We start from the raw sequence: 57,671 nt of genomic DNA on the forward strand, positions 1-57,671 counted from the left end.
AGCTGGGACAACGACCTGTACTCGCGCAACAAGGAGCTGCTGCGGGCGGGCGACAACCTCAATCTGATCGACGTCCTGTGCCAGGAGCTGGACTGCGACCCGCACCGCGCGCTCGTCCGGGCGGTGGCGATGCGGGACCGCGTGATGGTGCTCTTCGACCGACTGGCGGCGCAGGTGCTCGGGGACGCGGACGAGGCGGCGCGCCAATACGTGCGCGGTCTGGCCCAGTTCATCCGGGGCCATCTCGACTGGGCCTCGGTGTGCCCCCGTTACACCGAGGACACCGGGGCGAAGGCGGCGCCCGGCGGATGGTGGAAGCAGCACCCCGCCGACGACGCCGCTGAGCCGCTTCCCCTCCCCTCGATCGCCTGGTGGTGGGACCAGGTGGACAGCGGGCGCTGATCAGTACCCGCGCGACCAGCGCACGGCGGAGCGCCACAGCCGGCGCGGCGCCGCGCCGCGGCCGCGCTCCGCAGCGGGCGCGGTGGACGGGAACGGCCCCTCCGACGCGGCGGGTTCGGCCGCCGGCATCCGCTCCGGCTCGGGCTCCGGCTGTCGCGGTGCGCCGCCCGGCCGCGGCGAGTCGACCCGCCAGGGCACCCGCGGGGCGGGCACCACCGGGCTCGGCGGCCCCGACACGTCCTGCGGCGGCCGGGGCGCGAACGTCACCGGCAGCGCGTCGAGCTGACGGGACATCAGGGCCGCCGTCCAGCTCAGCTCCGACTCCTCCACGGCGAGCTGGAGGTCGGGCAGCCGCAGCAGCAGCGCGTCGATCCCGGTGTCGGCGATGGCGCGGCCGATGTCCTGGCCCGGACACTCGTGCGGTCCGCCGCTGAAGGCGAGATGTGCGCGGTTGCCCTGCATGGAGGCGCTCCGGTCCGGACGTACCACCGGGTCGACGTTGGCCGCCGCGATGCCCACGACGAGCGCGTCACCCGCCTTGATGTGCTGGCCGCCCAACTCGGTGTCCCCGACGGCCCAGCGGCCGAAGATCGTGGTGAACGGCGGTTCGTCCCAGAGGGTTTGCTCCACGGCCTCGGGCAGTGTCATATGGCCGCCGCTCAACTGGGCCCGGAAGCGCGGGTCGGTGAGCACCATCCGGAGCACGTTGGCGATCAGGTTGGCGGTCGTCTCGTACGCGGCGATCAGCACGAGCCGCAGATGCTGACCGCACTCGGCGTCGGTGAGCCCGGCCGGGTGCTCGGTGAGCCAGGTCGCGAAGTCCTCCTCGGGGGCGCTCCTACGCCGGGCCACCAGCCGGTCAAGCGCCGCCATCACATAGGCGTTGCTCTCGTTGGCGGTCGCCGTGCCCTTGATCATGTCGCGGGCGGCCGCCACCAGACGCTGGTTGTACTCCTCCGGCATGCCGATGATCTGCGCCATCACCATCATCGGCAGATGTTCGGCGAACCGGCTCACCAGGTCGGCCTTGCCGTCCTCGCAGAACTCGTTGACCAGCCGGTTGCTGTAGCGGTTGATGTAGCGCCGCACGCCGCGGTGGTCGATGCGGGCGATCGAGTCGGTGACGGCGCCGCGCAGCCGCTCGTGGTCGGCGCCGTCGGCGAAGACGCAGATCGGCTGCCAGGTGAAGACCGGCGCCAAAGGGTGGTCGGGCGGCACGCTGCCGTCGTTCAGGGCCCGCCAGCGGCGCGAGTCGCGGGAGAACTGCGAGGGCGTCCGGGTCATGTGCAGGTTCTCGCTGTGGCCGAGTACGAGCCAGGCGGGCGCGTCGCCCTGGAGCAGCACGGGGGCGACGGAGCCGTGTTCGGCGCGCAGCTTCTCGTACAGGCCCATGGGGTCGCGCTCGGCCTCGGGGCCGTAGAGCCGGCGCAGTCCGTTGGGGGTCAGGCCGCCGGTCGCCATGCCGTGGGCGGGGCAGCCGGGGGGCGGTACCGCGCGGCCGTCCGTCCCCGGCAGCGGGGAATTCCCTGGCAGATGCGAAGAGGGGGTTGTCACGGTCACTCCTGGGATAAGGCAGGGAGGGTGGATTCGGTTCTGTCCGGGGTGAGTTGGACAGCGGCGCCGGTCAGCCGCGCGGCAGCGCGAGCGCGTGCAAGTAGCGCACCAGCGTCAGCAGCACATCGCGGCTGGACGCCCGCAGCCGGGCGTCGCAGTCGACCATCGGGACCTCGTCGGGCAGGTCGAGGGCGGAGCGCAGCGCCTCGACGGGATGGCGCGGCGCGTCGGGGAAGGTGTTGATCGCGACGACGAACGGCACACCGCGCTCTTCCAGCCGTCCGATCACGTCGAAGCTGACTTCGAGCCTGCGGGTGTCGACCAGTACGACGGCGCCGAGCGCGCCTTCGAAGAGGCCGTTCCACAGGAACCAGAAGCGCTCCTGCCCCGGGGTGCCGAAGAGGTAGAGCACCAGTTGTTCCGTGATGCTGATCCGGCCGAAGTCCATGGCGACGGTGGTGGCCGTCTTGCTCTCGACGCCGGAGTTGTCGTCCACGCCGACGCCGGCCTGGGTCATGGTCTCTTCGGTGGTGAGCGGTCTGATCTCGCTGACCGAGCCCACCATCGTGGTCTTGCCGACCCCGAACCCGCCCACGATCACGATCTTCACCGCCGAGGTGGCGGTGGTGGGGAGCACGTCCTCGCTCCGGGGTCCGGTGACCGTGTCAGAGTTTCTGAAGTCCATGCATCACCGCTTCGAGGAGGGACCGGTCGGGCAGCGCGGCACGTGCGACGGGCGCGCGCGACTCGACGAGTTCGGTGCCGAGGAGTTCGGTCAGCAGCGCGGTCACCACGCTGAAGGGCAGGCTGAGATAGGCCGACAGCTCGGCCACGGACAGCGGCGCCCGGCACAGCCGCAGGATGGCGGCCTGTTCGGGCGGCACCGTGGGCGACGGCGGGACCCGGGCGACGATCATGGTGACCAGGTCGAGAGCGGCGCGCTCGGCGCCGTCGGGTCCGCCGGTGATCACATAGAGCCGTTCCGGATCCCCCACGTCCGCCCGGGGGCTGCGGCGCTCGCGTTGGGGAGGGGTCATCCGCCCTGCCCGTCGTGGCGCGGCGGGCTCGTCAGATGGGCGCCGATCCGTACGACCATGTCCCGCATCCGGGCCCCCACCAGACCCGCGTCCACCGTGTCGTCGGCGAGGACGGCGAGATACGCGCCGGCGCCCGCCTCCATCAGGTAGAAGAAGCCGCCGCCGACCTCGATGACGACGAGCCGCATCCGGCCGTCGCTCAGCGGGATCTCGGCGGCGACGGCGGCCGCCAGGCTCTGCAGTCCGGCGCAGGCCGCGGCGAGCCGGTCGGCGACATCGGGGTCGCCGCCGTGCCTGGCGATCCTGAGCCCGTCGGCCGAGAGCACCACGATCTGCTGGATCTGCGGCACCCCGGTGGCCAGCTCCTTGAGCATCCAGTCCATGTTCGCCCGCTGCTGGATCACTTCAGGTCCCCTTTGCCCCACGTGTCATCGGAATCGTCGTGCCCGCCGGGATGGCCCGGCTGCTGTCCCTCGCCGTCCGACGGCTCCCGCGGGGTGCCGTTGACCGCCTTGGTGAACGCTTCGAGCCAGATGCCGGGGCCCGGCTGACCGCCCTGCCCGGCGCCGCCGTCGGTGCCGTTCGCGGCGCCGTTGGTCCCGTTGGTCCCGGCGGCGGGTGGCGCCGAGGCAGCAGCGGCGCCCCGGGCGGCGAGCCCCAGATTGTGCGAGCCCAAGGGGGCCCGGGTACGGCTGCGCCGCTGCGGCAGGCCGTTCTCGGTCCACTCGGTCACCACCGGAACGTCGTCCTCCAAGGCCGCCATCACTTTCGGTGCGGAACGCGGCGCCGGGGCCGGTGCCGGTGCCGGTGCGGACGGCTGCGGGCCGGTGAGCGGCCGGGGCGGCGGTGGCCCGTCGACGGAGCGCAGGGCCTCCTTCAGGGGCAGGGCGAGACCGGTGCCGCGCGGCAGCGCGGAGGCGCCGATGCCGTGGGCGATGCCGGGCGCGGGCCCCGTGGTGACGACGTCGCGCGGCACGACGAGCACGGCGCGTACGCCGCCGTAGGCCGACTGCCGCAGCGAGACCTGGAGGTTGTACATCTGGCAGAGCCGGCCGACGACGGCCATGCCGAGCCTGGGTGTCTCGCCGAGGTCGTTGAGGTCGATTCCGGCCTGGGCCTGGGCGAGCATGCGCTCGGCCCGGGTGCGGGCCTCTTCGCTGAGGCTGACTCCGCCGTCCTCGATCTCGATGGCGATGCCCGTCTGCACCTCGACGGCTGTCACGTGTACGCGGGTCTGCGGGGGCGAGTAGCGGGTGGCGTTGTCGAGGAGTTCGGCGCAGGCGTGGATGAGCGGTTCGACCGCTGTGCCGATGATGGCGACCTTGGCGATCGAGTGCAGATCGACGCGCTGGTACTCCAGGATCCGCGACATCGCGCCGCGCAGCACGCTGAACAGCGGTACGGGCCTGGGCCATTGGCGGCCGGGGCGGGCCTTGCCGAGCACCGCGATGCTGTCGGCGAGCCGGCCGATCAGCGCGGTGCCGTGGTCGATCCGCAGCAGGTCGTCGAAGACCTCGGGGTTGCGGCCGTGGTCCTCCTCCATCTCGCGCAGTTCGCTGGCCTGCTGGTGCACGATGGCCTGGACGCGGCGGGCGATGTTGACGAAGGAGCGCTGCGCGGACTCCCGCATGGCTTCTTCGTTGTCGACGATCTCCAGGATGGCGCGGAGCAAGGCGCGCTGTGCGTCGGGGAGTTGCCGGTAGCGGTCGTCGCCGTCCACGACGGCGCGGATCACTTCGAGCGGCGATTCGCCCTGCCGCAGCCGGTAGATGGCGGCGGGCATCAGCTCCTTGCCGAGCCGGACCAGGTCGTCGTCGTGCTCGGCCACGCTGCGTTCGAGGAAGCCGAGGCGGTGCGCGTACTGCTCGCGCAGGGCGCTCGCCACCCGGCCGCGGTGGATGATCTCGGCGGCGCACCAGGTCACGGTGACCGTGGCGAGCGCGCCGTAGACCACGACGGGTATCCGGGCGGAGCCGTCGACGAAGGCCACCAGGGCGGCCGTGGCCGCCACCATCAGGACGGCGGGGACCACGAGCGCGCGGACAACGGGGGACGGTTGATCGTTCGGGGGTGCTTCGAGACGAACCATGTAAGCCCTCTGGCGGTTGTTTCAGGTCGGATTATTCAAACCATCGAGACACAAGCGAACAAGTGCCTGATTTCGTATCAACTCGGCGCGCTCCGCGAGAGCTTAGCCCCGGCCGATCAGCACATCGGCATATTCACGCAACCCTCTGCACGACCCCTGCCGAGAGGCATACACTCGCCCGTTCGCACACTGCGCAGCGGTCACCGCACGAAGAGTGAGCACATCCGTACGGTCCACCCCTCCCGATACGAACATATGAGCGATTCACCAGGACCGGCGCGCCGTGACCGTGTGTAGCCCGCCGATGCCAAGCAGTCTCCGGCCGACCTGCTGATACTGGAGAAATGACCCGACACGGAGAGCTGGGCACGGCCCTGCACCGATGGCGTGACCGGATCGCACCGGCCGAGGCCGGGCTGCCCGCCGAGGAGTCCCGGCGCGCGCCCGGCCTGCGGCACGAGGAGCTGGCTGAGCTGGCAGGTCTGTCAGTGGACTACGTCGTCCGGCTGGAAGAGGGGCGGGCCACCTCCCCCTCGGTCCAGGTACTGAGCGCGCTGGCGCGCGCCCTGCGGCTGTCCGAGGAGGAACGCAGACATCTCTATCTGCTGGCGGGCCAGTCCCCGCCGGCCACCGGCCGTATCCCGTCCCACATCCCGCCCAGCGTCCAGCGGCTGATCGACCAGCTCGGCAGCACACCGATCGGTGTCTACGACGCGGCCTGGGACATGATCGCCTGGAACCCCCTGTGGGCGGCGCTCGTCGGCGACCCGGCGGCGGCGACGGGCCGCGACCGCAACGCGGCGTGGCGGCACTTCACCGGCCGGCCGAGCCGGGTCAGCCACACGCCCGAGCAGGAGGCCCGCTTCGAGGCCGCCCTGGTCGCCGACCTCAGGTCGGCCGCCGACCGCTACCCCACCGACGCGAACCTGCGCTTCCTGGTCGGCGAGCTGCGCCGGCTCAGCAGCCGGTTCAGCCATCTGTGGAAGTCGCACATCACCGGCTTCCACGAGAGCGACATGAAGACCGTCCATCACCCGGATGTCGGCCCTGTCACCTTCGACTGCGACACCCTCACGGCGCCCGGCAGCGATCTGCGGCTGGTCGTCTACTCGGCGCCGCCCGGCAGCGAGGCCGCGGAGACCCTGCCGCTGCTCGACGTGATCGGCACCCAGCCGATGCCCGCGGCCCCCTCCGGACACTGATCTCCGGTACGTCCGGAGGCCCCCGTCACCCGTTCGTCCCAACGAGGGCCGGCCGGCCCGGCGCCGCCGGGCCGGGACGGGTGGCTACGGAGAGTGATACGTCCGGTCGGCTCAGGCGGCGGTGCGCGATACCCGGACCGTTCCTACGGTGGCTGAATGATCATCAGATCCGTGACGCGCTCCGCGCTCGCCGGGACGGTGGCACTCGCCGCCGGCCTGCTGGTCCTCGTACCGGCGCCGTCCCCGGCCGCCGCCGACTCCCCATCCGATCCGTCAGCGCGGCCCGTGCAGGGCGCGCGGTCCGACCGGGCAGCGCTGCCCGCCGACCCCGCCCTGCTCTACGGGTCCGGCACCCAGGTGCGCACGGCGCCCGGCGCGCCCGCGCTGCCCTCCGAGGTGTCCGCCCTGTCCTGGCTGGTCTCCGACGCGGACACCGGCGCCGTGATCGCCGCCCACGACGCGCACCGCAGACTGCCGCCCGCCAGCACCCTCAAGACCCTCTTCGCCCTGACCGCCCTGCCGCATCTGCCGGCGCAGACCATGCACACGGTCACCAGCTCCGACCTCGCGGGCATCGGCGAGGGCAGCAGCCTGGTGGGGATCGTCCCGGGACACACCTACCGGGTCGCCGATCTGTGGCGGGGCGTCTTCCTCAGCTCGGGCAACGACGCCGTGCACGTACTGGCCGCGATGAACGGCGGTGTGCGGTCGACGGTCAGTCAGATGCAGCGCAAGGCACAGTTGTTGGGCGCCCTCGACACCCATGTCGTCTCCCCCGACGGGTACGACATGCCGGGGCAGGTCTCGTCCGCTTACGACCTCGCCGTCTTCGGCCGGGCGGGCCTCGCCGACCCGCAGTTCGTCGGGTACTCCTCGACAGCCGACGCGCAGTTCCCCGGCGACAAGACGGCCAGCTTCGGCATCCGGAACACCAACCGGCTGCTGAGCGGGGCCGACGGGGTCGCCCGCTACCCGGGGCTGATCGGGGTCAAGAACGGCTATACGACGAACGCGGGCAACACCCTGGTCGCCGCGGCCAGACACGGCAGCCGCACGGTGCTCGTGACGGTGATGAACCCGCAGTCGGGCGAGTCGAACGCCGTGTACGCGGAAGCCAGAAGGCTGCTGGACTGGGGCTTCGCCGCCGCAGGGCACGTACGTCCGGTGGGCTCGCTGCAACCGGCACCGGTGGTGCCGCCGAAGCTGCCCACCACTCCTGACACGGTGCGGACCGGCACCGGCGCGCTGCAGAAGGCGCTGGGCACCGCGCACGGTGCGCACGGGGCACATCCGGCGGCCCTCGCGGGGGCCGACGGGGCCGAGGGGGAACCGGCGTCGGCGTACATCCTGCCGCTCGCGCTCACGGGTTCGGCCGCCGTGGGGTCGATCGCGCTCTTCGTCTTCCGCCGTACGGGCCGCCGCCGGGGCGGCTCGACCGACCGGTGAGCGCGGCAGGGCCCGTACGCACCACCGAAGCGGCGGCTACCAGTGCGCGGGCCGGACGAGCGAGCCGGGCAGCCGGGTCGCCGCGTCGCCCTTCGCCGCCTGGAGTTGCGGCTGGGTGAGGAAGATCGCCCCGGTCAGATCGGCGCCGCGCAGATCGGCGTCCCGGAGGTCGGCGCCGATGAGATCGGCGATCCGCAGATCGGCCCCGCGCAGGTCGGCGGCGATCAGATACGCGCCGCGCAGATCGGCCCCGCGCAGATCGGCCCCCTTGAGCCGGGCGCCGAACAGGTCCGCTCCCCTGCGGTTCTTGCGCTTGCCCGGTACCTGGGCCCGTACGAGTTCGCTCGTGCGGGCCAGCAGGGCGCCGACACCCTGCCGGTGCGCCGCGACGTCCAGGGCCAGCAGGCTGTCGGCGTCGCCCAGGGTGAGCCGCTCCGTCGCAGCCAGCGCACGGGCCAGGTCGGCGCGGAGCGGACGGGCCTGCGGCAGCGTCGTCGCCTCCGTGAGATGGCGGAGCATCTCCTGGAGCTGGCGCATCACCGGCAGCAGGGCGAACATCTGCCCGGCGCTCTCCGGTGCCTGGCGCCAGTCCCGGCCGCCGAAGGTGTGCTGGGAGATCTTCTGCCCCGCGCCGAAGCAGTCGTAGACCGTGCAGCCCGCGTAGCCGCGCGGGCGCAGCTCGTCGTGGATGCCGCAGCCGAAGCCGGTGTCCAGATGACGGCAGGGCTCCCCCGCCTTCTTGGCCACGGGGAAGTCGGCGGAGACCGCGAAGGTCAGGGCGGCACAGCACAGCCCGAAGCAGGCACCGCAGTCGGCCCGCAGGGCGGGATCGGTCGGCTGGGGCATGGCGCTGCTCTCCTGCGTGGAACGGTGGCGGGGCGCCAGAATACGGGGTCCGCGCGGCCGGCTCAGCGGCGCAGGCTGTCCGACTCCAGCGCCCGGCGGGCACGGGCCGCCACCCCGTCGGCGCCGCAGGCCTCGGCCAGTTCGAGCCCCGCGGAGAGTTCGGCGACGAACCCGGCGGCGATGCCGTACTCGACCCTGGCGTGGGCGAGTTCGTAGGCGCAGGGCGACGCTTCCAGATGGGAGACGGCCTGGGCGAGCAGTGCGACGGCCTCCGGGCCCTCCTTCAGGGAGGCCGAGCAGCACAGCGCGACCCCGATGGCGGTGTGCGTACCGAAGCGCTCCGCCCGGTCCCGCGCGTACGCCGCGAGCTGCGCCGCCCTGGCCGGGTCGTGTTCGGCGAGCGCGGACGCCAGGTCCAGGGCCCACGGCGCCATGATGATGTTGTGCCGTCCCCGGGACGTCAACGCGTCGCCCGCCGCTTCCAGTTCGGCGATCGCCTCGGACGTGCGGCCGAGAGCCAGCAGCAGCCGGCCGCGTACGGACGGTGCGTCAGGAATGACGATGGTGGAGGAGTACGGCGGCGCGAACGCGTACTGTTCGGCGGCTTCCCTGGCCCGGTCGACATGTCCTCTGGCGAGGAGTGTGTCGATGAGCATGCAGGCGGCGTCCCAGTGCATAGGCAGTCCGTCGCCCACCCGGTCGGCGAGCCGCAGGCTCTCGCGCAGATAGTCCTCGGCCTCGGCCAGCCGGCCGCGCCGGCGGTTGAGATACCCGACGAGCGTGTAGGCGAAGGCCAGATGGCCACCGCTCCAGCCGGAGATCTCGAAGGCGCGCAGCCCTTCGGTGAACAGGCTCTCCGCGCGGTCCAGCCGGTCGGCGAAGGCGTACGCGAGCCCCAGCAGCGCCGGGGGTTCGAAGCCCCACGCGGTGTCGGTCCAGCCGGTGCCCGGCGCCAGCATCCCGTCCAGCAGGGCCCGTTCGGCGATCTCGACGATCTCTTCGGCGTTCTCGCCGCGCGCCGTCGCGTCGGAGGCGCGCAGCATCAGCATGACCCGCTCGGTGTTGTCACGCCCGCTGAGTTCGCCGGCCAGCTCGGCGAGCCGGGCCGAGCGGGCATGGCCGTCCTGCTCGACGGCCTGTACGCCCTCCCAGAGGAAGTGCGCGGTCTGCAGCCGCATCCTGGCGGGGCCTTGCGGCAGGCGGGCCGACTCGGTGGCGAGCAGGTGCGAGGCCTCGCCGGTCTGGTTGTTGTGGGTGAGGGCCTGGGCGAGGCGGAACACCACGTCGACCCGCAGGTCCTCGTCCAGATTCCTCGTCTCCAGCGCGGCGCGCAGATGCCCGGCCGTGGTGGCAGGTGAGGTCAGCAGGGTGGCGCAGCCCAGCTCGTACAGCACACGGGCCCGCACCCGGGGCAACGGCGGCTCCGCCAGGGCCCGTTCGAGGCATCTGCGGGCGGCGTCCGGGGCGCCGACGGCAAGGTTCTCGGCGGCGGCGTCGCGCAGTTGCTGGACGAGTTCCGGGTCCTCGTCGGGCTGCACCTGCAACAGGTGCGGCGCCGCTTCGACCACACCGCGGCCGCTGTGCACGATCACCCAGGCGGCGACGCCGTGCATCGCGGTACGGGTCGCCGAGGGGATCGACCGGTAGATGGCGTTCGCGATGAGCGGATGGACGAACTCCAGCGGGTCGGTGCCCACCAGGATCCGGGCCGCGCGCAGCCGTTCGGCGCACTCGTCGGCGAGTTCGCGGTTCATGGCGGCCAGTTGCACCACGAGGTCCATCGAGATGCCGGTGCCGAAGATCGCCGCCGCGCGGGCGAACGTCATGGTCGGGACGCCGAGTTCTTCGAGCCGGGTGATGAGTCCCTCACCGTGCGACCCCGCGCCGAGGGCGCGCAGCAGGCCCGCCGTACTCTCGACCGGTGGCAGGGCGCTCTCCCGTACCCGGGCGAGCAGTTCGACCGTCTCGTACGCGTTGCCCGCTGTGACCGCCCACACTTCGCGGCAGAACGGGTCGTCGGCCGCTTCGCCGAGCGCGGCGCGCACCAGGCCGGCCGTCGCGTCGGGGGTCAGTTCGCGCAGGGTGACCTGCAACTTGGCCGCTGCGCCGAGGATCTGGAGGTATTCCTCCGCGGGTCCGCCGGCCCCTTCGGTGCGGTAGGCGACCACGACGAGGACGGCGCGTCCGGCGGCGGGGCGCCGGGCGTACGAGGTGAGCCAGGCAAGGGTCTCGGGGTCGGCCCACTGCGCGTCGTCGATGACGAGTACGAGCGGTCCGTACTCCTCGGTGAGCCGGTCGACCAGGGCGTCCAGCGCGTCCCTGACGCCTTGCGGGTCGGCGGGCTGTTCACCGGGCGGCGCTATGCCGAGCGCGGGTCCCGCGATCTCGTACCGGTCGCCGAGTAACTCGCGGGCGTCCGGGATCTGATGGCCCGTCAGAGCGGTTTGCAGCAACTGCCGTACGACGTGGAAGGGGACGGAGTTGACGGTCTCGCCGCCCCGCGCCGTCCATACCGTGCAGCGTCCGTCGGCGAGCTTCGCGACTTCGGAGAGCAGGGCCGTCTTGCCGAGTCCCGCCGCTCCCCGGTAGACCAGCAGCGCCGCGGCGGGCACTTCGGCGCAGAGCGCGTCCAGGGCATGGGAGGCTGCGGCGAGTTCGGATTCACGCTCCATCAGCGGAAGGGTGACCGATCGTTCCGGCCGGGGCGCCATCGGCCCCTCCCCTCTCCTCAGTCCGGTGCGCGGTCCTCGGTGCGGTGCGCAGGTCAGATGACGAGGGTAGCCCCAGCCGCCCGGCGTGGCGCTCGATCCGCGCGAATTCGGCCGAACGGCTGCGGAAGTCCCGTCGCGTCAGGGCGGTTTCCGCCTCAGGGCCGGCTCGCACCGCCGCGCGGTACGAGTGCGTCGGCTGTCGCGCGCATGCCGTCGGCGTCCCCCGGGGCGATCCCGGCGGCCGCCAGCGCGGCGGGGAAGCGTTCGGGGCGTGCCAGCAGCGGGCGGCGGTCCGGGCGGCCGGCCGCCCATGCCAGCAGCCAGCCGGCCAGTGCGTGCGGGTCGTCGGGGTGCGCGCGCAGTGCGGCGGCGTAGCGCGGCAGTGCGGCGGCCGGGTCCCCCGAGGTGAGGAGTTCGTCGCCGCTCGCCGCCGGGCCGGGCGCGGCGGGCGGCAGGGCGTAGAGGCGGAGCCGGTCGTCGTACCAGTACGCGTCCGCCGACCCGTCCCGCACGGTGCCGGCCGCCCCGTCGGCGGCGATGTTGCGCAGCCGCCACTCGACCCGGTGGCTGACGGCAGCGGCGCTGGCCCGCGCGACCGCTTCGGGCGCGACGGGCTCCCGCAGCCAGTGGTCGAGGGTCGCGGCGAGCCCGGCGACCAGCCGTCGTCCTTGCGGGGTGAGGACGGCCCGGGTGGCGAGTGTCCGTACGACGAGCCGGGTCTGCAGGCGGCGCAGCGCGAACTGGAAGGGGGCGCGTCCGGTGGGGTCGGCCTCCTTGTCGCCGAGCCGCTCGCGCCAGAATCCGGCGACGCCGGTGAAGGCGTACGCGCCGTGCAGCAGCCCCGGCAGATGTCTCGGGTCGGGGCGCCAGGGGGCGTAGTGGCAGGCGTCGCGGTCGTCGCCGACGAGCGGGAAGAGATGGAGGAGCGCGCCGAGTTTGCTGTGCTGGAACTCGTGGACCAGGGTCTCGGCCAGATCGAGGGCGCCGGGCGGCCGGGCGATCATCATGGAGCCGAACGCGTCGCCGGTGGAGGCGCTGAGCCGGACGCCCGGGGTGGCGCCGTCGCCGGTGGCCCCGTCGCCGGTGGCGCCCGGCCCGGCCGGGTCTGGTGTGCCGTCCGGTGGTGTGTCCAGCAGCCGGGGTGCCGGGCGCCAGGGGACGATCCTGCTGATCTCGGCGGGGCGCAGCCGCCCCGGTTCGGGGCCTGGCGGCTGGAGGATTCCGACCGCTTCGTCCAGCAGCCGCTGCCAGGCCAGCACCTCGGCCGCTTCGAGCGGCGCGGGGCCGACCGGTTCGTCCAGGTCGCGGTACGGGTCGAGGTCGTCGAGGCAGATCGGCGGGCCGCCGGGACCCGCGCGCACGGTCCGCAGCGGGAGCCAGCGCGCGCCGCGCTCGTCGTCCAGCGGCCGGACGGTGACGGTGCGTTCGGCGGATCCGACGGGGCCCACCGTCACCCGCCGGTCCCGGACGAGGGCGCGTACCCACCGCGCTCCTTCGTCGCCCGGTCGAGCGGGCCCCGGCAGCACCAGCAGGCCGAGTGTCGGCAGGTTGACCCGGCCGGCGAGCACGGGCACCCGCAGCTCGGCGTCCGTTCCACCGCGCACACAGGCGGCGACGGCCAGCGCGGCGAGCTGGCCGGCGTCCGCCCACAGCGGCGGACCCGAGGCGGTGCCGTGCAGCCGGCGCAGCATATGGGCCAGCCAGCTCCCGGCCTGCGGGCTGAGCAGCAGCGCCTCGACGGCGTCCGGCGCGCGCAGGGCGGCCTCTTCGACGTACCGCCAGACCGAGGCGGCGGGGGCGCCGAGGAGGTCCGGCCGTTCGTCGAGCCGGGCGAGCAGTTCCCGCACCAGCAGCAGCCTGCGGGTGCGTTCACCGCGCAGCAGGAAGGCGACCGCTTCGGCGGAGCCGCCGCCGGCGGCGAGTTCGTCGAAGAGAGGGCCCGGCATACGGAAGCGTTCGTACCGCTCGTCCGAGGTCATGGACCATCTCCGTCAGCCGTCAAACGGCCCTGCCGGACGGGGGGTTCGAGCCGGCCAGTGCGTTGGCGCGGGGTCGCCCCAGCTCTTCGAGCAACCGCCGGTTCGGCGCTGGGACGGCGAGCCCGCGGAGCGCGGCGATACTCACCGAGGTCAGATCCGCCACATCGGATTCGACATGCTCCGGCGTGATGTCGGCGTGCACCGGCTGGTCCAAGACGTGCTCCCCCTTCGCGCGCGGCGGCACAAGATGCCACCGCCTTCTCCCATCATGACCACAGAGCACCGGTACTGAAACCCTGCTTTTGCGCCGGTCGATCAGCGGGGGCCGCCGGCAGCGCCGTTCAACTCGCTGATCGCCCGCCGCAGTTCGTCGCTCCGGTGCGGGTCGTCGTCGAGCAGCGTGACGGCGTCGAACAACTGCCAGAGGTCGTCGGGACGGCGGCCCAGGGTGCGTACGAGACCGACGAGATCGGTACGCGGCACCGCGTGCCGGGGCAGCCGGGCGACGATGCCCGGGTCCAGGGCGCTGACCAGGGTCTGCCGTTCGTCGCGGTCGCTCATCATCGGGTAGGCGAGCAGCGCCTCGACCAGCCGCAGCATGGGGCTGCCCGCACCGGGGCGGCCCTGCGCGGGCGGCGCGGGCGGCGCGGGCAGGGAGCTGTCGAACCCGGGGCCGCGCAGGAAGACGGCCGGGGTCTGCTCGGTCGCGCCGCCGGCCCGCAGCGCTGCCATCCGGGCGCCGACCCGGGCGAAGAGCGGCTGCGCCTCCGGCACGGCGTCGGGGCCCAGTTCGCCGAGAACAACGTCCGAAAAGAGACCCGTACGTCTGACCGGATCGTTGACCGCGCGCTGGCCCCGGGTGACGGCGAGCAGCAGCGCCTGCTGGTGGGTGTGCACCCGCTCGCCGGCCGGCAGGGTCTCGGCGGGCAGCGAGAGGGGGAAGCCGTGCCGCTCGTCGAAGGTCTGGCAGGCGTCGACGACCCAGGTCTGCCGGGCGAAGCCGGGCAGTGCGTCGCTGGACAGCGCCCGGCGGGCGGACTCCAGGTCGAGGTTGCGCCGGTCGGTCTCGGTCGCGTCGGCGCAGTACAGCCGGATCCGCTCGTCCTGGTCGAGTACGCCGTGGCCGCCCCACCAGATCCACAGCGCGTCCCCGCGCAGCGCGGGCAGTTCGCCGACGAGGGCGTGCCGCAGGGCGGCGTGGTCGGCGGGGCGGTACGCGACGCCCGGGTCGTAGCCGTCGGCCGGGGCGAGGTGCAGCAGGATGTGGTGTTCCGGCACACCCGCCGCGCGCAGCCAGGCGCTGAAGCGCACCGCGTCCCTGGCGGGTCCCGGCAGGGTCCAGGTGTCGCCTGCCGCGTACCGCTCGATCCCGACGACCAGGGCGAAGACCCGCCCGGGGGCGACGGCCGGTTCGGGGCCGACGGCCTTGTCCGTCACGGCAGTTGCTCCGCGATGGTGCGGTAGACGGCCGGGTCGGACCAGTAGGCGCTGTGTGCGGCGGGGAAGGGCTGGCGGTTGTCGGTCTCGACGTCGGTGACCCGGCCGGGGAAGACGGGCGCGCCGATGTAGCCGAGCAGGTCCCTGCGGTCGTGGAGGTTGAGCCAGTCGGGCACGTGTGCGGGGAGCGGGTCGGGGTGTTCGAGTCCTGGCAGGGCGCCGGTCTCGTACAGGAACGGCGCCTGCGAGCCGACGGTGACCAGCAGTTCGACGCCCGGAAGCGGTCCGGCCAGCAGGGTGTCGAGGGCGATGATCCCGCCGAGGCTGTGCCCGAGCAGCACGACGGGCGGCTCCAGGGTGGCCACGAGCAGCCGCAGCCCGTGCCGCACCGGCTCGCCGCGGGCGAGATAGCGCAGGATGTCACCGGCCGCCGGATGCGCGGCTTCGGTGAGGGCTCGTCTGCGGCGTACGACGTAGTGTGATCCGGCGCGTACCACGGGACGCCCGAGCAGCTTCAGCACGGGACCGCGCTCGGTGCCGTGCGGGGGCGCACCGAGCGCGCGGGCGAGTCGGCCGACCGCCGTGTCACGGGTGTCGCCGTCGCAGACGACCGGCAGATCGGCTTCGAGTGCCTCGCCGATGACGGTGGCGGCCAGCGCTCTGGCGAGGGTCGCCGCCAGGGTGCCGGTGTCGAGTGCGCGGGCGGCGGCGGGCAGCAGCGGATCGCGGGCGAGGGCGCGTGCGGCCTCGTCGAGCCCCGGCCCGATCTCCGCGAACTCCCCTGCGCGGGAGGCGAGTTGACCGAGCAGCGCGCGGGGCCGCTCGTCCGGGAACGCGGCTCCTGGCGGGGTCACCGCACTGCCGGACCGGGCTGCGGCGAGGGCCAGTTCCGACGTCGGCTCGCGGTACAGCCGCGCCCACGCCTCGGCCTCCTCGTCGGCCTGGTCGGCGGGGGCGCGCGGATCGCGGCTGTCAGCGCCCCTGCCCCGGCCGGGGATGCTCGCACCGCCGGAACCGAGCCGCGCACCGTGCGGTGTGCCCCAGTCGTACGGCACGACACGCGCGGCAGGCGCCAACGGGCCGAGCCCCTGGGCGATTCTGGTACAGAGATCCGTGAAGTACGGTTCCCTTACGCCGGTACCGTGAACGAAGACCACAGATGTCATGAACCGCCCCGCCGTCAGCGGTCGCCAGCGCGCCGCCCGAACCACTGTTCACCTGCATGAATTACCGTCAAATTATCAGTACTCTCGCGGAGATGCCGCTGCTTCCCGTATCTGCGCGAACACGCGGGGCTTTCGTACGGCTGGGGGCGGGGCACGCTTCCGGCAAGGGATCGAACCAGGGGGTACCCCATGAACCCGGATGCGATGATCACTCATCTCATCGGTGCGTCGGCGCTGATCGTGCTGGTGGCCCATCTGGCGGGCTGGGCGGCGCGGCGCGTCGGACAGCCCTACATCGTCGGCCAGTTGGTCGCGGGCATCGCGCTCGGCCCCTCCCTGCTCGGTGAGATCTCCCCTTCGGTGCGCGCCGCGGTGTTTCCCCCCGCCATCGCCCCGGTGCTCAGCGGGCTTTCGCAGATCTCGCTGGTGCTCTTCCTGTTCGCCGTCGGGTACGAACTCGATCTGCGCGTCCTGCGCGGGCGCACCCGGGCTGCCTTCAGTGTCTCGATCGCCTCGTTCGTCGTCCCGATGGCGGCCGGCTGCGGCGGGGCGCTGATCTTCCAGAAGCAGCTCCACGCGCTCGGCATGCCCAGGCATCTCCCGGTGACGTCCGTGCTGTTCCTCGGTGTCGCCCTGTCGGTCACGGCGGTTCCCGTACTGACGGCGATCGTGCGGGAGAACGGTCTGTCGCGGACGGTGCCCGGGGTGATCGCCGTGTCGGCCGCGGGGATGCTGGATGTGCTGGGCTGGACGGTCCTGGCGGGCACGATGCTGCCGACGGCCCCGGACGGCGCGCTGTCCTGGCAGGTCAGGCTGGTCCTCGCGGTCGCTTTCGGCACGGCCATGCTGCTGGGGGGCCGGCGGCTGCTGCTGGCGACCCTCTGGCGGATCCAGCTCGATCCGTCGCTGCGGCTCGCCCTGCTGGTGGGTTTCGCCCTCGCCTCCGCCTGGGTGACCAACGCGCTGGGGCTGCATGTCATCTTCGGGGCGCTGCTCGCCGGGGTGGTGGTGCCGCGTGAGCGGGGCGGCACACTCGACGCGGATCTGGTGCGCCCGCTGAACGAGATCAGCTCGCTGCTGCTGCCGTTCTTCTTCGTGGTGTCGGGCCAGGCGGTGGCCGTGGGCGGCCTCGACGGCGCGGGACTCGTGGTGCTGGTCGCCGTGACCGCCCTGGGCATGGCGGTGAAGATCGGCAGCGGCACGGCCGCCGCACGGCTCAGCGGCCTCGGCAAGCACGACGCGCGGACCGTCGGGGTGCTGCTGAGCACCCGGGGGCTCACCGAGCTGATCGCGCTCAGCGCCGGACTCCAGGCCGGCCTGCTGAGCCGGCGGCTCTACACGATCCTGGTGTTCATGGCGCTCGCCACGACGCTGCTGACCCAGCCGCTGCTGAAGCTGGTACGGCGGCTGCGGCTGCGTGAGCGGGGCGGCGAGGTGGACGGTTCCGAGGAGCCGCTGCCGGTTCCTGAGGCGCCCGCCGCCGGCTCGGGCGAGCCGGCGGCGGGATCGGCCTGATCGGGCGCCCGCCGCCGTCAACGAACCTTCACAAGCCCGGACTTCGGAAGCCGGGACTTCTGCGGGTTGGACTTCGGCGGGCGGGACGTCGGCAGCGGAGAGCTGGCTGACCTGAGCTTCGGTGTCACATCGGCATCGGCGCGATGTCGCACTCGATCCGCTGGTACAGCCGGGCCGCCGTCGTGGTGGGGTGGTCGTCGCCGAGGAGTCGGGTGAGCCCCTCGACGGCCTTGGCGTTCAGCTCGTCCGCCTCCGCCACCCGGCCGAGTCCGCGCAGATCCAGCGCGAGGTTGGCCGTGCAGGACAGGGTCAGCGGGTGGTCGGGTCCCGCGCTGCGCGTCAGCGGCCCCAGCGTCGCCTCGTCGGCCTCCAGCGCGCGGGCGAAGTCCAGCCGGGCGTAGTGGTCGTTGGCGAGCCCCATGGCAGCGGTGAGCGTCGACACATGCTTGTCGCCGAGAGTGGCCCGGAACTTCTCGGCCGCTTCCCTGTCCAGCGCCTCGGCGTCGTCGGTCTCGCCCAGGGCGCGCAGGGTGGCGGCGAGGTTCACCATCGCGCTGAGTGTGTACGCGTGGGTGTCGCCGAGCGTCGACCGGTAGCGCGCCAGGGTCTTGTCGCCGATCTCACGCGACCTGTCCAGCTCACCGCCGAGCCTGCGGTCGACGATGGCGTTCATGGCGGTGGCGAGGGTGTCGGGGTAGTCGGTGCCGTAGCGGGTGGTGAACCGCAGCAGCGTCTCCTCGGTCAGCTCCCCGGCCTGGCTGACCACTCCGGCCCTGCGCCGGCACACGGCCAGGTTCCGCGCGGCGCGGATGGTGGCCGCGTTGTCCTCGCCGAAGTGGGTCACATACGTCCGGTAGGTGGACTCCTGAAGGAGGTGCGCCGCCCGGTAGTCGCCCGTCTCCCGCACATCGATGGCGAGCGCGTTCAGGGTGTTGAGGGTGAGGCCGTTGGTGGGACCCAGCAGCAGCTCCCACTGGTGCGCCGTCTCCTCGTCCAGGTGCCTGGCCTCCCTGAACTCACCGCACATCCGCATCGAGATGCCGTAGTCGTGGGCGGCCCGCAGGGTCTCCGGGTCCTCGGGGCCGAACAGGTCGCGCGCCCGCTCGTCCGCTTCCTCGTCCAGGGCGCGCGCCTCGTAGAACTTGCCCTCGTACCGCAGCGCGCTCGCCATCTGGCACATGGAGTCGACGAGTTCCTCGTCGGGAACCTGCGCGGTACGGGAGATGGCCAGCGCCGACTCGCTGAGCGCGAGGGACTCGGAACCCCGGCCGAGCACCCGCAGGAAGAAGCCGAGGAGCTTGGTGATCCGCACGACCTGGAGCTCCTCGGCACCCGACTGGGCGCTCCAGGCCAGCCATGCCTGCCTCGCCAGACTCTCGCCCGCGTCGTGCGCCCCCCAGTAGTAGAGGAAGAGCACGACGTCGAAGACCAGGCCGCGGACCCAGGGGTCGGAGCTCTCCACCGCTTCGGAGGCGATCACATGGGGCAGCAACGCCTGGTAGGCGGGCCAGTGCTCGGGGGACTCGGGCGCTCCGGGCTTGGCTGTGGACAGCAGCAGGTGCGCGGCGCGGCGCATCCGTTCCTGTTCCTCGGACGCGAGGCCCGAGGCGAGCACGTTCTGCATCAGTCGGTGCATCTGGAGCGTGCCCGACTTGTGGTCGAGTTTGATGAGCGACAGTTTGCTGAGGTCGCGGGTGGCCCGCGCGAGGAGCAGCGGGTCGCGCAGCACCGGGTCGAGTTCCGGGGTGATCTCGACCTTGTGGCCGCCCCTGAGCATGCTCAGCGGGATGGGCTCCGGCGCCATGCCCGCGCAGATCTCCAGCAGTTGCCGGGCGGCCGGGTTGTTCTGCGCCAGCCGCTCCAGCGAGATGTTCCAGGCCGCTGCGACCGTCACGGGGTAGTCGGGTGACGGGTCGAGTTCCAGGATCTCCGGGCGGCGCGCCGCGAGCAGTTCGAGGTATTCGGCCACCGGCATGCCGGTGGCGGCGTGCCAGGCGCCCGCCTGCTCGATCGCGAGCGGGAGGTCGCCGAGGGCCTCGGCCAGCCGGTCGGCGTCCTCGGCGCCCAGCCCGCGGGCGCGGCGCTGGAGCAGTGCGACGCTCTCGTCCCGTTCGAACACATTGACGCTGAGCGGGGTCGCGACCCGCTCCCATTCGCGGTTGCGCGAGGTCACGATGATCTTTCCCGAGCCGCCGCTGGGGAAGTAGGCCCGTACGGCGTCGATGTTCTCCGCGTTGTCGAAGACGAGCAGCCAGTTCTCGTACGGCTTGCCGGTGCGCAGCGCCTCCCGTACGGCGGGGACCGCCGTGTTGGCCTGCGGGCCCACGTCGAGCCCGAGGCTGCGGGCCAGTTCGGCGAGCGCGGCGAGGATCAGGCTGTCGTGCTCGGCCGGGATCCACCAGATGACGCTGTACTCGTGGCTGTGCCGGTAGATGTACTCGATGGCGATCTGCGACTTGCCGACGCCGCCCATCCCGTGCAGGGCGTGCGGCAGGACCGCGGCCGTCTTGTCCTCGCGCAACTGCTGCTCCACCGCCGCCAGCAGACTCTCCCGCCCGGTGAAGTTGGGGTTCTTGGGAGGGACGTTGCCCATGACCTTCGGCTGGCCCGTACGGACGAAGCTGTGTTCTTGCGCTCTGAGGTCCATCGTGTGGTCAGCCTTCCCGGCATTCTCGTCAACAACTGTCTCGGGCGGTGTGGGCGGCACTGTGCCTCCTGGCGGGTCGGTGGTCTGTTCCGCCCCCAGCCCTTCCCGCAAAGATCCACTTTTATCGGGGGATGCGCCCGCACCACCCCTGATCACGCCGGATGCGCCCTGCGCGCCCGCCATCCCCGCCGCCACCCGCGACGCCCGGCGCGCGTAGGGGCCCGAGAGCGCCTTGAGCACGGCGAGTTCGATCCGCAGCCAGGGCCGGTTGGCCGGCGCCGGGTCGGGCAGCGGGGCGTGCTCGGGGTCGCGCAGCACGGCACGCAGCAGCGCGCCGGCGCGCCGGCCCGACCTCAGCTCGGAGAGCAGGGTGACCAACTGGGCGAGCTGGGAACGGGTTCCGGTGGCGAGCAGCGCCTCCCGCACCCCGTCGGCGAAGTCGATGCCGCGCTCGCCGTCACCGTCCCCGGCGTTCCAGTTGATGAGGCCGCCCATCAGCACCTCGGCGAGATGGTCGGGGCCCGCCTCGGGCACGGCCCGGTCGCGCAGTTCCTCTATCAGGTCGAAGTCCAGCGGGACGACGGCCAGCAGCAGCGCCAGTTGCCGGGCGAGCGGGCTCGCGAGGCCCAGGAAGCGGCGTACGGCGGCCGAGGCGGCGCGCGGCCCGTCGATGCGCGGGGCGCGCAGTCCGGGGGCGGAGGCGCCCTTCGCCAGTGCGCCGGCCAGGACCACGGGCAGGGTGGCGGAGACCCCGCGCTCGCCGGTGACGAGGTCGGCCCAGGCCCGGAAGGACTCGGGGCGCAGGCTCAGCACGGGCACCGGGACCGTGCCGTCGTCGGGCTCGGGCAGCGGCCGCACCGGGTCGGGCAGGCTGTGCGGCGGCCGGCAGCCCAGATACCGGTTGAGCGCGCCGAATCCGGCGGCTTCGAGACTGGCGCGGAAGGGGTAGAGCGACGAGCGGTGCCGGAGGTACGGCGGCAGGAGGTGCACCAGCGCGGTCGGCCCGCCGGCGGCGAGCCGTGCGAGTAACGCGTCGGCCGCTGCGCCGGCCCAGCCCGCCCCGAGTCCGTCGGTCACCACGAGGAAGAGCCGGGAGCCGCGGCCGTCGAGCAGTTCTGCCGGGTCGGCCTGCCGGCCGCCCGCCCTGCGCAGGACCGGCGGTCCCTCGGTCGTGACGGACACGGAGACGGACCGTACGTCGCGGAAGGCGCCGCTGCGGGCGGCCTCCACGGCGAGCTGCCGCGCCGTGCGCTCCCAGCCGCGCATGGTGGGCGAGTCGTCGACGAGCAGGACGAGGTCGAAGGCGTTCTCCCTGGCGGGGAGCAGATACGGGACCCATAACCCGTCGTTGATGCCGTGCTCGGCGGTGCGCGTCTCGTCCAGCTCCGTCAGGGTGCGCGAGGCCACCCGGCGGCCGAGTCCGCGCATGGCCTTGGCCAGCGGCAGCGGTCGCTGCGGGCGCGGCGTCCTGCCGCCGGGTGCGGCGGTGTACGGGTCGGGCGCCTCGCCGCTCGACTCGACCGTCGTGACGAGGCGGGTTCGGATGCCGGCCGCCGCGCCGTCGGACTCCGGTGCGGAGCCGGGGCCGGGGCCGCTGCCTCCGGAGCGGAGGTCCGTGGCGCCGGGGCGCGCGGAGGGCGGCGGGTCCGTGTCCGCTCCGTCCGGCGGCAGCGGCCCGGGGCCGGGGGCCGCCGCCGGTGCGGACGGCGGGGCGGGCTGAGCCGACGGCTTGCCTGGGAGGGCGGGTGCGGTGGTCCGGCCGGCGGCCAGCCAGCGGGACGCCAGCCAGGCGGAGTCGGCGATGTCCTGCCAGCTCGGCCCGTCGTCTGCGGCACCGGGGGCCGCGGCACTCCCGGTGTCGTCGGGGCCCGGTGCGCGCTCCCTGGGCAAGCCGTTCATCAGCGGCCTTTCGAGAGGTCGCGGAGGAGCATCTCGATAAGCTTACGCCCGTCGCTGTCGCTCTGGAAACCGTATGTGGCCGTCAACTGGACGGCGTTGAGGAGCTGGTCGACGGATTGCGTACCGCCGTCCTGCAGCCGCCTTTCGAAGTCGTCGACCAGGGCCGACACGCCCTCCGGCTGGCGCCGCAGATGGCCTGCCACGATGGAGAGCAGTTGCTCGCGGCTGGGCGGGCGCATTTCGAGCGGCAGGCAGCGCCGCCGGAACGCGGCCGGGAACTCCCGCTCGCCGTTGCTGGTGATCACCACGATCGGGAACTCGGCGCACTCCACCCGGCCGCCCTCGACCGTGGCGCGGCTGTGCGGGTCGTCCGAGAAGACCTTGACGGAGTCCAGGTCGCTGCGGACCAGCTCCGGGATCTCGAAGCTGCCGTTCTCCAGGACGTGCAGCAGGTCGTTGGGCAGGTCGATGTCGCTCTTGTCCAGCTCGTCCACGAGCAGCACGCGCGGTCGGCGGTACGGCAGCAGCGCGGTGCCGAGCGGACCGAGCGTCATGAAGTCGCCGAGGTACGGCGGTTCGGCGGCGACGGCGGCCTGCTCCGGCTCTCCGTCGCGCGCGAGGCCCGGCTCGCCGCCGGCCCGCCAGGCCGCGATGGCCTGGGCGCGGCCGATCGAGTCGTACTCGTACAGTCCGCCGCGCAGGGTGGTGCGGCTGACGATGCTCCACTGGAGCACCCGGCCGAGGCCCAGTTCGCGTGCGACCAGATAGGCCAGCGTCGACTTGCCGACCCCGGGCGGGCCCGTCACGAGGACGGGACGGCGCAGCAGCACCGCCGCGTTGACGGTGTCGATCTCCTCGTCGCGCAACTGGGGCTCGGCCCGGGTCACGCCGAGTCTGCGCAGCGCCGCCCGGTCGTCGTCGGGCGGATCGTCCTGCAACGGGCTGCCGTTGAACTCACGCCAGGGCGGGGCGGCGGGCAGCTCGGGCGGCGCGGACTGCGGGCTCTGTCCGGTCGCGTGGAACACCCGCCAGGAGGGCGGGACGGCGGTCTCCGCCGCAGAACTCTGCTCCGTCACGCAGACAACTCCTCACAGTCGACCAGCCGGTTCGGATCATCCCAGAAGAACGCGATATGTCTGCCCATCATCCGGGGTCCCTCATCCTCCGCCTCCGCATCCAGACGGAGCTGGCTCACCTTCGCCGGGATTTGCCCGGGTGAGTGGCCGAAAAGCACCCGGATCAGCTCGCGCGACTGCGGCGAGTCCTCGTCCCTGCGGTCCCAGCCGGCCACGCCGATGCCCTCACTGATGGCGGCTGCCAGCGGCTCAAGGCCGCGCCCCGGTACGGCGGGGCCGTGCAGGATGACCGCTGTCACAGCGCGCTCCCGGGTGAGGCCGGCCCGCCAGAGCTTGAGGTCGGTGCCGCCCCAGCGGGGCGTCTGCGCTGCCGCCGCCGTCCGGAACACCCCCCAGCGGTCCCGCCATCTGCGCAACTGCCCCGGGTCGCCCGCGCGCATCCGGTCGAGGCTGCGCAGATGGACGAGGTAGCGCTGGCTGAGCGGCACCTCACCGATGACGCGGTCCCCCAGCGGCAGCCGGGCGACGTCGTGGTTGAGCATCGCGTACGGCAGGACGAACTCGACATGGACCGGGTCGTCGCCGCGCCCGTCGGCTTCGGCGGTGTGTTCGCCCCAGTACCGCTCGGCGCGGGCCACCGCGCGCTCGACCGCGCTGCCGAGGGAGTCGAGCGTGGTCCGCTCCGTCTCGCCCGCCAGGGGTTCCCAGTGTCCCGCTGCGACGTTCACCCAGTGGCGTACGTACAGGTCGGGCGAGCCGTCGTCGGCGGGGGCGACCATCACGACGAGGCAGCGGGGCACATCGGGGTCGGGCGGCGGTTCCTCGGCGATCCGGCGGCGGCGCTCGTCGAGCGCGCCGGCGGCGCCCCGCGCCGACCGCGCGGCCCAGCGGGCGGACCAGCCGCGCAGCGCCTCGGCGTGCGCGGGCGACTGCGCCGCCGCCACCTCCATCAGCACGACGGCGGGCGGCAGTCCGTCCGACGCCTGGGCGTTGGCGTCCAGCAGCCGTTCGAAGAGCTGGGCGCGGGTGAGCCCGGCCGGCAGGTCGATCTGCAGTTCGTGGGCGAGCGCGGCGTGCAGCCGCCTGGGGTCGGTGTCCTGGTCGAGTACGAGCAGGTCGTGGCCCTTGCGTATCTCGTCCTCGGTGAACACCGGCAGCAGCGCGGGCGCGGGATGGCGCCGCACCCGCTCCTCGACGGACTTGGCCGGCTGCGGTCCCGCCAGCATCTCGATCGCGTAGACGAGGGCGTCCCGTCCGTCGGGCAGCCCCAGCACCTTGCCGACGAGGGCGGCCATGTCGAGGCGGGGGGTCTGGCCGGGTACGTTGATCTCGACGTTCAGGTATTCGGCGACGAGATGCACGAACAGCGGGCGCTGCGAGGCGTCGGTCACGCACTCCAGCACGCTCAGCTCATGCACCCACGCCATCTTCAGACGTCGGTAGGCGGCGTCTGGCGCCCCTAACGCGTCCGGTGCGTCGCTCTCCACCGACCATCCCCCGCTGAGCCGGTCACCCGCAGAATCGTGGGTGAAACTATCACGCCGCCCTGGCCGCAACCAGGACTTGTCCGATCTTCCTGGCACCGGCCGGGGCCACTGTCTCCTACGGAGGACGATGAACGACGACGTGCGGTTCTGCCGGCTCATTCCCGGCGCCGCCGACTCTCCCGTCCTGCTGCACGTCCCGCACTCCGCGCGCACCGTGCCCGGTGCGGTGCGGGCGGGCATCGTGCTCGGTGACGCGGCGCTGGAGCGTGAACTCGACCATCTCACCGACGCGCACACCGCCCGCATCGCCGAGCTGGCCGCCGCGGCGGCGCCCGTGCGGCCGTGGCGGTTCGTCAACGGGCTGTCCCGGCTGGTCGTGGACCCCGAGCGGTTTCCCGACGAGCGGGAGGAGATGCGGACGGTCGGCATGGGCGCCGTCTATACGCACACCGCGCACGGCGAGCGGCTGCGCGGGCCCGAGGTGGCGCACGAGCCGCTGATCGAGCGCTACTTCCGGCCGTACGCCGCCGCGATGGAGGCGGCCGTGGCCGGGCGGCTGGCGGCCACCGGGCGGGCCGTCGTCATCGACGTCCACTCGTACCCGACCCTGCGGCTCCCCTACGAGCTGCACGGCGAGGGACCGCGACCGCCGGTCTGTCTGGGAACTGACGGCTTCCACACTCCGGCCGCCTTGCTGCGCCACGCCGAGCGGGTGTTCGCGCGGTTCGGCGGGACAGGGATCGACAGCCCGTTCGCCGGCGCCTATGTGCCGCTGGCGTTCTACGGCGCGGACGCACGGGTGAGCGCGCTGATGATCGAGATCCGGCGGGATCTGTACATGACCGAGCCGGGCGGCCCGGCCGGGCCAGGACTCGACGCGCTCGCCGAGGCGCTGGCCGAACTCGTCGCGGCTGTCGGGTGATTCGCCGGCGGCTCAGCCACCTCCCGCTGCCGGGCGGCCGGTTGACAGGCCGGGCGGCGGCCCGCCAGAGTCCCGGCCAATGGAGATCACGCATCTGACGCCGGCCGAGCGGCGTGTGTGGCGCGCCTTCCCGAGCGGCGCCGCCGTCGACTTCCGCCCGTCGCCGGACGAGGCGTCGCCGGACGACGACCCGGCGGCCGGGGGCAGTTGGGGCCCCGAGCGCTCCGTACGGGGCGAAGTCCTGCGGGCGCTGCTGCTGGACGACCGCCGGGCCGACGGCGAGATCGCGGCGCTGCGGATCACCGGGGCGCGGATCACCGGGACCTGGGCGCTGCGCTACGCGGCGGCCACCTGCGCGATCCGGCTCATGGACTGCTTCTTCGACGCGGCCCCGCAGTTGTACGGCGCGGAGGTCCGCCAGCTCAATCTCAGCGGCTCGGTGCTCCCCGGGCTCATCGCCGCCACCCTGCGCGTGGACGGGGTGCTGCGGCTGACGGACTGCCGGATCAGCGGCCCGGTCCTGCTCGGCGGGGCGCGCGTGTCGGGAGCGGTCTTCCTCGATCGTGCCGTACTGGCCCGGCCCGGGACGACGGCGAACGGGGCGGCGGACGGAGAGGGCGAGCCGGACGAGCCGCTGCTGGCGCTCAACCAGGCGAGCTGCGGGGACGATCTGTGGGCGCCGGGGCTGAAGGCGTCCGGCGGGGTACGGCTGGACGGCGCGACCGTGGCCGGTTCGGTCCGGCTCGACGACGCCGAGCTGGCGGAGCCGTCCGGCACCGCGCTGAGCGCCGAAACCCTCCAGGTGGGCGCCGATGTGCACGCCATGCGGATACGGGTGCGGGGCCGGGTGAACCTGCGCGGTGCGCGGATCCCGGGGCAGCTCAATCTGGCGTACGCCCGTCTGGCCAACCCCGGCGGGGTGGCGCTGCGGGCGAGCAGTTGCGTCATCGGCGAGCTGTGGCTGCGCGCCGCCGCTCCTGTCGAGGGCGTGGTCAATCTGCGCCGCTCCCAACTGGACCTGCTGCACATCGCGCCGGACGTCTGGCCGGAGCGGGTCAATCTGGACGGTCTCAGCTACGGCGCCCTCGCCCCGCACGAGCCGGCGGCCCGCAGGCTGCCGGTGCTCGAACGCGACCTCGACGGCTATGTCCCGTACGCGTACGAGCAGTTGACCGCCTCGTACCGCAAGGTCGGCGACGACGCGGGGGCCCGTACGGTCCAACTCGCCAAGCAGCGCAGACAGCGCGCGGGGCTCGCGTGGTACGCGGCGCTGTGGGGGCGGCTGCAGGACGTCACCGTCGGCTACGGCTTCCGGCCGATGCGGGCCGCGGCCTGGCTCGCCTCGCTGCTGCTCGTCGGGTCCGCGGTGTACGCGGTGCACCGGCCGCCGGCCCTGAAGCCGGCGGAGGCCCCGCACTTCAACCCGGTCTTCTACACGCTGGACCTGCTCCTGCCCGTCGTCGACTTCGGTCAGGAGCAGGCCTACGCGCCGGTCGGCTGGTACCAGGGCCTGTCGTACCTGCTCATCATCACCGGCTGGATCCTGGCCACCACGATCGCGGCCGGTGTGACGCGCTCGATCAGCCGGCCTTCTTGACGAACTCCGTGGTGAAGGTCTTCGAGACGTCCACGTCGAAGTTCTGCAGGTTCGGGTCGAACGCCTTCAGCACCCGCTTGACCGTCTCGGGGCCCTCGGCCGGCATCACCCCGTCCTTGGTGAACATCGGTAGGCTGTTCTTGATCGACTGCGCGTAGAGGGCCTTGCCGCCGCCCTGCGCGTAGTCGGCCGGCATCTTGGCCGCGATCTCCTCGGGGCTGTGCGTCGACATCCACTTGAGGGTCTTGACGAAGGCGTTGGCGAGCTTCTGCACCGTCTCCTTGTGGCCCTCGACCCAGTCGGTGTTCATGTAGAGGCTGGACGAGGGGTAGAGACCGCCGAGCGCGGCCTTGGAGCCCTCGGGGGTGCGCATGTCGATCAGCACCTTGCCGAGCTTCTTGTCCAGGATCGTCGAGACGGTGGGCTCCGTCGTCATCCCGCCCTGGATCGAGCCCTGTTGGAGCGCCGATATGAAGGTCTGCCCGGCGCCGACGGCGACGGGCGTGAACTCGCTGACCTTCACGTCGCTGTTGACGGCCAGATACTTCGTCAGGAAGTCCGTCGACGAGCCGAGTCCGGTCACGCCGAGCTTCTTGCCCTTGAAGTCCTTGGCCGAAGTGAGGTCACCGGCCGCCTGGTTGGAGACAATCTCGACCTCGCCGGGGGCCTGCGAGAGCTGGACGACCGACTCCACCGACTTGCCCTTGGCCTGGAGGTCCAGCGTGTGGTCGTAGAAGCCGACGGTGCCCTGCACGTCACCGGAGATCAGCGCCGTCTCGGCCTGCACACCGGCCGGTTCGGTCAGCAACTCGACGTTGACGCCTTCGGACTTGAAGTACCCGAGCTGCTGCGTGAGCATCGCGGGCAGGTAGATGACCTTGTCGAGACCGCCGACCATGATCTTGACCTTGCCGCCGTCCCCGCCCCCGGAGCCGGAGTCGCCACCGCACGCGGTGAGGGTGGACAGGGCGAGTACGCCGGAGACGGCGAGCGCCGCGATCTTTGTTGTTCGCATGTGGTTCACGTCCTTGTGAGAGTGCGATGTGCGTGGCGGGGAGGTGTGGGGAGTACCGGGAAGGGGTCAGCGTTCGGCGCCGGCTTCGACCGGCTTCCAGCGGAAGAGCCGCTTCTCCAGGAAGGTCAGCAGCCCTTCGGCGAGCAGCGCGACGATCGCGAGGATCACCATCGCGGCGTACACACCGGCCGCGTTGAAGGTGCCCTGGGACGCGGAGACCAGCAGGCCGAGGCCCTTGGTCGCGCCGATGTACTCCCCGACGATGGCGCCGATGAGGGCGAAGCCGAAGCTGACGTGGAGGCTGGTGAAGATCCATGAGGTGGCCGAGGGGATGACCACCTGGAAGGTGACCTGGCGGTTGCTCGCGCCGAGGATGCGGGAGTTGGCGACGAGGTTCCGGTCCACCTCCCTGGCGCCCTGGAAGGCGTTGAAGAAGACCGGGAAGAAGACGAGGACGACCGCCGAAGCCACCTTCGAGGCGGGGCCGAGGCCGAACCAGATCAGGAAGATCGGCGCGAGGACGATACGCGGCAGCGCGTTGAGCACCTTGATGTAGGGGCCCATCACATCGGCGAGGAAGCGGACCCGGCCGAGCGCGATGCCGAGCAGCACACCGGCGATCACGCCGATGACCCAGCCGAGCAGTGCCTCGTAGAGCGTGTACCAGATCTGCTCCCACAGCGATCCCTGGGCGGTGCCTTCGGTGGCCCAGGTGCTCATCTGCTGCCAGATCTTCGACGGCATCGAGAAGTTGAACGGGTCGATGACGGCGGTCCTGGCGAACCACTCCCACAGGCCGAGTACGGCGAGGAGGAGCAGCACCCGGCTGCCCAGCACCAGGTAGGAGCGGCGGCGGGCCGCCTGCGCCCTGGCGCGGGTGCGTTCGTTCTTCGGCGCGCGCTCGGCCGGCTGCGCGAGGGTGGTGGTCTCAGGCGACATCGGCGGCGCCCCTTTCCCTGGTGATGCGTACCTCTTCGCCGAGCGAGGACCAGATCTCCCGGTAGATCTCCAGGAACCTGGGCTCCAGCCGGACCTGTTCGACCTTGCGCGGGCGCGGCAGGTCGATCTCGAAGACCTCCTTGACGGTCGCCGGGCCCGCCGTCATGATCACGACCTTGTCGGCGAGGGCGATGGACTCCTCCAGGTCGTGGGTGACGAAGACGACGGAGGCGCCGGTGCCGGCCCACAGCTCCAGCAGCTCGTCGGACATCAGGGCGCGGGTCTGCACGTCGAGCGCCGAGAACGGCTCGTCCATCAGCAGGATCTCGGGGTCGTTGACGAAGGTCGCGGCGAGGGCGACGCGTTTGCGCTGGCCGCCGGAGAGCTGGTGGGGGTAGCGGTCCTCGAAGGTGCTGAGCCCGACCCGGTCCAGCCAGGCGCGGGCCCGCTCCTTCGCCTCGGCCTTGGGCACCCCGCGGAAGCGCGGTCCTGCCATCACGTTGGACAGGACGGTGCGCCAGGGGAAGACGGCGTCCTGCTGGAAGACGAAGCCGACCTTGTCGCCGATGCCGGTGACGGGTTCGCCGCCCACCAGCACCTCGCCCTCGGTGGGCTCGTCCAGGCCGCTGACCAGGGTCAGGGTCGTTGACTTGCCGCATCCGGTGGGGCCGACGACGGCGACGAACTCACCGCGGCCGACCGTCAGGTCCAGATCCCGTACGGCGGTGTGGAGCGCGCCGGACGGGGTCCGGAACGCTTTGCTGGCCCCCCGCAACTCGATGGCGGGGCTCGTTTGGCTGTTCATGGGCCGGGACGCTAGGTGTGGCCCCCGCCACAGCGGCAGCCTTGTGGTCACAACTCCGGTTTCTGCCCACAAGCCGCTGTTCTGCTCGTTGCGCTCCCCTTCTGCTCGTTGAGCCGCTGTTCTGCTCGTTCTGCTCGCGTTGTCACAACGAAACCGCTACGAGGGGTGGGCAGTGGGGCCGTGGGCGTTTACGGTGCGTTCGCGACGTAGTTGACCGGATGAATCTGTTCCGCAAAGGCGCGGAAGACCGGCGGAAGGCGGGAGAGCCGTATGCGCATCCGTTGGCCCCGTCGGGTCTTCGCCCAGGTGCTCCTGGTGCAGCTCGCCATCACCACCGGTGTGATCATGCTCGCCATCGGTCTGTTCTTCGCCCCGCTCTCCTCCCAGCTCGACGACCAGTCGATGCGCCAGGCGCTGTCCATCGCCCAGACCACGGCGGCCGAGCCGGGGCTCGCCAAGCTGCTGACCAGCACACCGCCCAGTGCGACGGGCCCGGTCCAGGCGGAGGCCGACCGGATCAGGCGGGCCACCGGCGCGCTCTACATCGTGGTGATGGACAACCGCGGGGTCCGCTGGTCGCACACCGAGACCGAGCGGATCGGCCAGCATGTGTCCACCGACCCGGGCGGCGCGCTGGCGGGCGACGAGGTGATGGGCATCGACCGCGGCACCCTCGGCAGGTCGGCCCGCGGCAAGGTGCCGCTGCGCGACGGCCACGGCAGGATCGTGGGCGCGGTGTCGGTGGGCATCGCGTACGACAGTGTGCGCGACCGGCTGATGAGCGCTGTACGGGGGCTGCTGCTGTACGCCGGCGCCGCCCTCGCCGTCGGGGCGCTGGCCGCTTACGGGGTGTCGCGCCGGCTCCAGCGGCGCACCCACGGGCTGGCCTTCGCCGACATCTCCGCGCTGCTCGACGAGCGCGAGGCGATGCTGCACGGCATCAGGGAGGGCGTGGTCGCCCTCGACAGGCACGGCAGGATCCGGCTGGTCAACGACGAGGCGCAGCGGCTGCTCGGGCTCGGTCCCGACGCGGCGGGGCGCGGGGTGGACGAGGTGCTGCTGCCTGGCCGTACCACCGACGTCCTGGCGGGCCGGGTCGACGGCGCCGATCTGCTGACGGTGAGCGGCGGGCGCGTCCTGGTCGCCAACCGGATGCCGACCGGCGACGGCGGCGCGGTGGCCACCCTGCGGGACCGTACCGAACTGGAGCAGCTCGGCCGGGAGCTGGACAGTACGCACGGGCTCCTCGACGCGCTGCGGGCGCAGGACCACGAGCACGCGAACCGGCTGCACACCCTGCTGGGTCTGCTGGAGCTGGGCATGCACGACGAGGCGGCCGAGTTCGTCGCCGAGGTCGCGGAGGCGCACCGCTCGTCGGCCGAGCAGTTCTCGGAGCGGGTCCATGACCCGCTGCTGGCGGCGCTGCTGGTGGGCAAGGCCGCCATCGCCGCCGAGCGCGGGGTCTCGCTGCGGATCTCCGCCGCCACGCTTCTGCCCGACGAGGTGGTCGACCCGCGCGATGTGGTGACGGTACTGGGCAATCTCGTCGACAACGCGTTCGATGCCGCGACCTCCGTCGAGGTGGAGCTGCGGGCCGAGGGCAGTACGGCGGTGCTGCGGGTCAGTGACAACGGGCCGGGGGTGCCGCCGGCGATGCGGGAGCAGATCTTCACCGAGGGCTGGTCGACCAAGCAGTCCCCCGCCCACCGCGGCCGCGGGCTGGGGCTCGCGCTGGTGCGCAGGCTCGCCGAGCGGTACGGCGGGATGGCCCGGGTCACCGCGCGGGCCGGCGGCGGCGCGGTGTTCACCGTCGTCCTGCCGGAGGCGCTGGCAGCGCCGCTCACCGCGTCAGCCGCCGGCCAGCGGGCCGGCGCCGGCTCAGGAGTGTCACGATGATCGACGTACTGGTCGTGGACGACGACTTCCGGGTGGCGGAGATCAACGCCGCGTATGTGGCGAAGATCCCCGGCTTCCGGGTGGCGGCCCGCGCGCACACGGCGGCCCAGGCGCTGGCGACGCTGGAGCGCCAGCACATCGATCTGGTGCTGCTCGACCACTATCTGCCCGACGAGACGGGTCTGACGGTGGTGCGCAGGATGCGCCAGCTCGGCCACCACGCGGATGTGATCATGGTGACGGCCGCGCGCGACGTGGCGACCGTGCAGGCGGCGATGCGCTACGGGGCCGTGCAGTACCTCGTCAAACCGTTCAGCTTCGGCGGTCTGCGGGCGAAGCTCGACGGGTACGCGGCGCTGCGCCGCACCCTGGAGGCGGTGGGGGGCCGCGGTGAGGCGGGGCAGGAGCAGGTCGACCGGATCTTCGGGGCGCTGAGACCCGCCGACGCGTCACCCGCCGGGCTGCCCAAGGGGCATTCGGCGCCGACCAGTGAACTCGTCCGCAAGGTGCTGACCGAGGCGGCGGCGCCGCTCTCCGCCCACGAGGTCGCCGAGCGGGCCGGCATCAGCCGCTCGACGGCGCAGCGCTATCTGAAGTACCTGGAGCAGGCGGGGCGGATCAGACTCACGCTCAAGTACGGGGACACCGGCCGCCCCGAGCACCGCTACGCGTGGGCGGACGCGCGCTGAGCGCACAGCCCAACGGGCTTGCGGGCGAGCCGGGTTGAGGTCGTCGTGCGCTGTGGCAGACTGCCGTGGACGCCGACCGATCGGAGCCGACATGACCACCGGTACGCCCAAGCCCCAGGTCGACACGAGCAGGCCGCACCCGGCCCGTGTCTACGACTACCTGCTGGGCGGCAAGGACAACTACCAGGTGGACCGGGTCGTGGGCGAGGCACTTCCCGAACTCGGCAAGGACAGCGCCCGGCAGAACCGCGCGTTCATGCACCGGGCCGTTGGCTGGCTCGCCGCCAACGGCGTCGACCAGTTCCTGGACGTCGGTACCGGCATCCCGACCGTGCCCAATCTCCATCAGGTGGTGCAGCGGACGGTCCCGCGCGCCCGGGTCGTCTACACGGACAACGACCCGATCGTGCTGCGGCACGCGGAGGCCCTGCTGGTGGGCACGCCCGAGGGCGCGACCGACTACATCGAGGCCGATGTGCGCGACCCGGCGAAGATCCTCGACCACGCCCGGAAGCTGCTGGACTTCGACCGGCCGGTCGCGCTGTCCCTGATCGCGCTGATGCACTTCATCCCCGACGAGGACGACCCGTACGGCCTGGTCGGGACCTTGCTGGAAGCGCTGCCCGCCGGCAGCTATCTCGCGCTGTCGCACGGGACGTTCGACTTCAGCCCGGAGCTGCGGGAGAGCATCACGGGGACGTACGGCAAGGGCGGCATCGCGCTGCGGTTCCGCCCCCGCGAGGAGGTGGCGCGGTTCTTCGACGGGCTCGACCTCGTCGAGCCGGGTCTGGTGACCGCCCACCGCTGGTACCGGGACACCCCGGAGCCGCCGGTCAGTGTGGACACCGTCTACGGCGGGGTGGCCAGGGTCCGTTGAGGACCGCCGGGCTCTGATGTGCCGCGGGCTCTGATGTGCGGCGGGCGGATGCTCCGCAGGCCCGGATTGTCGTCGTTCGCGCGCCATTGGACGGTCGTTTTACGGCCGACCCTGTCTCTTCCGTTTCGCCGGATGTCATCCGGTGGTAATAAATGCGGGGCCGCCAGTCCCCCCACTCCCCCCACCCGATGGCGGCCCGACGGAAGGGAACTGCCTTGCGCAGAACCGGATCTCGTCCTGTCATGTCCCTGTTCAGCACCCTGCTGCTCGCCATGACCCTGGCGATCGTGGCACTGACCCAGGGCACGGCCTCCGCCGCCGACTCCAACGGCGGCGTACGGATCATGCCGCTCGGCGACTCGATAACCGACGGCTACACCCCCCTGCCGGGCGGCTACCGCATCGGCCTCTGGAACCGGCTGGCCGCCGGCGGCTACCAGGTCGACTTCGTCGGCTCACTCGCCAACGGCCCGGCCCAGCTCGGCGATCACGACCACGAGGGCCACTCGGGCTGGCGCATCGACCAGCTCGACGCGAACATCGTGAACTGGCTGAGCGCGAGCGACCCGCGCACGATCATGCTGCAGATCGGCACCAACGACATCAACCAGAACTACGACGTCGCGGGCGCACCCGCCCGGCTGTCGACGCTCATCGACCACATCCTCACCCAGAAGCCGCAGGTGCAGCTCTTCGTCGCCAAGATCACCCCGGAGAGCGGCGCGGCCCAGGAGGCGATGGTCCAGACGTACAACAACGCGCTGGCGGGCGTCGTCGCGACCAAGGGACCCCAGGTCCATGTCGTCGACCTGCACAGCGCGCTGACCACGGCCGACCTGGCCGACGGCGTCCACCCGAACCCGGGCGGCTACGAGAAGATGGCGGCGGTCTGGTACGACGCACTGCGCTCGGTCCCGTCGAGCCTGACGCCGCTCAGCGCGCCGGCTGCGGCGCCGCAGCTCGCGCTGCAACGCTGAGACGTCGGCACGCGGACGTCTGCCGATACGTGCGGCCCGGCGGGAGCACTCCTCCCGCCGGGCCGCACGCGTGCCGGGCGCCATTTCTCCGGACCGGGCGGCTTTCCCCGGGACCGCGCGGCGAACGGCACACGTGCGAACGCGGATGTCCTGCTCTTCTCCGGGCATGCCTGGCAGTGGGACGCCGTTGTCCCGGGGAAGATGAGCGGACGAGCTGATCGCACGACACGATCTGGAGGAGTGGGCAGATGCCGCATGAGCGAGCGGGCCGGCCGGCCGAGGCGGGGGATCTCACCGATATCGCACGGCTGGTGACCGCGTACTACGCGCTGCACCCCGATCTGGACGACCCGGGGCAGCGGGTGGCGTTCGGTACGTCGGGGCACCGCGGGTCGTCGCTGAACACCGCGTTCAACGAGGACCACATCGCCGCCACCAGCCAGGCGATCTGCGAGTACCGGGCCGGGCAGGGCACCGACGGGCCGCTTTTCCTGGGCGCCGACACCCACGCGCTGTCCGAGCCGGCCAAGGTCACGGCCGTCGAGGTGTTCGCGGCGAACGACGTGACGGTGCTGATCGACGCCGCCGACGGGTACACCCCCACGCCCGCGGTGTCGCTCGCGATCCTGACCCACAACCGGAGCCGTACGTCGGGGCTCGCGGACGGTGTGGTGGTGACGCCGTCGCACAACCCGCCGGGTGACGGCGGGTTCAAGTACAACCCGCCGAGCGGCGGACCGGCCGGGTCGGAAGCGACCGGCTGGATCCAGGACCGGGCCAACGAGATCATCGCGGGCGGTCTGAAGGACGTACGACGGGTGCCGTACACCAAGGCGCTGGCGGCGGCCACCACCGGGCGCCACGACTTCCTCGGCGCCTATGTGGCCGATCTGCCGAACGTGCTGGACCTGGCGGCGGTACGCGCCGCCGGCATCCGGATCGGCGCCGATCCGCTGGGCGGCGCGTCCGTCGGGTACTGGGGGCGGATCGCCGAGGAGCACCGGCTCGATCTGACGGTGGTCAATCCGCTGGCCGATCCGACCTGGCGGTTCATGACGCTGGACTGGGACGGCAAGATCCGGATGGACTGCTCGTCCCCGTACGCGATGGCCTCGCTGATCGACAAGCGCGACCAGTACCAGATCGCCACCGGCAACGACGCGGACGCCGACCGGCACGGCATCGTCACGCCGGACGGCGGGCTGATGAACCCCAACCACTATCTGGCCACCGCCATCGGCTACCTCTACGCCCACCGCGAGCAGTGGCCGGCCGGCGCCGGGATCGGCAAGACGCTGGTGTCGTCCGGGATGATCGACCGGGTCGCCGGTGATCTGGGCCGGCGGCTGGTCGAAGTGCCCGTCGGCTTCAAGTGGTTCGTGGACGGACTGGTGGACGGCTCGCTCGGGTTCGGCGGCGAGGAGTCGGCGGGGGCGTCGTTCCTGCGCAAGGACGGGTCGGTGTGGACCACCGACAAGGACGGCATCATCCTGGCGCTGCTCGCCTCGGAGATCCTCGCCGTCACCGGCAAGACGCCGTCGGAGCACTACGCGGAGCTGACCGGCCGGTTCGGCGAGCCCGCGTACGCCAGGATCGACGCGCCCGCCACCCGCGAGGAGAAGGCCGTCCTGGCCAAGCTCTCGCCGGAGCAGGTCACGGCCGACACCCTCGCGGGCGAGCCGGTCACGGCGGTGCTGACCGAGGCCCCCGGCAACGGCGCGCCGATCGGCGGGATCAAGGTGACGACGGACAGCGCGTGGTTCGCCGCCCGCCCCTCGGGCACCGAGGACGTCTACAAGGTCTACGCCGAGTCCTTCCAGGGCCCGGACCATCTGGCGAGGGTGCAGGAGGAGGCGAAGGCGGTCGTGGCGGCGGCGCTCGGCGGCTGACGTACGAGGTGGCACGAAGGCCGGCCGGCTGTCCGTACGATCACGGGCAGCCGGCCGGCCTGTTGTCACGCGGTCACCGCTGTCACCAGGCGGTGGGCGCCGGTGGCGCGACGACCGGTGGGCGGTCGTCGCAGGTGATGGTGTTCGGCAGTTCCCAGGCGGCGAGCCAGGGGCCCGTGGTGCCGCCCCCGTCGTTGCCGCCGAGGTCGGTGAGCCCGAACTCCGAGCCCGCCGGGGTGAAGTGGAACGATCCGCAGTTGTTGACGCCGACGGCGCCGACGTTGCGGGCGTCCACGTTCTCGAAGGACGCGCCGCCCGCGACCCGGGCGCTGACCACGGACGTGCCGGTGCCGTCCACCTTGATGTCCTTGAAGTGGACGTTGGTGATGGAGTACAGGTCCTTCACCGGGAAGTCGCTGACGAGCATGATCGCGTTGTAGGTGTTGTCGAGGAAGTGGTCGCCGGTGACCTGGATGTCGGCGTCGATGTTCTTCTCCAGCGCGTAGAACCAGATGGCGCCGAGCCCGATGTTCCAGTTCAGCTCGAACGTCCCTGCCCGGACAGTGGTGTTGTCCGTGATCCACAGGTGGCCGGTGAACGCCTCGGCGCCGAAGCGGGAGCCGACCTGGATCGCACTGCCCTCCCGGATCGGGTCGGCGATCAGATTGCCGGAGACGGTGTTGTCGGTGCCGCCGTAGATCGCGATGCCGTTGGCGAGCACCGGTGTCTGGACGGTGTTGCGGGCGAAGGTGTTGCGCGCGTTCGCCGTCTTCTCCGACCACATCGCGAGGCCGTCGTCGCCGGAGTTGCGTATGAAGTTGCCCGACACCACCGAATCGGTCACGCCGGTGTGGAAGTTGAGGCCGTCGGCGATCTGGTCCGTGATCACGTTGTTGGTGATCTTCAGATTCTTCATCGGGCCGTCGAACCACATGCCGACCTTGGTGTGGTGGATGTAGAGCCCGTCAATGGTCGAGTCGCTCAGCGCGCCGCCGATGCCGTTCACCTGGTCGGTGTCGATACGCTCGCGTACGTCGCCCTCGACGGCGAAGCCGGAGAGGTGGACGTTCCTGCTGCCGCCCGCCGCCGCGTCCTTGCCGTAGAAGCCGACCCCGGTGTGGGTCGAGCCGTCGGGGGCCGGGGTGGCGAGGGTGACCTGGCGGCCCTTGATGACGGTGTACCAGCTCCCCGCGCCCTCGATCGTCACGTCGTCCACGACGATGTGCCGGTTCACCTGGTAGGTCCCCGGCGGGATGTAGACCTTGAGGTGGCCGCGCTTGGCGAAGGCGACGGCCTTGTCGATCGCGTCGGCCGAGTCGCGCCTGCCGAGCGGATCGGCGCCGAACGCGAGCACGTTCGCCGCCAGCAGCCGCACGTGCGGGGCCCCGACGAGTTCCGAGTCGAGCAGGTCCACGACGGTCGATGACGCCTTGCTCCCGGCGGGCACGGCGAGCCGCACCTTGTCGCCCGCGCGATAGGTCTTGCCGAGCAGCAGCCGCTGCTCGTCGTAGAAGTGGTTCGGCCGGAACGGCTTCTCGACGGTCGGGGTGGGTGTCGTCTCGTCGGGCACGCAGGCGCACTCGGTGATCCACTGATCGGGGTGCAGCAGCCCGGCGTTGGGGTCGTTGGAGAACGAGTACTGGTTGTACAGCCACGCGTACTGCGAGGTGAGCGTCATGGTCGACTTGTTCTTGCCGTTGACCGTGACATCGAGCGGCGCCGTGATGCCGCCGCCGTTCGGAGCGTCCGGGATGCTGTAGCGCACGGTGATCGCGTTGGCCGTGCTCGGCAGGGTGAACTCGACGTACTGGCCGGGCGTCAGCTTGACCGCCTTACGGCCGGACGCCTCGGCCGGCAGGGTGTAGGCGGCGCGGCCGGGTCCGACGAGCGATCCGTTCGTCACCGCGTTCTCCGCCTCCTGCTCGGCGAAGGGCACATCGGCGCCGCGCCCCGCGACGAGCGAGGGATCGAGCGCGGCGCGGGTCACCACCGGCCCGGCGGCGGCGCTGCCCGCGCTGCCCGCGACGGCGGAACCGCCGGACAGCACACCGAGACCGAGGGTGGCCGTGGTCAGCGCGGCGGCCACCGCCACCGCTCTTCGCAGCGGTCTGCCGGGCCTCGCGGCAGCGCTTTTGATGCTCCGTGACATCGAATGCTCTCGTTTCTGTCGGAACGATGAACGACTGCGACACTCACGGCGAAACGGGCGCCGGAGGGTGAGGTGACATTAGGACCCCCCACCTCGTTCCACAAGGTCCTCGACAGATATTTTCGCCGCCCTGGCGTATTGCTGCGACGACCCATCAACTTCTTGCGGAAACTGCCTGGTTCGCTGGCAAACTTTCCGCAACTGGGCCCGGCGGCAGCGGAGTCAGGCGGCGGTCTTGCGTTCCTCGCGTCCGGCCACCGGTACGTCGAGGGTGCGGGCCACGGCGACCACGCCTTCGTCGAGGCGTTGCAGATGGCGCAGCACCCGGTAGGTGACCGTGCCCGAGCGCACGGCGGGGGACGCGCCGTCCTCCAGCATCGAGGCGATGCTGGGTCCTGACTCGACCGTGCCGGCGGCGTCGGCGCCGTCGTCCCGTACGTACGCGATGGTCACGTCGATGTTGTGCGCGATACGCCGGCCGGCCCGCTCCAGCCGGGGGTCGGCCGCGACGCTCTTGCTGTACGGCACCAACTCGGCGGTGGCGGCCAGGGAACGGGCGTGGTACGCGCAGGTCTCCAGCAGCGCCACCAGATAGCGGGCCGTCTGCCGCCGCACCCGCAGCGGGGTGATCGGGTGCGTCAACGGCTGGGTGGAGCGGCGCAGGTCGTCCAGCGCGGTGTCCAACTCGCGCGCCATGTCCAGCAGATCGACGGCGGGACCGCCGCTGAGCTGCGCCACGGCAGCGGCGGCGACGTCACGCAACCGGGCCAGCACCTCGCGCAGTTGCTCGTCGGTGCGCAGATCGGTGCGGACCGGCAGGACCAGGACGGCGGCGATGATCCCGCAGGCCGCGCCGAGCGCCGTCTCCTCGATCCGCAGCACGAGCACGGAGAGGCTGTAGGTGTGCAGGAGGGTGTAGAGCAGTCCGAGCATCGCGGTGACGAAGAAGGACATCAGCGCGTACGACAGCGGCGCCGTGAAGAACATCCCGAAGATGAAGAGCAGCACCAGGAAGAACGCCAGCCAGGTGTTGTTGCCGACCAGGCCCGCGAGTCCGACCCCGGCGACCACACCGAAGACGGTACCGAGCACCCTGCGGTAGCCCTTGACCAGGATCTCGCCGGTGGACGCGGTGTTGAGGAAGACGACCCAGCAGGTCAGCACCGCCCAGTACCAGCGCTGGCTGGACAGGAACTCGCCGCCGACGATGGCCAGCATGGAGCAGACGGAGACCTGGAACGCGGCCCGGGTGGTGCGGCGTTGCAGCCCGGTGCGCTGCTCCTCGGTCTCCTCGGGTTCGACGATCGCGAGGTCCTCCGCCTCGAACTCCTCGCGCGAGCGGACGGTTTCGGGCGAGTCGTCGGACTCGTCCTGCGGGCCGTCGAGGGCGAGGCGCAGTCCGAGTACGGCGCGCGCCGCCTCGCCCAGCGCGCGGAAGACGTCCTGCACGGCGGCCGGGGCCTGCGGCAGGTTCTCGCTCTCGCGGTAGCCGAGCAGCCGGTTGCGCACATGGACCAGGGCGGTGCCGCGGTCGGCCGGGGCCAGCCGGCTGACCAGCAGATGCAGCGCGTTGAGGTCCCTGCGCAGCAGGACGGTGGCTTCGTCGTCCTGCGCGTGGTCGTCCTTGTCCCTGCCGATGCGCGCCCAGGGGGCCTGGAGCGGCAGGGGTGCGTGCGGCAGGTGCATGGTGAGGGTGTCGGCGCCGTTGTTACTGCGGGAGTTGAGCAGCAGCATGCCGAGCCGTTCGGCGGCGATCTCGGCGTCGGCGACCCGGCGCTGCACCAGTGCGGCGGTCGTGGCGTCGCGCGTCCCGTCGTCGAGCCTGCCCTGGATCATCAGGGCCGCGTCATGCAGCCGGGCCGTGCGGCGGCGCAACTCGTCGAGCACCTTGTCCAGTTGGTCGGGGTCGGTGTCCAGCAGTTCGACCTGGGTCGCGATGAGCTGGGCGAGCCGCGCCCGGAACGCCTGGCGCAGCCGGCGCAGGGTGCGTTCGGGGGTCTCGGGCACGACGGCGAACCGGACGATCGCACTGCACACGAAGGCGATGAGCAGCGTCAGGGCGAGCTGGGCCAGGCTGCCGACGGTGGCCTGGACGAACAGCGAGACGAAGTAGATCTGGAAGCCGATCAGACCGAGCGCGGTCCCCCGGTCGCCGAACCGCCGGGAGTAGACGGCGCCGAAGATCAGCAGGATGAAGAACGCGTCCCCCGCGACGACCCGGGTGTTGAGCAGCGCGCCCAGGGACATCGCAGCGACGGCGACGGGCAGGGCGCAGGCGAGGGTGACGGCCTGGCCCCTGACCGTCTTCTCGCGGATGGCGAAGGTGGAGACCATGGCCGCCATGGCGCCGGCCACCATATGCGGGACCGGGGTGTGCAGCAGGGCGAGGACCAGCAGGGTCAGCGCGATGGCGCCGACCGTGCGCAGTCCGGCCATCAGCCGCAGGAGTCCCGGGTCCGATGCCACGAAGCGGTCCCAGGTACCGGTACTCTTCCGCCGTTTCGCTGCCATCGCGCTGCCGTACGCTCCTCGCTCCTGCCATGATCCGGACAGCCCCAGCATGGCACGGGTGGTTGCGGCGCTTCCGGCGCACCAGGTGAAATACTGACATTCCCCCCACCCGCTTCTCCGACTGCGAGGCGCCACCCGATGAATCTGAGCATCCGCAACCAGCTCGCCGGCACCGTCAGCTCCGTCACCCCCGGCGAGGTCATGGCGGCCGTCAAGATCCGGCTGACCGGCGGGCAGGAGATCACGGCCGCGATCACCCTGGAAGCGGTACGGGAGTTGGGTATCGCCGCGGGCACCGCCGTCAACGCCCTGGTCAAGTCGACGGAAGTGGCGCTGGCGACGGGCGTGGTGGAGGGCGTCAGCATCCGCAACCAGCTCCCCGGCACGGTCACCGGTATCAAGGCGGGCGACGCCATGGCAGCGGTGAAGATCACCGTGCCCGGTGGTGAACTCACCTCGGCCGTCACCGAGGAGGCCGTGGCCGATCTGGGTCTGGTCACCGGGTCGACGGTGGTGGCGCTCATCAAGTCGACCGAGGTCTCGCTGGCGACCGTCTGAGCCGGGGCCGGTCGCGCCGCGAATTCTGCTGGACGTACTACTGCGCGTAGAGGAAGCGCTGCCCGTCCTCGGTCGTCCGCACGACGACGATGGTGCCGTGCATGTGCCCGCCCTTGAGCGTCAGCCGGTTGTCCTCAAGGGTGAAGTTCCCGTTGTTCGGGTCCAGCGGCAGGGCGAAGTAGTCCTTGTCCTTCACGCGCGTCTCGGCGACGGTGACCCCGTCCAGGCGTACGGCGCCGCTGCCCGGGTTGAAGGTCGCGCCCGCCCCCGTGGTGATGGTGACGGGAAGTTGCCTGGTCGTGTAGAAGCCCGTGCCGCTCATGCTGCCGGTCACCGCGTCGGCCGGGAGCAGCAGCACCAGCTTCTTCTTGTCCTGGAGTCCGGCCACGAACGGCTCGATGACGGGGGCGAGTTGCCGGTTGGTCCGGGCGACGGACCGGGTAATGCCGTCGGTCACGTCCTTGGGGGCTTCCTGCGGGCCCGCCGGGGTGACGCCGCGCAGGAGTTCCGCAAGCGGTGTGGTCGCCTTCGTGGTGAGGGTCCTCTTCACGTCGCGGTGCGCCGCGTCGGCGTTGAGCAGGGCCGCCGTGCCGATGGCGTACGGCTCGACCCCCTTGGCCGCGACCTTCATCGGCTTGAGGGTCCGGGTGAGCCGGGCCCGTATCTGCGCGGGGTCGTCGGGGTCGCGGACGGCCGCCATGGCGAGCGCCGACTGCTGGACGTACTCGGCCGTGCCCTCCAGCAGGTCGACGGGTGCCTGGCCCTTGGCCTCGGCGGGGAAGCCGTTCGTCCACCGCTCGTTCCAGTACGCGGCCCGCGCCAGATGCGCGGCCCGCCGGGCCGGGTCGCGCAGCCCCAGCAGCAGGCTGTTGTAGACCATGGCCCGGTCGATGCGGGGGTCGGCGCGCAGGGGGTACTCCTGCGCCCTGCTCGCGCCGCCGTACGCCTTGTCGAGCCGGCTCAGCGAGTGCCAGGGCGCGGCGGTGTCGTACTGGACGTCGGGGTGGAACTGCTCGTGTGTCGCGAGCCCGAAGGTGTATCCGGCCGGGTCGGAGCTGGTCAGGCCGAGGGGGTCCTTCTTCAGCGCGGCCGCGCCCGCGCCCTCCGGCGCCCGTACGACGATCGACTTCCTGCCCTTCCAGGTGACCGCCTGGAAGCCGCCGGGCCGGGGGATGCCGACCTTGTGCTTCTTCAGCTCGTCCAGCGAGATCGAGCCGCCCGAGCGGGCGTCCAGCAGATAGGCGCACCGCCCGTCGGTCACGATCACACTGTGCCGGCTGAAATCCGCCCCGGGCCAGATGCGGCCCAGCCGCGGCCACACGATCGCGACGTCCCTGCGCACGGACGAGGAGAGCTGCCAGGTCGTGCCGCCGGCCGAGGGCCTGGCGGCGGCCGACGCCACGTCGACGACCGGCCTCGGCAGCGCGTTCGTACACGCCGAGAGCGCCAGCATGCCGAGCACGACGCTGCCGGCGCTGCCGCATATCACAGCTCCTGACCTGCGGGGCATGGATAACCAGCTCCTCGGGGTGCGGGGCGGACGGCGTATGCCCACCGTCCCCTCACGCGGCGCCCGCCGCCGCTCCGCGCCGACCATTCGGGTGATGTCGCGCGCCGTCCACGGACGGCGGACGTCAGCGTTCCGTCATGAGTCGCAGCCGCTCACCGGGGGGTGTCCGGCCCTACGGTCTCAGTCATGAACGTCCCCACCCGTTTCCGCTCCCCCGGCCCTGTCCGGCCCGGCTCCGTCTGGCGCAGTCCGCTGCGCGGTCCGTGGCTGACGTCCGTGTTCGGCGCCGTGCTGCTCGTCGGCATCCCGGTGCTGTTCCTGACCGGGCTCGTGTCGTACGCGGCGTACAACCCGGAACTGTCCGCCGTCAACGACAAGACACCGGACAAGGGGCTGCTCGGGTTCTATCTCTTCGACTGGCCGACCGACCCGTACTGGCTGTACCGCGTGACCCAGGGCGTGCATGTGACGCTCGGGATCGTGCTGGTGCCTGTGCTGCTCGCCAAGCTCTGGTCCGTCGTGCCGAAGCTGTTCACGCTGCCCCCGGTACGCTCCGTCGGCCACGCGCTGGACCGGCTGTCGCTGCTGCTCCTCGTCGGCGGCGGGCTGTTCGAGTTCGTCACCGGGGTGCTCAACATCCAGCTCGACTACCTCTTCCCCGGCTCGTTCTACCCGCTGCACTTCTACGGCGCCTGGGTGTTCTTCGGCGCGGTCGTCGCGCATGTGGTGATCCGGCTGCCGCGTACGGTACGGGCGCTGCGCAGCCGCGACTTCCGCGCCGAGCTGCGCACACCGGTGGCCGGGACCAGTCCTGAGCCGCCCGACGACAGCGGTCTGGTGGCCACCGCGCCCGCACCGCCGACCATGTCGCGGCGCGGCGCGCTCGGGATGGTGGGCCTGGGCTCCGTGGTGCTGTTCGTGCTGACGGCCGGGCAGTCCATCGGCGGGGCGCTGCGCGGGACGGCGCTGCTCGCACCGCACGGCAGGCAGCCGGGCACCGGCCCGAACGGGTTCCCCGTCAACAAGACGGCGGCCCTCGCGCATATCAGGGAGCGGGACGTGGGCCCCGACTGGCGGCTGGTCGTACGGGGTACCGGGCGGCGGGTCTCGCTCACACTGGACCAGGTGCGGGAGCTGCCGCAGCACCGCTCGTCGCTGCCCATCGCGTGTGTCGAGGGCTGGTCGACGGAGAACCAGCACTGGGAGGGGGTCAGGCTCGTCGATCTCGCGGGGCTCGTGGGGCTCGGCGACGACCCGCCCGGAGTGTTCGTCGAGTCGGCGCAACTGCACGGCTCCTTCCGTGCCGTGGCCCTGCGCGACAACCAAGTACGCGATCCGCGCTCGCTGCTGGCGCTGCGGGTCAACGGTGCGGCGCTCTCCGCCGACCACGGCAGTCCGGCGCGGATCATCGTGCCGGGCGCGCCCGGTGTGATGAACACCAAATGGGTACGGCAGTTGAGCTTCGGGGAGACGACATGGCCGGTGTGACGAACCACGACGGCGCCTTCGTCAGGCGCTTCCGGCGGCTGTACGGCGAGTCGCCGCTGCATCTGCTGATCCTGCTGGCCTCGTTCGCGCTGTGCGGTTACGCGGCGGTCCGGCTGCTGGCCGACCGATGGCTCGCCGTCGCGATCTGGTTCGTGGCCTGCGCCGTCCTGCACGATCTGGTGCTGGTGCCGCTGTACAGCGTCCTGGACCGGCTGGACCGGCTCCCGCAGCGCCCGTTCGCACGGCGCGGCGGTGTCCATTCCGGCGGTGTCAACTATGTCCGCGTGCCGGGCTTTCTGTCCCTGCTGCTGTTGCTGGTGTACTGGCCGCTGGTGCTGCGGAACTCGCCCGGCTACGCCCCCGCGACCGGCCTGTCGACCGACGTGTACCTCGGCCGCTGGCTGCTCGTCACCGCCGCGCTGTTCGTGCTGTCGGCGCTGTGGTTCCTCGTACGGGCGTTCCGCCGGGCGCCCGGCGATCTTACGGAGCGGTGACGCTCCGGCGCGGGACACCGACCGGTACGCCGTGGGCCTCTACCGTCGGCTGGATGCGCGTACTTGTCACCGGTGGCGCGGGCTTCATCGGCTCGCACGTCGTCACCGCACTCACCGCCGCCGGCCATGAGCCGGTGGTCCTCGATGCCCTGCTGCCCTCGGCCCATCCGGTGGCGCCACCGGATGGGCCGGCCGGCCGGCTCCACGCCGACGTACGGGACCGGGCGGCCGTCGTACGGGCGCTGGCCGGTGCCGACGCCGTCTGCCACCAGGCGGCGATGGTCGGTCTCGGCACCGGCTTCGCGGACGCGCCGGACTATGTGAGCTGCAACGACCTGGGTACGGCGACGCTGTTGGCCGCCATGGCGGAGACCGGTGTCGCGGCGCTGGTGCTCGCCGGTTCGATGGTGGTCTACGGCGAGGGCCGCTACGACTGCCCGGCGCACGGCCGGGTCGCACCCGGTCCGCGCCGGGAGGCCGATCTGGCGGCCGGGCGCTTCGAACCGGGCTGCCCGCGCTGCGCGGCCCCGCTCGTCCCGGGGCTGATCGGGGAGGGGGCGCCGGCCGATCCGCGCAATGTGTACGCGGTGACCAAGCTGGCCCAGGAGCAGTTGGCCGCCTCCTGGGCGCGGGCCACCGGCGGCCGGGCGCTCGCGCTGCGCTACCACAACGTCTACGGGCCCGGGATGCCGCGCGACACACCGTACGCGGGTGTGGCGTCGTTCTTCCGCTCGGCGCTGGCGCGCGGCGAGGCGCCGCGGGTGTTCGAGGACGGCGGGCAGCGGCGGGACTTCGTGCATGTACGGGACGTGGCGCGCGCCAACGTCCTTGCCCTGGAGGCTCTTTCGGGACGCGAGCCCGGTGGGTGCGCAGCGCTCAACACCGGCAGCGGTGAGCCGCACACCGTAGGCGAGATGGCTGCGGCGCTCGCGGCGGCGCACGGCGGTCCTGCCCCGGTGGTGACGGGTGAGTACCGGCTGGGCGACGTCCGGCACATCACCGCGTCCTCCGAGCGGTTGCGCACCGAACTGGGCTGGCGGCCCGAGGTCGCGTTCGACGCGGGCATGGCGGAGTTCGCAGGGGCCGGGCTGCGGGCGGTCGCGTCATGACCGTCGATGTCGTACTCCCCTGTCTGGACGAGGCGTTGGCGCTGCCGTGGGTGCTGTCCCGGATCCCCGAGGGGTGGCGGGCGATCGTGGTGGACAACGGCTCGCGTGACGGCTCCGCCGAGATCGCGGCCGGGCTCGGTGCGACGGTCGTACGGGAGGAGCGGCGCGGGTTCGGGGCCGCGTGCCATGCCGGACTGCTGGCCGCCGACGCGGAGTTCGTGTGTTTCTGCGACTGCGACGCCTCGCTCGACCCGGGGCTGCTCACCGCCTTCGTACGGGAGGTGGCGGCCGGTGAGGCGGATCTGGTGCTCGGCCGCAGACGGCCGGAGGGTCCTGGTGCGTGGCCGCCGCACGCGAGGGCGGGCAATCTGGCGCTGGCCCGGATGATCCGCCGCAGGACCGGTCTTCCCCTGCGTGACCTGGGGCCGTTGCGGGCGGCGCGGCGCGCGGCGCTGCTGGCGCTGGACCTCGCGGACCGGCGCAGCGGCTATCCGCTGGAGATGGTCGTACGGGCCGCCGACAGCGGCTGGCGGGTGGTGGAGCGCGATGTGCCGTACCGGCCGCGCACCGGCAGGTCGAAGGTGACCGGCACCTGGCGCGGCACCTGGCACGCCGTGCGCGACATGCGCGGTGTGCTCGCGGCCGCCCCCGTCGCACCGGCCGCCGACGTCCACGTTCCGTAAGACTCCGCTGCCCGAAATGCCGGGCTCCGCTCCGTAGGGTGAAAGCCGTGACCCACTCAGAAGGATCAGCGACGCTGCTGGTCATCGCCAAGGAACCGGTGCCCGGCCGGGTGAAGACACGGCTCACCCCGTACTTCAGCCACGCCGAGGCGGCCGAACTGGCCGAGGCCGCGCTCGGCGACACACTGCGGACCGTGCTCCACCTGCCCGCCCGGCGGCGCGTGGTGGTGCTCGAAGGGCGTCCCGGGCGGTGGCTTCCGGCGGGTTTCGAGGTGGTGCCGCAGTGTGCGGGCGGCCTCGACGAACGGCTCGCCGCCGCGTTCGCGGGCTGCGAAGGGCCCACCGTACTGATCGGGATGGACACCCCGCAGTTCACCCCTGACCTGCTGGCGCCCGCGCTCACCGCGGCCGGGCGGCAGGGCGCCGACGCGTGGTTCGGGCCCGCCGACGACGGCGGTTTCTGGGCGCTGGGTCTCGCCGTGCCGGACCCCGCCCTGCTGCGCGGGGTGCCGATGTCGGTTCCGCACACCGGCGCCGAGCAGCGCGGGCGGCTGGTGGCGGCGGGGCTGACCGTCCGCGATCTGCCGGGGCTGCGCGACGTCGACACCCCGGACGACGCGGCGTACGTCAGCGCGCTCGCACCGCACACCGCGTTCGCGGCCACCTTCGAGCGGCTCACCGCGGGCCGCAGGGCGGTGGCCCGATGAGTACGGCGGTGGCGTGGGGCGCCGATCCGTACACCGAGGCGGTACGCAGCGGCCGGGGCCCGCTGTTCCTGCGCCGCAGCGACGGCTGGCTGCTGCCGCTCGACGTGGAGCGGTGGTGCGCGGTGGCGGACGCGGCCGATCTGTCCGCGCTCGCCCGCTGCGAGGGGGCGGTGCTGGACATCGGCTGCGGCCCCGGCCGGCTGGTCAGCGCACTCGCCGCGCGCGGTCATCGCGCGCTCGGTATCGACGTCAGCCGCGCGGCGGTCGACCGGGCGACCCTGCTCGGCGGTGCCGCACTGCGCAGGTCGGTCTTCGATCCGCTGCCGGGCGAGGGCCGTTGGGACACGGCGCTGCTCGCCGACGGCAATGTCGGCATCGGCGGCGACCCGCGCGCCCTGCTGGTGCGCGCGGCCGAACTGCTCGCACCGCAGGGGCTGTTGATCGCGGAGACGGCGCCGCTCGACATCGACGAGCGGGTACGGGTCCGGGTGGACGACGGGCGCGGTGCGGGCGGTGGCAGCGGTGACGGCTCCGAGGACGCGCTGTTTCCGTGGGCCAGGATCGGCGTCCGTGCCCTGCTGCGGTACGCGCGCCCGCTCGGCTGGCGGCCGGTGGACCAATGGGAGGCGGCCGGGCGGCCGTTCGTGGCGCTGCGCAGAGCGAGCGTGCCGCGCGTACGGGAAGGGGACGCGGGATGAGGGCCGAGGAGACACCGACGGCGGAGCACCGCCCGACACCGACGGCGGAGCACCAGCCCTCGACGCCACGGGAACTCTTGTCCGTCCCCGAACCGGCCGGGCGGACCGGGCGCCGCGCCGACCTGGCCGCCGCCGGCGCCGGTCTGCTGCTCGTCGTGGTGGCGGTGCTCGTCGGCCGGGCGATCGAGCGGGCCGACGGCTCCCTGCATGTCAACTGGCCGCCGCTGTTCGCCTCGTGGGATCCGCACATCGGTCCGGGCACCCCGGCGGCGGTCCTCGTCGCGCTCGCCGTGGTGACCCAGGGGCCCGCGGTGGCGGCCCGGTTGTCCTGGCGCGCACTCACCCTGGCCACCTGGGCGACCAGTCTGGCCTGGGTGTTCTCGCTCGCACTCGTCGACGGATGGCACAACGGCATCGCGCGGCGCCTCACCACCCGCGAGGAGTACCTCCAGGGCATCGGCCGCTTCGACGACATCGGCGCTGCGGTGCGCGGCTACACCAGCCATATCCTGCTGTACTCCCCCGGCCACTGGCCCGCGCACCTCGCGGGCCATCCGCCGGGCGCCGTGCTCACCTTCGTGGGTCTCGACCGGGTGGGTCTCGGCGGTGGCGGCTGGGCCGGTGTGTGGTGTGTCGTCACCGGTGCGTCGGCGGCGGTCGCCGTGCTGGTGACCGTACGCGCCCTGGCCGGTGAGGCGCTCGCACGCAGGGCGGCGCCGTTCCTGGTCGTCGCGCCGACGGCGGTGTGGATCGGCGCCTCGGCCGACGGGTATTTCGCGGCCGTCGCCGCCTGGGCGGTCGCGTTGTTCGCCCTGGCGGCGACCCGGTCCGTCCGGTCGCCCGCGACGGCCGCAGCCGCGTCGGGGCTGCTGTTCGGCGCGCTCTGCTACCTCTCGTACGGGCTGGCGCTGATCGCGGTGCTCGGTACCGCCGTCCTGCTGATCAGCCGCGACGCCCGCCCGCTGCCGCTGTTCCTGGCCGGTGCGCTGGTCGCGCCCGCCCTGTTCACCCTGGCCGGTTTCAACTGGTGGGAGGCGTACCACCTGCTGGTCGAGCGCTACTACCAGGGGGTCGCGAAGATCCGTCCGTACGGCTACTGGGTGTGGGCCAACCTCGCCTGCACCGTGCTCATGACGGGACTCGCCACGGTGGCCGGACTGCGCAGGGCGGGCACCGCGAAGCTCATGCGCGCGGTGCGTACGGGGACGGTCCCGGACACCGGGCGGCTGGCGCTGCTGGTGCTGTCCGCACTGGTGGCGCTGGTGCTCGCCGACCTGTCCGGCATGAGCAAGGCGGAGACGGAGCGCATCTGGCTGCCCTTCGCCTGCTGGCTGCTGCCGGCGGCCGCGCTGCTGCCGGACCGGGGCCGCCGGGGGTGGCTGACGGCGCAGACCGTACTGGCCTTGTTGATCAACCACCTGCTGTTCACGGGCTGGTGACGGAAGAGGGCGACGCTTCGCACGTGGCTGAGATGCAACTCACACGTGACTCTTGACATGGCCGAGTGGGCGCGCGCATTGTTCCACCATTCGGTAGCTACTTACCGAGTGGTGGAATCGGCAACGACGCCAACACCTTGGGAGCACCGCATGAGCAAGAGCATGAGATCCCGCCTCGCACTGATGACGACCGCACTGGTCCTGGTCGGCGGCAGTGTCGCCGCAGCACCGGTGTTCGCCCAGGGGCAGGGGCACTCACCGGCCTCGCACCGCGACTTCGCCGCGGAGATACTCGCGGCCCAGACAGCCGCCAAGAACGCGGCGGGATTCGAACACCTCGGCACCCTGAACCGGCTCTGCTTCCTACCGCCGGTCAACGGGGCACCCAGCACCACCGACACCACACCGGCCTACATCGACGACCCGTCGAAGGCACCCGCCAAGTCGACCTGGTACGCGGACTCGGCCCGCGCCTTCGACGACCTGTACTTCGTGGGCGGTTCGGTGCACAGCGCGTGGATCCTCAAGACCGGCGCGGGACTCATCCTGATCGACTCGGGTTACCAGTACAGCGCGCAGACCCTGATCATCGACGGGATGAAGAAGTTCGGGCTCGACCCGAAGGACATCAAGTACATCATCATCTCCCACGCCCACGCCGACCATGTCGGTGGTGTGGAAGTGGTCCAGAAGGCGACCAAGAACGCCCGGGTGGTGATGGGTTCACCCGACTGGGACGCCGTCAAGGCGCACCCCAAGACGTTCAAGGGCCAGACCCCCGACTTCAAGACCGGCATCCGGATCTCCAAGAACACCGATCTGAAGCTGGGCGGTACGACGGTCCACATCATCCCGACCCCGGGACACACCCCCGGCACCCTGTCCATGACCTTCACGGTCCATGACTACGGTGACCCGGTGACCGTCGCCTACTCGGGCGGCACGGCGCTCGGCTTCCAGAACGACAAGCCGAACCCCGGTATCGCCAACCTCCAGCAGTACATCGACTCGGCGAAGAAGATGCAGGCGGCGGCGGTGAAGGCCGGGGCGACCGTCATCATGTCCAACCACTCCGAGTTCGACAACGCCGTCACCAAGACGAAGGAACTCGCCGGCCGCGGCGCCGGGCCCAACCCCTTTGTGAACGGGGCGGCTTCGGTGAAGAACTACTTCGACGTGTCGATCCAGTGCGCGAAGGCCGACCAGCTCGGACTCGAAGCGGACGCGGCCGGGAAGTAGCCCGGGAAGCGCCGCGGCACCGACCGGGGCCGAGGCGCGGACGTCCCTCCGGGCGGCGGCCGGCCGCCGCCCGGAGTCTTCGTCAGCGGCGACGAGTTCGAGTTCGAGGGAGAGAGCATGGCCGACCCAGGGCAGACCTCGCAGACCGTCCCGGCAGTCCGGGACTCCACGGCATCCCCCAGGTCGCGGGCGCTCGCCGAGCGTCTGCGCGCCGTCATCGGCGACGGCAAAGTACTCACCGACCCCGCCCAGTTGCGCACGTACGAGTGCGACGGCCTCGCGGCCTTCCGGGTCAGGCCCGGCATCGTCGTCCTCGCCGCGCACCGCGACGACGTGGTGCACACCGTACGGCTGTGCGCCGAGGCGGGCGTGCCGTTCGTGGCCCGGGGCTCCGGCACCGGACTCTCCGGCGGCGCGGTGCCCGTGGCGGACGGTGTGCTCATCGTGCTGTCCCGGCTGCGGACCATCGTCTCGGTCGACCCGGACAACGCCCGGGTCGTCGTGGAGCCGGGCGTCATCAATCTGTGGGTCACCCGGGAGGCGGCCCCCTACGACCAGGCGTACGCGCCCGACCCCTCGTCCCAGCAGGTGTGCTCCATCGGCGGCAACGTCGCGGAGAACGCGGGCGGCGCACACTGCCTCAAGTACGGCTTCACCGTCAACCATGTGATGGGCGCCGAGATCGTCCTGGCGGACGGTGATGTCGTCCATCTCGGCGGTACGGCGCCCGAGCACCCGGGGCTCGACCTGCTCGGCGCGTTCGTCGGCAGCGAGGGCACCCTCGGGGTGGCCACGCAGATCACCGTCCGCACCATCCGGGCCCCGGAGTCGGTGCAGACGATGCTCGTCGGCTTCCACACCGTGGAGGACGCGGCGGGCACGGTCAGCGACATCATCGCCGCCGGCATCCTGCCCGCCGCCATCGAGATGATGGACGCGCTGGCCATCGAGGCGGCGGAGGCGGCCGTACGGTGCGGCTATCCCGAAGGCGCCGTCGCCGTCCTCGTCATCGAACTCGACGGGCCCCAGGTCGAGGTGGACGAGCAGTTCCGCCAGGTGGCTCAGGCGGCCGAGGCGCGCCATGCCTTCGAGACGCGGATCGCGCGGGACGCCGCCGAGCGGGCGCTGATGTGGAAGGGCCGCAAGTCCGCCTTCGCCGCCGTCGGCCGGATCAGTCCCGCCTACTACGTGCAGGACGGTGTCATCCCGCGCACCCAACTGCCGCAGGTGCTGGCCGAGATCGGCAGGCTCGCCGAAGCGGCCGACGTACGGGTCGCCAACGTCTTCCACGCGGGCGACGGCAATCTGCACCCGCTCATCCTGTTCGACGACACCGTCCCCGGCGCCGCGCACGACGCCGAGGAGCTGGGCTTCGCCATCCTCGACCTGTGCGTCGACGCCGGCGGGTCCATCACCGGGGAGCACGGCGTCGGTGTGGAGAAGAAGTCCAAGATGAGCAGGCAGTTCACCGAGGACGACCTGGACACGATGCAACTCGTCCGCTGCGCCTTCGACCCGGCCGGTCTCGCCAATCCCGGAAAACTGTTTCCGACACCACGGTTGTGCGGTGAGCGGCCTGGCGTGCACACTGCCGCCGACACGCACGACCCGGCGCTGGGCGAGGTGTTCTGAGATGGCGGCTTCGAAGGACGCCCGGACGGGCGCCGTTGTCGCGGGTGTGGTGCCCGCGCGGACGGTCCGGCCGACGACAGCGGCCGAGGTGGCCGGCATCCTGCGCGACACGTCCGGCACGGTCGTGCCCGTCGGTTCGGGTACGAAGACCGGCTGGGCGGCCCCGCCCGCCTCCTGCGACCTGCTGCTGCGCACCACGGGGCTGGACCGGGTGGTCGAGCACGCGCCGGGCGATCTCGTCGTCGTCGCCGAGGCCGGCGTACGGCTCGACGCGCTCCAGCGGCAGCTCGCCGGGCACGGCCAGATGCTGGCCCTCGACCCGCCGGAGCCGGGGGCCACGCTGGGCGGTGTCGTCGGCGCCAACGCCTCGGGTCCGCGCCGGCTGCGCTACGGCACGGTCCGCGACCTGCTCATCGGGGTGACGGTCGTCCTCGCCGACGGCAGGACGGCGAAGTCCGGCGGCAAGGTCGTCAAGAACGTCGCGGGCTACGACCTCGGCAAGCTGTACACCGGGGCGCACGGCGGCCTCGGCGTGGTCGTCTCGACGACCTGGCGGCTGCACCCGCTGCCCCCGGCGGCCCGCGCCGTCGTCGTACCGGTACCCGACGCCGCCGAGGCCGGCCGGCTCGCCGCGCTCGTGGCGCGCTCGACGCTCACCCCCACCGCCGTCGAACTGCGCTGGGAGGCCGGACAGGCAGCGGGCACGGACAGCGAACTCGTCGTGCTCTTCGAGAGCATCGAGGAGTCCGTACGGGCCCAGTCGCGGGCGGCTGTCGCGCTGCTCGGCGGCGGCGCCGAGGCCGACGCACCCCCGCCCTGGTTCGGCGCGCGCCCGTCCGGCGGGCTCGTCCTGCGGCTCGCCTTCGAGCCGTTCGCGCTGCCGCGGGTGCTGGACGCACTGCCCGAAGGCTCGTCGGGCACCGCTTCGGCCTGTACGGGAGTGGCGTACGCGGCCGTGCCGCACACCACCGACCTGGCGGCGCTGCGGGCGGCGATCGCACCGTACGACGGCTCGGCCGTCGTGCTCCGAGCGCCGGACGGCGTACGGGCGGGGCTGGACCACTGGGGCCCGGTCGCCGACTCGTTCGGCCTGATGACACGGGTGAAGGACCAGTTCGACCCCGGCCGGCGGCTCTCGCCCGGCCGGCTGATCGGAGGGCTCTAGATGACCGGGCACACTCCCGCCGGGGACACCCCGGCCGGCCAGGAACCAGTCGACATCCCCGCAGCCGAGCACCCCACCGGCGCCGCGGGGCATCTCACCGCGCCCCGCCCCATCGGTACGGGCCAGGGCGGTCCGATCGCGCCCAGCGCGGCCTCCGCCACCGTCCCGCTCGGCATGCCGGGCCAAGGGCCCCCGCCCGAGCGCGCGTTCGACGCGCACCACCCGCCGGACGCCGCGCTGATCGGTGACTGCGTGCACTGCGGTTTCTGTCTGCCGGCCTGCCCCACCTACGTGCTGTGGGGCGAGGAGATGGACAGTCCGCGCGGCCGCATCGACATCATGAAGGGCGGCCTCGAAGGCGATGTGTTCGACGAGAGCAGTGTGCGCCATCTCGACCAGTGCCTCGGCTGCATGTCGTGTGTGACGGCCTGCCCGTCCGGGGTTCAGTACGACAAACTCATCGAGGCCACCCGGGCGCAGGTGGAGCGCAGGGTCGAACGCCCGCGCGCCGAGCGGCTGTTGCGCACCGCGATCTACAGTCTCTTCCCCTATCCCCGGCGGCTGCGGGCGCTGCGCGGTCCGCTGCGCGCCTATCAGGCCAGCGGTCTCGGGCGGTTGCTCGCCCGCTCGGGACTGCTCGGCCGACTGCCGCTGCCACTGCGGGCGATGGAGTCGCTGGCCCCCAAGCTCGGCCGGGTGGAGCGCATTCCGGAGCGGGTGCCGGCCGTCGGCACCCGGCGGCGTACCGTCGGCCTGCTCACCGGCTGTGTGCAGGGCACGTTCTTCCCCGACGTGAACGCGGCGACGGTGCGGGTGCTGGCAGCCGAGGGCTGCGAGGTGGTCGTCCCTGCGCGGCAGAGCTGCTGCGGCGCGCTGTCCGCGCACGCGGGGCGTGAGCCCGAGGCGCTGCGCTTCGCCAAGCGGGTGATCGAGACGTTCGAGGCCGCCGGGGTCGACGCGGTCGTCGTGAACGCGGCGGGCTGCGGCTCCAACCTGAAGGAGTACGGGCACCAGTTGCGCGACGAGCCGCAGTGGGCCGCGCGGGCCGAGGTGATGGCGGGCAAGGCCAGGGACATCACCGAACTGCTCGACGAGCTGGGCCCGGTGGCCGAGCGCCATCCGCTGCCCATGACCGTCGCGTACCAGGACGCCTGCCATCTCGCGCACGCGCAGAGTGTGCGCGACCAGCCGCGCCGGCTGCTGGGTGCGATCCCCGGTGTGGAGCTGCGCGAGCTGGCCGAGGCCGACATCTGCTGCGGCAGCGCCGGTACGTACAACCTGCTGCATCCGGAGCCGGCCGGTGAGCTGGGCGAGCGCAAGGCCGAGGCCGTCCTGGCGACCGGCGCCGAGGTGATGGTGACAGCCAACCCCGGCTGCTGGATGCAGGTCGCCACCACGCTCGCCCGGATGGGCGAGCGGCTGCCCGTCGCCCACACCGTGCAGGTGCTGGACGCCTCGATCCGTGGTGTTCCCGTGGAGCGGCTGCTCGCGCGGGCCCTCGACGGGCCGGGCACCGTGGTGTCCGGCGCAGCCCCCAAGCACACCGGGAACCCCCACACCGGTGCCGTGCAACCCGCCTCCCCGTCCTAGAAGAGGTGTTCCATGCTGTTGGCCGATTATCAACAGGACTACAGTCCGCTCAACAATTCGCTGGGTCTGTCGTCGCTCGTCGCGATCCTGCCGCTGCTCGTGCTGTTCGTACTGCTCGGTGTGCTGCGTATGAAGGCGTGGCTGGCTTCGCTGATCTCGCTCGCCGTCTCCGTCGTCATCGCGATCTGGGCGTACTCGATGCCGATCGGGGACGCGCTCAACAGCGGGCTCCTCGGGGCCGCCTTCGGGTTCTTCCCGATCATGTGGATCGTGATCAACGCGATCTGGGTCTACAACCTCACGGTGGAGACGGGCCACTTCGACGTGCTCCGCAGGTCGTTCGCCTCCATCAGCGACGACCAGCGGGTGCAGGCCATCATCATCGCCTTCTGCTTCGGCGCGCTGATGGAGGCCCTGGCCGGCTTCGGGACGCCGGTGGCGATCAGCTCGGTCATGCTGATAGCCCTGGGCTTCCGGCCCATCAAGGCGGCGACGGTCGCGCTGGTCGCCAACACGGCGCCGGTGGCGTTCGGCGCGATCGCCGTCCCCATCACCACGCTCTCCGGTGTCACGGGTCTGCCCGTCGACGACCTGGGTGCGATGGTGGGCCGGCAGACTCCGGTGCTCGCCCTGTTCGTGCCGCTCGCGCTGGTGTTCATCGTGGACGGCAAGCGGGGGCTGCGGCAGACCTGGCCGCCTGCCCTGGTGTGCGGTGCGGTCTTCGCCGTCTTCCAGTACCTGTCGTCGAACTTCTGGTCCGTACAGCTCGCGGACATCATCGCGGCGCTGGCCTCCGCGCTGGCCGTGCTCGTCTTCACCCGGGTGTGGCACGCCAAGGGCAGCTACACGGAGAACGAGGCGCGCAGCGAGGAAGCCGGTACGGACGGTGCGGACGGTACGGACACCGAGCCCGGCAGCGGCGGCGTCGCCGCCCCGGCCGGCGGCGGTGGCGGGGCCGTGACCCGGACGAGGGCCGAGGCCGACCAGCGGACGCACGACTCACCGCTGGACGTCTTCAAGGCGTACGCGCCCTACCTCATCGTCATCGTGGTGTTCGTGCTGGCGACCCGGGTACCGGCCATCACGGGCACGCCGCCTGCGAAGGCGGGCGAGACGGGCACCGGCATCGAAGCGGTGACGCATATCGTCAACTGGCCAGGACTGCAAATACTCAACGAGGCCGGCAAGCCGGTCGCGACGACGTTCAAGCTCAACTACCTGTCGGCGGCCGGCACGTTGCTGCTGATCTCGGGGCTGCTCAGCATGGCCGTCCTGCAGATGGGGCCGAAGCGCGGCCTCAAGGCGTACGGACACACCCTGGACCAGCTCAAGTTCGCGATCCTCACCGTGATGCTGGTGCTGGGGCTCGGCTACATCATGAACGAGTCGGGCGCCACGACGACGCTCGGTCTGTGGGTGGCGGGCGCCGGGGGTCTGTTCGCGTTCCTCTCGCCCATCCTCGGCTGGCTGGGCGTCGCGGTGACCGGTTCGGACACCTCGTCCAACTCGCTGTTCGGGGCGCTGCAGATCACCGCGGCCGGGCAGGCGCACCTGTCGCCGACGCTGATGGCGGCGGCGAACTCGTCGGGCGGTGTGCTGGGCAAGATGATCTCCCCGCAGAACCTGGCCATCGCGGCGGCGGCCGTCGGACTCGAAGGCAAGGAAGGGGTGTTGTTCCGCAGGGTCATCGGCTGGAGCCTGGTGTTCCTGCTGTTCATGTGCGTGCTCGTCTATCTGCAGAGCACCGCGGTACTGGACTGGATGGTGGTCTGAGCCGCCCGCCGCCGGGCCGCACGCGTCACCACCTCATCCGTCACGACGTCATCCGTCACGACCTCGTCCGTCACCCCGCACGGCCGCGCCACCACGGGCGGCCGTGCGGGCCTGGTCGAGCAGGCCGGCGGCGCGGGGGAAGTCCTTGAGCTGCTCCCCCAGCAGCTCCAGCACGGGAAGCTGCGAGGGGAGGGGCACACCGCGCGCGTTCAGGATGTCGGTGGTCCAGAGGAGATAGCCGGTGAACAGCTCCGCGTCGTCGGTGTAGAGCGCGGCTGCCAGGAACCGCACGATGTGCGAGAGGTCCTCGGCGATGGCCTCCCGGCGCGCCGCTTCGTACGCGCGCATCGCGGGGAAGCGCTCCTCCAGGCGGGCCAGGACCGTCCTGACCAGTTGCGGCGCCGAGCGGGCGACGAGGGTGTACTCGTGATCCGCCAGGTGCGGCAGGTCCGCCTCCGTGCTGCGCGGCGGGTGCGGCTCGGCCAGCGGCGCCGCCGCGAGCCGCGCCGCCGCGGCTCTGGCGTCGGGCGCCCAGGCGTCGGCGCCGAGGAGGCGTGCGTACCGGCCGTCGTGGCCGAAGGCCGCGCCGCCGACCAGGACCGGCACCCCCGCAGCCTGGCACGCGGTGATGGCGGTGTGCGCCGCGGGCAGCCGGGTGGCGATCGAGCTGGACAGGGCCACGACGTCGGGGCCCGTGCGGTGCACATGCGCGACGAGTCGGGGCGCCGGCACCTGCGTGCCGAGGTAGTCGACGTGCCAGCCGCGCAGCCGCAGCACCTCGGCGAGCAGCCGCGCGGGCAGCGCGTGCCATTCGCCGTCCACGCAGG

General features: G+C 72.2%; 45 protein-coding genes (2 of these 45 running past the window's edge). 24 read left to right on the plus strand and 21 right to left on the minus strand.

The features are described 5' to 3' along the window. Positions 1-402 carry the final stretch of a terpene synthase family protein gene (locus ACZ63I_RS10320; protein WP_469337295.1) on the plus strand. Its footprint begins 681 nt before the window's first position, so the window shows 402 of its 1,083 coding nt (coding positions 682-1,083); the start codon falls outside the window, past its left edge; its stop codon occupies positions 400-402. Here ACZ63I_RS10320 and ACZ63I_RS10325 read toward each other — a convergent pair whose 3' ends face one another. From ACZ63I_RS10325 to ACZ63I_RS10345, 5 genes are all read right to left on the minus strand, one after another. Further along, positions 403-1,956, minus strand: a complete 1,554-nt coding sequence (locus tag ACZ63I_RS10325; RefSeq protein ID WP_469337297.1) for a cytochrome P450 — start codon at positions 1,954-1,956, stop codon at positions 403-405. 70 nt (positions 1,957-2,026) lie between these two features. Next, positions 2,027-2,641 (minus strand): GTP-binding protein, encoded by a 615-nt coding sequence (locus tag ACZ63I_RS10330; protein WP_469337298.1) that lies wholly within the window; start codon positions 2,639-2,641, stop codon positions 2,027-2,029. Beyond that, positions 2,622-2,993, minus strand: a complete 372-nt coding sequence (locus ACZ63I_RS10335) for a DUF742 domain-containing protein (RefSeq protein WP_469337300.1) — start codon at positions 2,991-2,993, stop codon at positions 2,622-2,624. The genes ACZ63I_RS10330 and ACZ63I_RS10335 overlap by 20 nt, the downstream gene beginning before the upstream one ends. Beyond that, complete coding sequence (locus tag ACZ63I_RS10340; RefSeq protein ID WP_469337302.1) at positions 2,990-3,397, minus strand: roadblock/LC7 domain-containing protein; 408 nt, start codon at positions 3,395-3,397, stop codon at positions 2,990-2,992. The genes ACZ63I_RS10335 and ACZ63I_RS10340 overlap by 4 nt, the downstream gene beginning before the upstream one ends. Then, entirely contained in the window at positions 3,394-5,082 is a 1,689-nt protein-coding gene (locus ACZ63I_RS10345) for a sensor histidine kinase (RefSeq protein ID WP_469337303.1), read from the minus strand. Before ACZ63I_RS10345 ends, ACZ63I_RS10340 begins: the two co-directional genes overlap by 4 nt. A gap of 344 nt (positions 5,083-5,426) precedes the next feature. Here ACZ63I_RS10345 and ACZ63I_RS10350 point away from each other — a divergent pair, with 344 nt between their 5' ends. Together ACZ63I_RS10350 and ACZ63I_RS10355 are read left to right on the plus strand one after the other, a co-directional pair. Continuing rightward, a complete protein-coding gene (locus ACZ63I_RS10350) occupies positions 5,427-6,284 on the plus strand; it encodes a helix-turn-helix transcriptional regulator (protein WP_469337304.1) in 858 nt (285 codons plus the stop codon). 156 nt (positions 6,285-6,440) lie between these two features. Next, positions 6,441-7,730 carry a D-alanyl-D-alanine carboxypeptidase family protein gene (locus ACZ63I_RS10355; protein ID WP_469337305.1) on the plus strand — a complete coding sequence of 430 codons (1,290 nt, stop codon included), beginning with the start codon at positions 6,441-6,443 and terminating at the stop codon, positions 7,728-7,730. A gap of 36 nt (positions 7,731-7,766) precedes the next feature. Here ACZ63I_RS10355 and ACZ63I_RS10360 read toward each other — a convergent pair whose 3' ends face one another. The 6 genes from ACZ63I_RS10360 to ACZ63I_RS10385 form a co-directional block, all read right to left on the minus strand. Continuing rightward, positions 7,767-8,576, minus strand: a complete 810-nt coding sequence (locus ACZ63I_RS10360; RefSeq protein ID WP_469337307.1) for a pentapeptide repeat-containing protein — start codon at positions 8,574-8,576, stop codon at positions 7,767-7,769. Positions 8,577-8,638: 62 nt separating this feature from the next. Then, positions 8,639-11,248, minus strand: coding sequence for an ATP-binding protein (locus tag ACZ63I_RS10365; RefSeq protein ID WP_469337309.1), 2,610 nt, complete (start codon positions 11,246-11,248; stop codon positions 8,639-8,641). A gap of 194 nt (positions 11,249-11,442) precedes the next feature. Further along, positions 11,443-13,266: an HEXXH motif domain-containing protein gene (locus ACZ63I_RS10370; protein WP_469337311.1), complete on the minus strand. Its 1,824-nt coding sequence runs from the start codon at positions 13,264-13,266 to the stop codon at positions 11,443-11,445. Positions 13,267-13,285: 19 nt separating this feature from the next. Next, positions 13,286-13,480 carry a hypothetical protein gene (locus ACZ63I_RS10375; protein ID WP_469337313.1) on the minus strand — a complete coding sequence of 65 codons (195 nt, stop codon included), beginning with the start codon at positions 13,478-13,480 and terminating at the stop codon, positions 13,286-13,288. A gap of 101 nt (positions 13,481-13,581) precedes the next feature. Then, on the minus strand, positions 13,582-14,703 hold the full coding sequence (locus ACZ63I_RS10380) for an effector-associated domain 2-containing protein (RefSeq protein WP_469337314.1): 1,122 nt from the start codon (positions 14,701-14,703) through the stop codon (positions 13,582-13,584). Continuing rightward, positions 14,700-15,869: a hypothetical protein gene (locus tag ACZ63I_RS10385; RefSeq protein WP_469337316.1), complete on the minus strand. Its 1,170-nt coding sequence runs from the start codon at positions 15,867-15,869 to the stop codon at positions 14,700-14,702. Before ACZ63I_RS10385 ends, ACZ63I_RS10380 begins: the two co-directional genes overlap by 4 nt. Before the next feature lie 189 nt (positions 15,870-16,058). Between ACZ63I_RS10385 and ACZ63I_RS10390 the strand changes: the two genes are divergently transcribed. Next, positions 16,059-17,384 (plus strand): cation:proton antiporter, encoded by a 1,326-nt coding sequence (locus ACZ63I_RS10390; protein ID WP_469337318.1) that lies wholly within the window; start codon positions 16,059-16,061, stop codon positions 17,382-17,384. A gap of 124 nt (positions 17,385-17,508) precedes the next feature. Here the strand turns inward: ACZ63I_RS10390 and fxsT are convergent, their stop codons facing one another. The 3 genes from fxsT to ACZ63I_RS10405 are packed head-to-tail and all read right to left on the minus strand — an operon-like array spanning position 17,509 to position 24,424. Further along, positions 17,509-21,930 carry an FxSxx-COOH system tetratricopeptide repeat protein gene (fxsT, locus tag ACZ63I_RS10395; RefSeq protein WP_469337319.1) on the minus strand — a complete coding sequence of 1,474 codons (4,422 nt, stop codon included), beginning with the start codon at positions 21,928-21,930 and terminating at the stop codon, positions 17,509-17,511. After that, entirely contained in the window at positions 21,930-23,006 is a 1,077-nt protein-coding gene (locus tag ACZ63I_RS10400) for an AAA family ATPase (RefSeq protein ID WP_469337321.1), read from the minus strand. The genes fxsT and ACZ63I_RS10400 overlap by 1 nt, the downstream gene beginning before the upstream one ends. Continuing rightward, positions 23,003-24,424 (minus strand): VMAP-C domain-containing protein, encoded by a 1,422-nt coding sequence (locus tag ACZ63I_RS10405; RefSeq protein WP_469337322.1) that lies wholly within the window; start codon positions 24,422-24,424, stop codon positions 23,003-23,005. The genes ACZ63I_RS10400 and ACZ63I_RS10405 overlap by 4 nt, the downstream gene beginning before the upstream one ends. A gap of 196 nt (positions 24,425-24,620) precedes the next feature. On the opposite strand from ACZ63I_RS10405, the gene ACZ63I_RS10410 reads away from it, so the two are divergent. Together ACZ63I_RS10410 and ACZ63I_RS10415 are read left to right on the plus strand one after the other, a co-directional pair. Then, the gene (locus ACZ63I_RS10410; protein ID WP_469337324.1) at positions 24,621-25,415 is read left to right on the plus strand and encodes an N-formylglutamate amidohydrolase; all 795 of its coding nucleotides are present in this window, start codon (positions 24,621-24,623) and stop codon (positions 25,413-25,415) included. 79 nt (positions 25,416-25,494) lie between these two features. Next, a complete protein-coding gene (locus ACZ63I_RS10415) occupies positions 25,495-27,012 on the plus strand; it encodes a membrane-associated oxidoreductase (RefSeq protein WP_469337325.1) in 1,518 nt (505 codons plus the stop codon). Here ACZ63I_RS10415 and ACZ63I_RS10420 read toward each other — a convergent pair. From ACZ63I_RS10420 to ACZ63I_RS10430, 3 genes are all read right to left on the minus strand, one after another. Then, positions 26,996-28,027, minus strand: coding sequence for an ABC transporter substrate-binding protein (locus ACZ63I_RS10420; RefSeq protein WP_469337327.1), 1,032 nt, complete (start codon positions 28,025-28,027; stop codon positions 26,996-26,998). The two genes, ACZ63I_RS10415 and ACZ63I_RS10420, sit on opposite strands and share 17 nt — an antisense overlap. 66 nt (positions 28,028-28,093) lie before the next feature. After that, positions 28,094-28,966: an ABC transporter permease gene (locus tag ACZ63I_RS10425; protein WP_469337328.1), complete on the minus strand. Its 873-nt coding sequence runs from the start codon at positions 28,964-28,966 to the stop codon at positions 28,094-28,096. Further along, positions 28,956-29,771, minus strand: a complete 816-nt coding sequence (locus ACZ63I_RS10430; RefSeq protein WP_469337329.1) for an ABC transporter ATP-binding protein — start codon at positions 29,769-29,771, stop codon at positions 28,956-28,958. Before ACZ63I_RS10430 ends, ACZ63I_RS10425 begins: the two co-directional genes overlap by 11 nt. A 270-nt stretch (positions 29,772-30,041) precedes the next feature. On the opposite strand from ACZ63I_RS10430, the gene ACZ63I_RS10435 reads away from it, so the two are divergent. From ACZ63I_RS10435 to pgm, 5 genes are all read left to right on the plus strand, one after another. Then, the gene (locus ACZ63I_RS10435) at positions 30,042-31,667 is read left to right on the plus strand and encodes a sensor histidine kinase (RefSeq protein ID WP_469337330.1); all 1,626 of its coding nucleotides are present in this window, start codon (positions 30,042-30,044) and stop codon (positions 31,665-31,667) included. Then, on the plus strand, positions 31,664-32,356 hold the full coding sequence (locus ACZ63I_RS10440) for a response regulator (RefSeq protein WP_469337332.1): 693 nt from the start codon (positions 31,664-31,666) through the stop codon (positions 32,354-32,356). Before ACZ63I_RS10435 ends, ACZ63I_RS10440 begins: the two co-directional genes overlap by 4 nt. 91 nt (positions 32,357-32,447) lie before the next feature. Further along, positions 32,448-33,233 (plus strand): SAM-dependent methyltransferase, encoded by a 786-nt coding sequence (locus ACZ63I_RS10445; protein ID WP_469337334.1) that lies wholly within the window; start codon positions 32,448-32,450, stop codon positions 33,231-33,233. A gap of 242 nt (positions 33,234-33,475) precedes the next feature. Beyond that, on the plus strand, positions 33,476-34,210 hold the full coding sequence (locus ACZ63I_RS10450; protein WP_469337335.1) for an SGNH/GDSL hydrolase family protein: 735 nt from the start codon (positions 33,476-33,478) through the stop codon (positions 34,208-34,210). Positions 34,211-34,458: 248 nt separating this feature from the next. Then, positions 34,459-36,099 carry a phosphoglucomutase (alpha-D-glucose-1,6-bisphosphate-dependent) gene (gene pgm / locus ACZ63I_RS10455; RefSeq protein ID WP_469337337.1) on the plus strand — a complete coding sequence of 547 codons (1,641 nt, stop codon included), beginning with the start codon at positions 34,459-34,461 and terminating at the stop codon, positions 36,097-36,099. A gap of 82 nt (positions 36,100-36,181) precedes the next feature. Here pgm and ACZ63I_RS10460 read toward each other — a convergent pair whose 3' ends face one another. After that, positions 36,182-38,248, minus strand: a complete 2,067-nt coding sequence (locus ACZ63I_RS10460) for a glycosyl hydrolase family 28-related protein (protein ID WP_469337339.1) — start codon at positions 38,246-38,248, stop codon at positions 36,182-36,184. Between the two features lie 222 nt (positions 38,249-38,470). Continuing rightward, positions 38,471-40,759, minus strand: a complete 2,289-nt coding sequence (locus tag ACZ63I_RS10465; protein WP_469337341.1) for an FUSC family protein — start codon at positions 40,757-40,759, stop codon at positions 38,471-38,473. Positions 40,760-40,897: 138 nt separating this feature from the next. Between ACZ63I_RS10465 and ACZ63I_RS10470 the strand changes: the two genes are divergently transcribed. Further along, entirely contained in the window at positions 40,898-41,317 is a 420-nt protein-coding gene (locus ACZ63I_RS10470; RefSeq protein ID WP_469337342.1) for a TOBE domain-containing protein, read from the plus strand. A 37-nt stretch (positions 41,318-41,354) separates the two neighbouring features. On the opposite strand, the gene ACZ63I_RS10475 is transcribed toward ACZ63I_RS10470, so the two are convergent. Further along, positions 41,355-42,827 carry a hypothetical protein gene (locus tag ACZ63I_RS10475; RefSeq protein ID WP_469337343.1) on the minus strand — a complete coding sequence of 491 codons (1,473 nt, stop codon included), beginning with the start codon at positions 42,825-42,827 and terminating at the stop codon, positions 41,355-41,357. A 186-nt stretch (positions 42,828-43,013) separates the two neighbouring features. Between ACZ63I_RS10475 and ACZ63I_RS10480 the strand changes: the two genes are divergently transcribed. The 12 genes from ACZ63I_RS10480 (at position 43,014) to ACZ63I_RS10535 (ending at position 56,844) form a co-directional block, all read left to right on the plus strand. Continuing rightward, positions 43,014-44,315, plus strand: a complete 1,302-nt coding sequence (locus tag ACZ63I_RS10480; protein ID WP_469337345.1) for a molybdopterin-dependent oxidoreductase — start codon at positions 43,014-43,016, stop codon at positions 44,313-44,315. Beyond that, entirely contained in the window at positions 44,303-44,809 is a 507-nt protein-coding gene (locus ACZ63I_RS10485) for a hypothetical protein (protein WP_469337346.1), read from the plus strand. Before ACZ63I_RS10480 ends, ACZ63I_RS10485 begins: the two co-directional genes overlap by 13 nt. A 53-nt stretch (positions 44,810-44,862) precedes the next feature. After that, on the plus strand, positions 44,863-45,918 hold the full coding sequence (locus ACZ63I_RS10490) for an NAD-dependent epimerase/dehydratase family protein (protein ID WP_469337348.1): 1,056 nt from the start codon (positions 44,863-44,865) through the stop codon (positions 45,916-45,918). Continuing rightward, positions 45,915-46,601, plus strand: coding sequence for a glycosyltransferase family 2 protein (locus ACZ63I_RS10495; RefSeq protein WP_469337350.1), 687 nt, complete (start codon positions 45,915-45,917; stop codon positions 46,599-46,601). The genes ACZ63I_RS10490 and ACZ63I_RS10495 overlap by 4 nt, the downstream gene beginning before the upstream one ends. A gap of 47 nt (positions 46,602-46,648) precedes the next feature. Beyond that, complete coding sequence (locus ACZ63I_RS10500) at positions 46,649-47,308, plus strand: TIGR04282 family arsenosugar biosynthesis glycosyltransferase (RefSeq protein ID WP_469337352.1); 660 nt, start codon at positions 46,649-46,651, stop codon at positions 47,306-47,308. Continuing rightward, positions 47,305-48,006 carry a class I SAM-dependent methyltransferase gene (locus ACZ63I_RS10505; RefSeq protein ID WP_469337354.1) on the plus strand — a complete coding sequence of 234 codons (702 nt, stop codon included), beginning with the start codon at positions 47,305-47,307 and terminating at the stop codon, positions 48,004-48,006. Before ACZ63I_RS10500 ends, ACZ63I_RS10505 begins: the two co-directional genes overlap by 4 nt. Next, positions 48,003-49,445, plus strand: a complete 1,443-nt coding sequence (locus ACZ63I_RS10510) for a hypothetical protein (RefSeq protein ID WP_469337356.1) — start codon at positions 48,003-48,005, stop codon at positions 49,443-49,445. Before ACZ63I_RS10505 ends, ACZ63I_RS10510 begins: the two co-directional genes overlap by 4 nt. A 150-nt stretch (positions 49,446-49,595) precedes the next feature. Then, positions 49,596-50,684 carry an MBL fold metallo-hydrolase gene (locus tag ACZ63I_RS10515; RefSeq protein WP_469337357.1) on the plus strand — a complete coding sequence of 363 codons (1,089 nt, stop codon included), beginning with the start codon at positions 49,596-49,598 and terminating at the stop codon, positions 50,682-50,684. Positions 50,685-50,801: 117 nt separating this feature from the next. Then, positions 50,802-52,316: an FAD-linked oxidase C-terminal domain-containing protein gene (locus tag ACZ63I_RS10520; protein WP_469337359.1), complete on the plus strand. Its 1,515-nt coding sequence runs from the start codon at positions 50,802-50,804 to the stop codon at positions 52,314-52,316. A gap of 1 nt (position 52,317) precedes the next feature. After that, positions 52,318-53,481, plus strand: a complete 1,164-nt coding sequence (locus ACZ63I_RS10525) for an FAD-binding oxidoreductase (protein WP_469337360.1) — start codon at positions 52,318-52,320, stop codon at positions 53,479-53,481. After that, the gene (locus ACZ63I_RS10530) at positions 53,482-55,071 is read left to right on the plus strand and encodes a (Fe-S)-binding protein (RefSeq protein ID WP_469337362.1); all 1,590 of its coding nucleotides are present in this window, start codon (positions 53,482-53,484) and stop codon (positions 55,069-55,071) included. It abuts the gene before it with no gap. Positions 55,072-55,083: 12 nt separating this feature from the next. Further along, positions 55,084-56,844, plus strand: coding sequence for an L-lactate permease (locus ACZ63I_RS10535; RefSeq protein WP_469337364.1), 1,761 nt, complete (start codon positions 55,084-55,086; stop codon positions 56,842-56,844). A 48-nt stretch (positions 56,845-56,892) separates the two neighbouring features. On the opposite strand, the gene ACZ63I_RS10540 is transcribed toward ACZ63I_RS10535, so the two are convergent. Beyond that, positions 56,893-57,671, minus strand: partial view of a cobalamin B12-binding domain-containing protein gene (locus ACZ63I_RS10540; RefSeq protein ID WP_469337366.1) — the 3' portion only. It continues 325 nt past the right edge of the window; the window shows 779 of its 1,104 coding nt (coding positions 326-1,104); the start codon falls outside the window, past its right edge — the gene reads right to left on this strand; its stop codon occupies positions 56,893-56,895.

It is taken from the genome of Streptomyces sp. NPDC087906, from assembly GCF_055584925.1.

Coding starts and splice junctions, on each gene's coding strand:
- ACZ63I_RS10330 (WP_469337298.1), bottom strand. CDS start 2,641: ATGGACTTCAGAAACTCTGACACGGTCACCGGACCCCGGAGCGAGGAC.
- ACZ63I_RS10335 (WP_469337300.1), bottom strand. CDS start 2,993: ATGACCCCTCCCCAACGCGAGCGCCGCAGCCCCCGGGCGGACGTGGGG.
- ACZ63I_RS10345 (WP_469337303.1), bottom strand. CDS start 5,082: ATGGTTCGTCTCGAAGCACCCCCGAACGATCAACCGTCCCCCGTTGTC.
- ACZ63I_RS10350 (WP_469337304.1), top strand. CDS start 5,427: ATGACCCGACACGGAGAGCTGGGCACGGCCCTGCACCGATGGCGTGAC.
- ACZ63I_RS10355 (WP_469337305.1), top strand. CDS start 6,441: ATGATCATCAGATCCGTGACGCGCTCCGCGCTCGCCGGGACGGTGGCA.
- ACZ63I_RS10360 (WP_469337307.1), bottom strand. CDS start 8,576: ATGCCCCAGCCGACCGATCCCGCCCTGCGGGCCGACTGCGGTGCCTGC.
- ACZ63I_RS10365 (WP_469337309.1), bottom strand. CDS start 11,248: ATGGAGCGTGAATCCGAACTCGCCGCAGCCTCCCATGCCCTGGACGCG.
- ACZ63I_RS10370 (WP_469337311.1), bottom strand. CDS start 13,266: ATGACCTCGGACGAGCGGTACGAACGCTTCCGTATGCCGGGCCCTCTC.
- ACZ63I_RS10385 (WP_469337316.1), bottom strand. CDS start 15,869: ATGACATCTGTGGTCTTCGTTCACGGTACCGGCGTAAGGGAACCGTAC.
- ACZ63I_RS10390 (WP_469337318.1), top strand. CDS start 16,059: ATGAACCCGGATGCGATGATCACTCATCTCATCGGTGCGTCGGCGCTG.
- fxsT (WP_469337319.1), bottom strand. CDS start 21,930: ATGAACGGCTTGCCCAGGGAGCGCGCACCGGGCCCCGACGACACCGGG.
- ACZ63I_RS10410 (WP_469337324.1), top strand. CDS start 24,621: ATGAACGACGACGTGCGGTTCTGCCGGCTCATTCCCGGCGCCGCCGAC.
- ACZ63I_RS10415 (WP_469337325.1), top strand. CDS start 25,495: ATGGAGATCACGCATCTGACGCCGGCCGAGCGGCGTGTGTGGCGCGCC.
- ACZ63I_RS10420 (WP_469337327.1), bottom strand. CDS start 28,027: ATGCGAACAACAAAGATCGCGGCGCTCGCCGTCTCCGGCGTACTCGCC.
- ACZ63I_RS10425 (WP_469337328.1), bottom strand. CDS start 28,966: ATGTCGCCTGAGACCACCACCCTCGCGCAGCCGGCCGAGCGCGCGCCG.
- ACZ63I_RS10430 (WP_469337329.1), bottom strand. CDS start 29,771: ATGAACAGCCAAACGAGCCCCGCCATCGAGTTGCGGGGGGCCAGCAAA.
- ACZ63I_RS10435 (WP_469337330.1), top strand. CDS start 30,042: ATGCGCATCCGTTGGCCCCGTCGGGTCTTCGCCCAGGTGCTCCTGGTG.
- ACZ63I_RS10440 (WP_469337332.1), top strand. CDS start 31,664: ATGATCGACGTACTGGTCGTGGACGACGACTTCCGGGTGGCGGAGATC.
- ACZ63I_RS10445 (WP_469337334.1), top strand. CDS start 32,448: ATGACCACCGGTACGCCCAAGCCCCAGGTCGACACGAGCAGGCCGCAC.
- ACZ63I_RS10450 (WP_469337335.1), top strand. CDS start 33,476: ATGTCCCTGTTCAGCACCCTGCTGCTCGCCATGACCCTGGCGATCGTG.
- pgm (WP_469337337.1), top strand. CDS start 34,459: ATGCCGCATGAGCGAGCGGGCCGGCCGGCCGAGGCGGGGGATCTCACC.
- ACZ63I_RS10460 (WP_469337339.1), bottom strand. CDS start 38,248: ATGTCACGGAGCATCAAAAGCGCTGCCGCGAGGCCCGGCAGACCGCTG.
- ACZ63I_RS10465 (WP_469337341.1), bottom strand. CDS start 40,759: ATGGCAGCGAAACGGCGGAAGAGTACCGGTACCTGGGACCGCTTCGTG.
- ACZ63I_RS10470 (WP_469337342.1), top strand. CDS start 40,898: ATGAATCTGAGCATCCGCAACCAGCTCGCCGGCACCGTCAGCTCCGTC.
- ACZ63I_RS10475 (WP_469337343.1), bottom strand. CDS start 42,827: ATGCCCCGCAGGTCAGGAGCTGTGATATGCGGCAGCGCCGGCAGCGTC.
- ACZ63I_RS10480 (WP_469337345.1), top strand. CDS start 43,014: ATGAACGTCCCCACCCGTTTCCGCTCCCCCGGCCCTGTCCGGCCCGGC.
- ACZ63I_RS10485 (WP_469337346.1), top strand. CDS start 44,303: ATGGCCGGTGTGACGAACCACGACGGCGCCTTCGTCAGGCGCTTCCGG.
- ACZ63I_RS10490 (WP_469337348.1), top strand. CDS start 44,863: ATGCGCGTACTTGTCACCGGTGGCGCGGGCTTCATCGGCTCGCACGTC.
- ACZ63I_RS10495 (WP_469337350.1), top strand. CDS start 45,915: ATGACCGTCGATGTCGTACTCCCCTGTCTGGACGAGGCGTTGGCGCTG.
- ACZ63I_RS10505 (WP_469337354.1), top strand. CDS start 47,305: ATGAGTACGGCGGTGGCGTGGGGCGCCGATCCGTACACCGAGGCGGTA.
- ACZ63I_RS10510 (WP_469337356.1), top strand. CDS start 48,003: ATGAGGGCCGAGGAGACACCGACGGCGGAGCACCGCCCGACACCGACG.
- ACZ63I_RS10515 (WP_469337357.1), top strand. CDS start 49,596: ATGAGCAAGAGCATGAGATCCCGCCTCGCACTGATGACGACCGCACTG.
- ACZ63I_RS10520 (WP_469337359.1), top strand. CDS start 50,802: ATGGCCGACCCAGGGCAGACCTCGCAGACCGTCCCGGCAGTCCGGGAC.
- ACZ63I_RS10525 (WP_469337360.1), top strand. CDS start 52,318: ATGGCGGCTTCGAAGGACGCCCGGACGGGCGCCGTTGTCGCGGGTGTG.
- ACZ63I_RS10530 (WP_469337362.1), top strand. CDS start 53,482: ATGACCGGGCACACTCCCGCCGGGGACACCCCGGCCGGCCAGGAACCA.
- ACZ63I_RS10535 (WP_469337364.1), top strand. CDS start 55,084: ATGCTGTTGGCCGATTATCAACAGGACTACAGTCCGCTCAACAATTCG.